This is a genomic window from Catalinimonas locisalis (assembly GCF_038039535.1).
In the GTDB taxonomy this organism is placed as follows: domain Bacteria; phylum Bacteroidota; class Bacteroidia; order Cytophagales; family Cyclobacteriaceae; genus Catalinimonas.
Window position 1 is genome coordinate 1 of the sequence record NZ_JBBPHP010000005.1, and the last position, 57,671, is coordinate 57,671.

49 protein-coding genes (1 of these 49 running past the window's edge) are annotated in these 57,671 nt (G+C 41.2%); 38 read left to right on the forward strand and 11 right to left on the reverse strand.

The window, feature by feature from the left end; translation table 11 throughout:
- The first annotated feature begins 76 nt into the window (after positions 1-76).
- Positions 77-787, forward strand: coding sequence for a 2-phosphosulfolactate phosphatase (locus WJR50_RS08635; RefSeq protein ID WP_341292855.1), 711 nt, complete (start codon positions 77-79; stop codon positions 785-787).
- Between the two features lie 2 nt (positions 788-789).
- On the opposite strand, the gene WJR50_RS08640 is transcribed toward WJR50_RS08635, so the two are convergent.
- Entirely contained in the window at positions 790-1,248 is a 459-nt protein-coding gene (locus WJR50_RS08640) for a regulatory protein RecX (protein ID WP_341292856.1), read from the reverse strand.
- A 73-nt stretch (positions 1,249-1,321) separates the two neighbouring features.
- On the opposite strand from WJR50_RS08640, the gene WJR50_RS08645 reads away from it, so the two are divergent.
- The 3 genes from WJR50_RS08645 to WJR50_RS08655 all read left to right on the forward strand — a co-directional run bounded on the left by WJR50_RS08645 (position 1,322) and on the right by WJR50_RS08655 (position 5,504).
- Positions 1,322-2,614: an MFS transporter gene (locus WJR50_RS08645; protein ID WP_341292857.1), complete on the forward strand. Its 1,293-nt coding sequence runs from the start codon at positions 1,322-1,324 to the stop codon at positions 2,612-2,614.
- A gap of 207 nt (positions 2,615-2,821) precedes the next feature.
- Positions 2,822-3,055 carry a hypothetical protein gene (locus WJR50_RS08650; RefSeq protein ID WP_341292858.1) on the forward strand — a complete coding sequence of 78 codons (234 nt, stop codon included), beginning with the start codon at positions 2,822-2,824 and terminating at the stop codon, positions 3,053-3,055.
- A gap of 190 nt (positions 3,056-3,245) precedes the next feature.
- A complete protein-coding gene (locus WJR50_RS08655) occupies positions 3,246-5,504 on the forward strand; it encodes a protein-disulfide reductase DsbD family protein (RefSeq protein ID WP_341292859.1) in 2,259 nt (752 codons plus the stop codon).
- A gap of 1 nt (position 5,505) precedes the next feature.
- Here the strand turns inward: WJR50_RS08655 and WJR50_RS08660 are convergent, their stop codons facing one another.
- Entirely contained in the window at positions 5,506-6,630 is a 1,125-nt protein-coding gene (locus WJR50_RS08660; RefSeq protein WP_341292860.1) for a tetratricopeptide repeat protein, read from the reverse strand.
- A 91-nt stretch (positions 6,631-6,721) separates the two neighbouring features.
- Between WJR50_RS08660 and WJR50_RS08665 the strand changes: the two genes are divergently transcribed.
- The 3 genes from WJR50_RS08665 to WJR50_RS08675 all read left to right on the forward strand — a co-directional run bounded on the left by WJR50_RS08665 (position 6,722) and on the right by WJR50_RS08675 (position 9,235).
- Positions 6,722-7,660, forward strand: a complete 939-nt coding sequence (locus WJR50_RS08665) for a GNAT family N-acetyltransferase (RefSeq protein WP_341292861.1) — start codon at positions 6,722-6,724, stop codon at positions 7,658-7,660.
- Complete coding sequence (locus WJR50_RS08670; protein WP_341292862.1) at positions 7,657-8,640, forward strand: glycosyltransferase family 2 protein; 984 nt, start codon at positions 7,657-7,659, stop codon at positions 8,638-8,640. The genes WJR50_RS08665 and WJR50_RS08670 overlap by 4 nt, the downstream gene beginning before the upstream one ends.
- A 109-nt stretch (positions 8,641-8,749) precedes the next feature.
- Positions 8,750-9,235, forward strand: coding sequence for an MgtC/SapB family protein (locus tag WJR50_RS08675; protein WP_341292863.1), 486 nt, complete (start codon positions 8,750-8,752; stop codon positions 9,233-9,235).
- Positions 9,236-9,278: 43 nt separating this feature from the next.
- Here WJR50_RS08675 and WJR50_RS08680 read toward each other — a convergent pair whose 3' ends face one another.
- From WJR50_RS08680 to WJR50_RS08690, 3 genes are all read right to left on the reverse strand, one after another.
- Positions 9,279-10,832 carry an Rne/Rng family ribonuclease gene (locus tag WJR50_RS08680; RefSeq protein WP_341292864.1) on the reverse strand — a complete coding sequence of 518 codons (1,554 nt, stop codon included), beginning with the start codon at positions 10,830-10,832 and terminating at the stop codon, positions 9,279-9,281.
- A 316-nt stretch (positions 10,833-11,148) separates the two neighbouring features.
- Entirely contained in the window at positions 11,149-11,970 is an 822-nt protein-coding gene (locus WJR50_RS08685) for a tetratricopeptide repeat protein (RefSeq protein ID WP_341292865.1), read from the reverse strand.
- Positions 11,971-12,027: 57 nt separating this feature from the next.
- A complete protein-coding gene (locus WJR50_RS08690) occupies positions 12,028-12,333 on the reverse strand; it encodes an HU family DNA-binding protein (RefSeq protein ID WP_277486932.1) in 306 nt (101 codons plus the stop codon).
- A gap of 160 nt (positions 12,334-12,493) precedes the next feature.
- On the opposite strand from WJR50_RS08690, the gene mutY reads away from it, so the two are divergent.
- The 4 genes from mutY (at position 12,494) to WJR50_RS08710 (ending at position 16,309) form a co-directional block, all read left to right on the forward strand.
- Positions 12,494-13,564: an A/G-specific adenine glycosylase gene (gene mutY / locus WJR50_RS08695; RefSeq protein WP_341292866.1), complete on the forward strand. Its 1,071-nt coding sequence runs from the start codon at positions 12,494-12,496 to the stop codon at positions 13,562-13,564.
- A 39-nt stretch (positions 13,565-13,603) separates the two neighbouring features.
- Positions 13,604-14,068 (forward strand): single-stranded DNA-binding protein, encoded by a 465-nt coding sequence (locus tag WJR50_RS08700; RefSeq protein WP_341292867.1) that lies wholly within the window; start codon positions 13,604-13,606, stop codon positions 14,066-14,068.
- 22 nt (positions 14,069-14,090) lie between these two features.
- Complete coding sequence (gene gldE / locus WJR50_RS08705; RefSeq protein WP_341292868.1) at positions 14,091-15,470, forward strand: gliding motility-associated protein GldE; 1,380 nt, start codon at positions 14,091-14,093, stop codon at positions 15,468-15,470.
- Positions 15,471-15,538: 68 nt separating this feature from the next.
- A complete protein-coding gene (locus tag WJR50_RS08710; protein ID WP_341292869.1) occupies positions 15,539-16,309 on the forward strand; it encodes an alpha/beta fold hydrolase in 771 nt (256 codons plus the stop codon).
- Here WJR50_RS08710 and WJR50_RS08715 read toward each other — a convergent pair.
- Positions 16,306-16,515: a DUF2905 domain-containing protein gene (locus WJR50_RS08715; RefSeq protein ID WP_341292870.1), complete on the reverse strand. Its 210-nt coding sequence runs from the start codon at positions 16,513-16,515 to the stop codon at positions 16,306-16,308. The genes WJR50_RS08710 and WJR50_RS08715 overlap by 4 nt on opposite strands.
- 25 nt (positions 16,516-16,540) lie before the next feature.
- Between WJR50_RS08715 and WJR50_RS08720 the strand changes: the two genes are divergently transcribed.
- Both WJR50_RS08720 and metK read left to right on the forward strand, forming a co-directional pair.
- Entirely contained in the window at positions 16,541-17,278 is a 738-nt protein-coding gene (locus tag WJR50_RS08720) for an SAM-dependent methyltransferase (protein WP_341292871.1), read from the forward strand.
- Between the two features lie 86 nt (positions 17,279-17,364).
- Positions 17,365-18,672, forward strand: a complete 1,308-nt coding sequence (gene metK, locus WJR50_RS08725; protein WP_341292872.1) for a methionine adenosyltransferase — start codon at positions 17,365-17,367, stop codon at positions 18,670-18,672.
- Positions 18,673-18,755: 83 nt separating this feature from the next.
- Here the strand turns inward: metK and hpf are convergent, their stop codons facing one another.
- From hpf to rpsU, 3 genes are all read right to left on the reverse strand, one after another.
- On the reverse strand, positions 18,756-19,055 hold the full coding sequence (gene hpf, locus WJR50_RS08730) for a ribosome hibernation-promoting factor, HPF/YfiA family (protein ID WP_341292873.1): 300 nt from the start codon (positions 19,053-19,055) through the stop codon (positions 18,756-18,758).
- 24 nt (positions 19,056-19,079) lie between these two features.
- Positions 19,080-19,967 (reverse strand): tyrosine-type recombinase/integrase, encoded by an 888-nt coding sequence (locus WJR50_RS08735; protein WP_341292874.1) that lies wholly within the window; start codon positions 19,965-19,967, stop codon positions 19,080-19,082.
- 72 nt (positions 19,968-20,039) lie between these two features.
- A complete protein-coding gene (gene rpsU / locus WJR50_RS08740; protein WP_277486954.1) occupies positions 20,040-20,234 on the reverse strand; it encodes a 30S ribosomal protein S21 in 195 nt (64 codons plus the stop codon).
- Between the two features lie 273 nt (positions 20,235-20,507).
- On the opposite strand from rpsU, the gene WJR50_RS08745 reads away from it, so the two are divergent.
- From WJR50_RS08745 to galE, 3 genes are read left to right on the forward strand one after another with little or no spacing between them, the layout of a single operon-like run.
- Positions 20,508-21,821, forward strand: a complete 1,314-nt coding sequence (locus WJR50_RS08745) for a UDP-glucose dehydrogenase family protein (protein WP_341292875.1) — start codon at positions 20,508-20,510, stop codon at positions 21,819-21,821.
- Complete coding sequence (locus WJR50_RS08750) at positions 21,814-22,758, forward strand: UDP-glucuronic acid decarboxylase family protein (protein WP_341292876.1); 945 nt, start codon at positions 21,814-21,816, stop codon at positions 22,756-22,758. The genes WJR50_RS08745 and WJR50_RS08750 overlap by 8 nt, the downstream gene beginning before the upstream one ends.
- On the forward strand, positions 22,758-23,792 hold the full coding sequence (galE, locus tag WJR50_RS08755) for a UDP-glucose 4-epimerase GalE (RefSeq protein ID WP_341292877.1): 1,035 nt from the start codon (positions 22,758-22,760) through the stop codon (positions 23,790-23,792). Before WJR50_RS08750 ends, galE begins: the two co-directional genes overlap by 1 nt.
- On the opposite strand, the gene WJR50_RS08760 is transcribed toward galE, so the two are convergent.
- Entirely contained in the window at positions 23,789-24,502 is a 714-nt protein-coding gene (locus WJR50_RS08760) for a pyridoxine 5'-phosphate synthase (RefSeq protein ID WP_341292878.1), read from the reverse strand. The two genes, galE and WJR50_RS08760, sit on opposite strands and share 4 nt — an antisense overlap.
- 63 nt (positions 24,503-24,565) lie before the next feature.
- Between WJR50_RS08760 and WJR50_RS08765 the strand changes: the two genes are divergently transcribed.
- The 17 genes from WJR50_RS08765 to WJR50_RS08845 all read left to right on the forward strand — a co-directional run bounded on the left by WJR50_RS08765 (position 24,566) and on the right by WJR50_RS08845 (position 48,441).
- Positions 24,566-25,015 carry a GatB/YqeY domain-containing protein gene (locus WJR50_RS08765; RefSeq protein WP_341292879.1) on the forward strand — a complete coding sequence of 150 codons (450 nt, stop codon included), beginning with the start codon at positions 24,566-24,568 and terminating at the stop codon, positions 25,013-25,015.
- Between the two features lie 7 nt (positions 25,016-25,022).
- Positions 25,023-25,550: a CvpA family protein gene (locus WJR50_RS08770; RefSeq protein ID WP_341292880.1), complete on the forward strand. Its 528-nt coding sequence runs from the start codon at positions 25,023-25,025 to the stop codon at positions 25,548-25,550.
- A gap of 141 nt (positions 25,551-25,691) precedes the next feature.
- The gene (locus tag WJR50_RS08775) at positions 25,692-26,456 is read left to right on the forward strand and encodes an alpha/beta fold hydrolase (RefSeq protein ID WP_341292881.1); all 765 of its coding nucleotides are present in this window, start codon (positions 25,692-25,694) and stop codon (positions 26,454-26,456) included.
- Complete coding sequence (locus WJR50_RS08780) at positions 26,453-27,118, forward strand: CBS domain-containing protein (RefSeq protein WP_341292882.1); 666 nt, start codon at positions 26,453-26,455, stop codon at positions 27,116-27,118. Before WJR50_RS08775 ends, WJR50_RS08780 begins: the two co-directional genes overlap by 4 nt.
- Positions 27,119-27,162: 44 nt before the next feature.
- A complete protein-coding gene (locus WJR50_RS08785) occupies positions 27,163-28,038 on the forward strand; it encodes an NAD kinase (RefSeq protein WP_341292883.1) in 876 nt (291 codons plus the stop codon).
- Between the two features lie 77 nt (positions 28,039-28,115).
- Complete coding sequence (locus WJR50_RS08790; RefSeq protein WP_341292884.1) at positions 28,116-29,210, forward strand: DUF6089 family protein; 1,095 nt, start codon at positions 28,116-28,118, stop codon at positions 29,208-29,210.
- Positions 29,211-29,402: 192 nt separating this feature from the next.
- On the forward strand, positions 29,403-30,062 hold the full coding sequence (gene porG / locus WJR50_RS08795) for a type IX secretion system protein PorG (protein ID WP_341292885.1): 660 nt from the start codon (positions 29,403-29,405) through the stop codon (positions 30,060-30,062).
- A 66-nt stretch (positions 30,063-30,128) separates the two neighbouring features.
- The gene (gene uppS, locus WJR50_RS08800) at positions 30,129-30,866 is read left to right on the forward strand and encodes an undecaprenyl pyrophosphate synthase (protein WP_341292886.1); all 738 of its coding nucleotides are present in this window, start codon (positions 30,129-30,131) and stop codon (positions 30,864-30,866) included.
- Positions 30,867-30,873: 7 nt separating this feature from the next.
- The gene (locus WJR50_RS08805; protein ID WP_341292887.1) at positions 30,874-33,558 is read left to right on the forward strand and encodes a BamA/OMP85 family outer membrane protein; all 2,685 of its coding nucleotides are present in this window, start codon (positions 30,874-30,876) and stop codon (positions 33,556-33,558) included.
- Between the two features lie 107 nt (positions 33,559-33,665).
- Positions 33,666-34,163 carry an OmpH/Skp family outer membrane protein gene (locus tag WJR50_RS08810; protein ID WP_341292888.1) on the forward strand — a complete coding sequence of 166 codons (498 nt, stop codon included), beginning with the start codon at positions 33,666-33,668 and terminating at the stop codon, positions 34,161-34,163.
- Between the two features lie 44 nt (positions 34,164-34,207).
- Positions 34,208-34,765: an OmpH/Skp family outer membrane protein gene (locus WJR50_RS08815; RefSeq protein WP_341292889.1), complete on the forward strand. Its 558-nt coding sequence runs from the start codon at positions 34,208-34,210 to the stop codon at positions 34,763-34,765.
- A 408-nt stretch (positions 34,766-35,173) separates the two neighbouring features.
- Positions 35,174-36,427 (forward strand): MFS transporter, encoded by a 1,254-nt coding sequence (locus tag WJR50_RS08820; RefSeq protein WP_341292890.1) that lies wholly within the window; start codon positions 35,174-35,176, stop codon positions 36,425-36,427.
- Between the two features lie 473 nt (positions 36,428-36,900).
- Positions 36,901-40,161, forward strand: a complete 3,261-nt coding sequence (locus WJR50_RS08825) for a SusC/RagA family TonB-linked outer membrane protein (RefSeq protein ID WP_341292891.1) — start codon at positions 36,901-36,903, stop codon at positions 40,159-40,161.
- Between the two features lie 26 nt (positions 40,162-40,187).
- The gene (locus WJR50_RS08830) at positions 40,188-41,957 is read left to right on the forward strand and encodes a RagB/SusD family nutrient uptake outer membrane protein (protein ID WP_341292892.1); all 1,770 of its coding nucleotides are present in this window, start codon (positions 40,188-40,190) and stop codon (positions 41,955-41,957) included.
- Positions 41,958-42,260: 303 nt separating this feature from the next.
- The gene (locus WJR50_RS08835) at positions 42,261-45,899 is read left to right on the forward strand and encodes a VCBS repeat-containing protein (protein WP_341292893.1); all 3,639 of its coding nucleotides are present in this window, start codon (positions 42,261-42,263) and stop codon (positions 45,897-45,899) included.
- Positions 45,899-47,458, forward strand: a complete 1,560-nt coding sequence (locus tag WJR50_RS08840) for an FG-GAP repeat domain-containing protein (RefSeq protein ID WP_341292894.1) — start codon at positions 45,899-45,901, stop codon at positions 47,456-47,458. Before WJR50_RS08835 ends, WJR50_RS08840 begins: the two co-directional genes overlap by 1 nt.
- A 161-nt stretch (positions 47,459-47,619) precedes the next feature.
- Positions 47,620-48,441 (forward strand): carcinine hydrolase/isopenicillin-N N-acyltransferase family protein, encoded by an 822-nt coding sequence (locus tag WJR50_RS08845; RefSeq protein ID WP_341292895.1) that lies wholly within the window; start codon positions 47,620-47,622, stop codon positions 48,439-48,441.
- 7 nt (positions 48,442-48,448) lie between these two features.
- Here the strand turns inward: WJR50_RS08845 and WJR50_RS08850 are convergent, their stop codons facing one another.
- The gene (locus tag WJR50_RS08850) at positions 48,449-49,264 is read right to left on the reverse strand and encodes a ThuA domain-containing protein (protein ID WP_341292896.1); all 816 of its coding nucleotides are present in this window, start codon (positions 49,262-49,264) and stop codon (positions 48,449-48,451) included.
- A 255-nt stretch (positions 49,265-49,519) separates the two neighbouring features.
- Here WJR50_RS08850 and WJR50_RS08855 point away from each other — a divergent pair, with 255 nt between their 5' ends.
- The 5 genes from WJR50_RS08855 to WJR50_RS08875 form a co-directional block, all read left to right on the forward strand.
- On the forward strand, positions 49,520-50,674 hold the full coding sequence (locus WJR50_RS08855) for an acyltransferase family protein (protein WP_341292897.1): 1,155 nt from the start codon (positions 49,520-49,522) through the stop codon (positions 50,672-50,674).
- A 159-nt stretch (positions 50,675-50,833) separates the two neighbouring features.
- Positions 50,834-54,037: a S41 family peptidase gene (locus WJR50_RS08860; protein WP_341292898.1), complete on the forward strand. Its 3,204-nt coding sequence runs from the start codon at positions 50,834-50,836 to the stop codon at positions 54,035-54,037.
- A 159-nt stretch (positions 54,038-54,196) separates the two neighbouring features.
- Positions 54,197-56,566, forward strand: coding sequence for a TonB-dependent receptor (locus WJR50_RS08865; protein WP_341292899.1), 2,370 nt, complete (start codon positions 54,197-54,199; stop codon positions 56,564-56,566).
- Positions 56,567-56,781: 215 nt separating this feature from the next.
- Positions 56,782-57,225, forward strand: coding sequence for a hypothetical protein (locus WJR50_RS08870; RefSeq protein WP_341292900.1), 444 nt, complete (start codon positions 56,782-56,784; stop codon positions 57,223-57,225).
- A 240-nt stretch (positions 57,226-57,465) separates the two neighbouring features.
- Positions 57,466-57,671, forward strand: the start of a protein-coding gene (locus WJR50_RS08875; RefSeq protein ID WP_341292901.1) for a PQQ-dependent sugar dehydrogenase. The gene runs 1,552 nt beyond the window's last position; 206 of the gene's 1,758 nt are visible here — the first part of the coding sequence; the start codon lies at positions 57,466-57,468; the stop codon falls past the right edge of the window.

The window sequence follows — 57,671 nt, forward strand, 5'->3', positions numbered from 1 at the left end:
CCTAACACCCTAACACCCTAACACCCTAACACCCTAACACCCTAACACCCTAACACCCTAACACCCTAACACCCTAATGAAAAGTATAGATGTTTGCCTCAGTCCTGATCTGATGCATTTATATGATGTACAAGACAAAGCAGTTGTAGTAGTAGATATTTTAAGGGCCACCTCCTGCATGACTACAGCCGTAGCACATGGAGTAAGTAGCATAAAACCAGTAGCTGAGGTAGACACCTGTGAAGCTTTGCGGGAAGAGGGATATCTGATTGCTGCTGAAAGAGGAGGTATCAAAATAGATGGTTTTGACTTTGGTAACTCTCCCTTTGAATATATAAGCAACGAGATCAAAGGCAAAAAAATTGGAGTAACTACCACTAACGGAACACGGGCCATTAGCCTTTCCAAAGGTGCAAAAACATTATTGGTAGGTTCTTTTCTCAACTTATCAAGTGTAGCAAAGTTTTTAAACCAGCAGGAGCATGACATACTGATTGTCTGTGCAGGCTGGAAAGGGCATGTAAATCTGGAAGATACGTTGTATGCTGGTGCATTGGCTGAGCAGCTCACCGCCAAGTTTAGTCGTGCCTGTGACAGCACACTGGCAGCGATTACCCTCTATCATGCAGCTAAAAACGATATGATGTCATTTCTGCAAAACTCATCACATGTACAGAGGCTGAAGAGCCTTAACATTGAAAAAGATATTGCTTTTTGTCTGCAATTAGACCAGTATGATGCGGTAGCAGTATTAGAGGGAGATGAGTTGGTAAAGCTGAAAAAGTAATTTTAACTTTTAAAATAACTCCAGATCAGGTCCGGCTCATAGCCTTTACCCATTAGGTAACGGACAGTCTTGTTTTTACGACTATAGTCATCTTCGCCTTCCAGGGAGCTCCATTTTTTATCTAGTAAGCCGTTAAGCTGCTGCCGGTAATCTTCTTCGGAAATCTCTTTCAGTCCTGTTTGTATGCAATAATTAGAAAGTCCCTTCTGGCGAAGCATCATCTCAATCTTGACGCGCCCCCACTTGTTTTGGCTAAATTTCCCTCTGCAGAAAGCCTGGGCATAACGCTCCTCATTGATGAAGCCATCAGTGATTAATTCAGTGAGCACTTCTTCCACAGCATCGCTATACAGGCCATACTGATAAAGCTTGTCTCTGACCTCCTGCTGAGTGCGCTCCTGATAGGCGCAATATTTGGCAGCTTTGACTTTTGCCTGTTGTCGCAGATTTGTAATTTCCATAGTTATCTTCCTCAGATATTTCCCGTACAATGTATAAACCCCAGCCTTTCCTCTCAGGTTCATACGGTAATTTATGACACAATCAGCACTTAAAAAACCAATCAATAACAAACGTGCACTGGCTGTTTTATTCACTGCCAATGGGGTTTCAGGTTTTGCACAAGGCATTACACTACTCTCTATTCCCTGGTACTTTGCCCAGCGTGATATCTCTACTCAGTTTAACCTCATCTATAGTCTGGTTACCTTTGCTACGGTTTTCTGGGGCCTGTGGGCAGGTACGCTGGTAGATCGCTTTGACAGGAAAAATGTATTTCTGCTCAATAATGCAGTAGAGGGGAGTATCGTTTTGCTGATTGCTTTTTACGGAATTTATCTGGGTACCCTGTCTATCCCGCTAATTGTCACGGTATTTGCAGTGACTATGTTTGGGTTTTATCTGCACTACCCCAATCTGTATGCTTTTGCCCAAGAGATTACTCCGATAGAAGATTATACCAAAGTGACCTCTTACATAGAAATTGTGGGTCAGTCTACCAATGTGCTGGCTGGGGCAATGGCCGCTCTTCTTCTGGAAGGTTTAGACTGGCAGGCCGAGTGGATGTTTTTTAACCATAATTTTGTAATACACCTTCAGATAGAAGCCTGGACGTTGCAGGAAATTTTTCTTCTGGACGGTCTGACTTATCTGATCGCTATCGGGCTGATAGCGCTGATCCGTTACGAACCCCTTGAACAAAGAATAGTAGAAACAGGCTTATTAATGAAGAGGCTGAAGACAGGTTTTGCCTATCTGAAAGAGCATCCGATGATTATGCTGTTTGGCATATGTTCACATAGCATTTTTGTAGTGATGCTGGTCAAGCTTCATGCACTTATGCCTATGTATATTACCAACTATTTGCATGAAGGAGGAGACATCTTCGGAGCTATGGAAGTTTTGTATGCCATAGGGGCTTTGGGTGCTGGTCTTTTTGTAGGTAATTTGTTTAGGGCTTACAGCAAAATTAAAGCAGTGGTCTTTTTGCTAGGATTGGCTACTCTGGCTTTGGCATTAAGCGTAGTGACCCATTCAGTACTTATTTTTCTTTTGATTGGATTTATGATCGGCTTTGCCAATGCCGGGGCAAGAGTACTGCGTTTAAGTTATTTGTTTAAGCATGTACCCAATACCGTAATAGGAAGGGTAAATAGTATTTTTAGTATCATTAATGTTATGATGCGGGTTTTCTTCCTGGCTATTTTTTCTTTGCAATTCTTCGGGCAGGAGGCGAACATTATATATGCTTATGCTATTATGTCTGTGTTTACTGCAGTCTCGGCATTAATATTGGTTATTAACTACAGGAGACTTGCATACGTATAATAATTAAGCATAAGATTTGCCAATAGATACTTTACAAATTCTGAAAATAATCTTACCTTATAAGACAAGGTCTGCCTGTAAGAGGCAAGTTTTCAGTTACTTATAAGCTAAAAAGCGTGAAAATTACATTTTTTCAAACTAATAAGCATTTTAGGCGTTTTTTTTATACATTTAATTTACAAACTTCACTGAGAAGAGGAGAGTAGTATGATTGACATGGTACTAATGGGAGCAGCTTACGTGATCATGGTTTATTTCATGGTTGTACTCATGAAGAAACGTAATTTCCGTTTCAGAGACGACGATGATGATGACGATGATGGAGGAGTTTCTATTACCCCTACCCCCGATCTTGACCTTCCCCCTGGTGTTACCTTACCCGATGATAGTGGTCCCCGCCACCGCAGAAAAGTAGAAGAACCGGAAGAAGTATTTGCCTGATAAAGAAGTGATAGATATCCATTCTTCTTTAAATCATATCTTTATTATTTTTGTCGCATAGATAAGCTAAAGTGCCTTCATAGCAACTTTATTAAGTACAAGTTCGTTTTTTGAAGGTCAGAGGTAGTATAAGCACGTTTTGCACGTTGCTATCTTATTACAGACTTGAATTATGAATCATATTTGACATATGCGACTATTTAAACTTTTCTTCTTCTCTTTTTTCACTCTGATATTTACAACTTCTGTCGTACAGGCGCAGGTATTAAAACCAGCTACCTGGTCGGTGAAGCTTGCTCCGCCACAAGTAGCAGTGGGTGAAGAAGTAGACGTTATTTTTTATGTAGATATTCAGGAAGATTGGTATCTCTACTCCAACGACTTTGACCCTGACCTCGGTCCTTTGGTAACTGAGATCAATTTTGAGTCTAACGAGGCTTACGAATTGGTGGGCGAAACTAAACCTATTGGCGCAAAAGAAAAGTACGATGAGATTTTTGAAGGAGACTATACCTTTTTTACTAAAAAAGCGGAGTTTCGTCAAACCATAAAAGTTACTAGCCCAGATTTATCTAAAATTAGCGGAAGCTACGCTTATCAGGTCTGTAGTGATGTTACGGGGCAATGTATCCCTTTTGATGACGAGTTTAGCGTAGCAATACAGGTCCAAAGTGAAGCACAAGTATCTACTGCTCCCTCAAAAAGCTCTGAGGGTAATAGTGCTAATGAAAATACTAATGTTTCTGAAAACGGGAAAGAAGTAGAAAAAACTGGTGAAAGTCAAAGCGCTGCGGCAGTTACCAAAAGCGAAGAAACAGATAGTACAAAAGCAGAAAACGTTACTCAGGTAAGCCCGAAAGAACAGTCGGATCGCTTAGAAGATGCTGAAGTTGACCAGGAAATTGCTCAACCAGTACCCACTACAGACTTAAATACACGAGAGTCAAACACCCCTTATACCTTGTTGACATTCTTCTTTGTAGCCTTTCTGGCGGGCTTAGCGGCTCTGCTAACCCCCTGTGTATTTCCGATGATTCCTATGACAGTTTCATTTTTCACCAGTGGAGGAAGTCATAAGGGACAGGCAATCAGCAAAGCAATCATTTATGGTTTATCTATCATTGTTATTTATACCCTCATAGGAACGCTGGTGTCAGTTATTTTCGGGCCTACTTTTGCCAACTGGCTAAGTACACACTGGCTACCCAATCTGTTCTTCTTTGCAGTATTTGTCATTTTTGCGTTATCCTTCTTTGGCCTGTTTGAAATTACCCTGCCCAGTTCCTTTGTGAATAATGTAGACCGTCAGGCGGATAAAGGAGGCTATTATGGTATCTTTTTCATGGCATTTACCCTGGTGCTGGTATCTTTCTCCTGCACAGGCCCTATCGTAGGCAGTATATTGGTAGAATCTGCCGGAGGTGAGTTTGTAAAGCCTGTTCTGGGAATGTTGGGCTTTTCGTTGGCATTTGCCATTCCGTTTGCGCTTTTCGCTGCCTTTCCTCAATGGCTCAGTAGCTTACCCAAATCAGGAGGCTGGCTGAATTCTGTCAAGGTAGTACTGGGCTTTCTGGAGTTGGCATTGGCACTTAAATTTCTGAGCATAGCCGATCAGGTGTATCATTGGAACATCCTGGACCGTGAGATCTATCTTGCGCTATGGATTGTGATCTTTACACTTATGGGATTCTATTTACTAGGTAAACTACGGCTTCCTAACGATAGTCCGCTGGAATCAATCAGTGTATCCAGACTCATGCTTTCTATCGCTACCTTTGCTTTTGTAGTATATCTGATTCCCGGAATGTTTGGTGCACCTTTGAAAGCTTTGGCGGGTTATCTGCCCCCTATGCATACCCATGACTTTAACATGCCTTATCTGACTGGTCAGCAAGTAAGTACTTCATCAGGAGTTGTGTTTGCAGAGAATACAAATGAGCAGTGCGAAACTCCTAAATATGCTGATATGCTACATTTCCCTCATGGCATCAAAGGTTATTTTGACTATGAGCAGGCACTGGCTTGTGCTGAGGCACAAAACAAGCCTCTGTTTATTGACTTTACCGGGCATGGCTGTGTGAACTGTCGGGAAATGGAGGCACGCGTATGGTCTGACCCTGAGGTACTAAGAAGGCTTAAAGAAGATTATGTGGTAGTAGCGCTTTATGTGGATGAAAAGACTGAGCTCCCTGAGTCAGAATGGTACACCTCTGAATATGATGGTAAAGTGAAGAAAACCATTGGCAAGCAAAACGCTGATTTTCAGATAACTCGCTTCAATAATAATGCACAACCTTACTATGTACTGCTGAACAATGAGGGAGAACTGCTGAAAGAACCCAAAGCCTATGACCTGAGCGTGCAAAACTTTATAGAGTTCTTAGACGAAGGTAAAGAGCGCTTTGCGGCAGGCAAAACGGTAGATGATCCGGCCCTCGCAAAAAACTAATTTATTGAAGATAGGCTTTAGCTTCTTTTTCCACAGGAACATACTGGGCGGAGGCTAAAGCCTTTTTATAAAAGGAGCGAGCAGCTTCGTATTTTTTTTCTTCGTGAGCAATACGTGCAAGGCCTGCGTAGACATAACTTTTGTAGTTCTCCGCTTCGTCACTTTCCAGACCTTGTGCATATTCAAGGCTTTGAATATAGCTTCTTTCGGCCATATCCCATTGCTGGTCACGTTTTTCCAGCAGCATGCCTTCAAACAGCTTTCCTGTCATTTTGTAGAAATCACGATCACTGGCCAGTAACTGCTTTACGTAAGAGTCAAGATTATTGTATTGCTTGGCAGTAATGGCTGCGTCTAAAAAATTAGTCACAAAAAACAGGTTTTGTGGATACTTCCTGACCAGAATGCGGGCATAATGCAGCGCCTGCTCAGGCTTTTCCTCATACCTCAGATAGATATGCGTCAGGTACTCAGCCGATTCAGGACTCATGAAAATAGACTCCCGGTAGGCTTTTTTTAGCTGTTCCAAACCCAGTTCTTTATCCCCGTCGCGAAAAAAAAGCATAAATGGTTTGTAAACCGGATGCATTTCAGGGTATTTGATCCGGTAGTAGTTGTAGAGTCCACTGGAAAAATAAAATTCCGGATATTTTTCTTTAAGCTCAAAGCCATTTTTGAGGTAAGTATAAGCATCCTGAGCCATGCCCACCGCTTTCAGATGATTGCCCTGATCATTCTCATACATGGCCAGCAAACCGATAGAAGCCATAGCAAAGAAGTTAGCCTCCGGCTGCATCTCGTTTTCGTCTAATATCTCTTCAGAGAGAGACAATACTTTTTCCAGATAGCCTTTCATTTCCTGAAATTCGGGGCTACCAAGGTTCATAGGTGCGTTTGCTGCCCGAATGGTCAAAGCTTTAAGCATAAAATAGGCAGGGTGGTTAGGCAGCTTACGCCCAATTTCTTCATTAAGCGCATTGGCCTCTGCTACCTCAGTATTGTATATATAATCCAGGCTTTTCTCTATTGAAGCCAGAATTTCTTTGTTCTCTGTAATACTGATCTGAGCCACAGCTTGATTTCCCAAAAGTGTCAGCATCACTAAAATTCTAAAAAGATTATTCATACCTCTGCAATCGTTACAAAACACTCACTATGTAACGAAATAACTTCTGGCAGGTTAAAGTTTACTCAGGTGTTTATATTTTTGGGAAGGCATGGAAAATTTACGATTTGTCACCGAAGAAAATCCCGAGCGCTATCCTCTACTTGCGGAGACCTATCTTTATAACAGCAAAGCATACCTTAAGCTAAAAGTAGACCGCTTGGGAAGGCCGCTTAGCTTTTACGCATTAAAAGGTGAATTAGCAGTAGCCAGAACCCATTTTTTTATCAGGATAAACGAAGCTGGAGAGAAAGAAGCTAATAGCTCACCCGAAAGCCCTTTTGGTTCTTTGGAGTACAGCAATGAATTGAGTGAGGAGATTTTGAGGGATTTTATTAGCTACATCAAAACAGCCTTGTTGTGTTTTGACGTAAAGCAAATTATTATGAAAGATTGCATAAGTAAATACCGTAAAAATAGCCCGACTATTTTGCATCCGATTTTTCTAGATATGGGTTTTCAAAAGCAATCTTCAATGATGAATCACCATATAGAGGTTGATGAAGGAAGTTTGGAGCAGCAAATGCACAAGATGGAGCGTAAGCGTCTGAGAAAAGCCCGTAGGTTAGGCCTGAATTTTAGGGAAGAACCGCTTTCTTCCATAGATCATTATTATCATTTTCTGCAAGAATGTAGGCAAGAAAAAGGGTGGAGTTTGACATTATCTTATGCCGAGACTTTGGCGAGCGTTCAGGCGATGCCTGAGCGTTACCGTATCTTTGTTGCTTATCATGAAGATAAATGTGTAGCGGCTTCATTATCGGTAGTGGTAAAAAAAGGTATTCTTTATGACTTTTATCACGATTCAAAAGCAGCCTATAAAACATGGAGTCCGGTAGTGTTTTTGGTGGATGGAATGTACCAGTACTGTCAGAAAAATAAATTTGACTTATTAGATTTAGGCACGTCCACCACTCAAAGCTTGCAACAGTTTAAGCAACATCTTGGCGGAGTAACTTCTCAAAAATATACCTATTTGCTCAGATTATGAGTCAGCCGCTCGTCTCTATCATATGTCTGTGCTATAATCATCAGGATTATGTGGCTGAAACATTGGCTTCGGTTTGGAAGCAGGATTATGGTAACATAGAAGTTTTCATTGTGGATGATAGAAGCTCAGATGGCAGTGTGGATACGATTCAGAATTTTCTTACCACCAACCCCTGCCCCTATTCCTGCAAAACGCTTTTTCTGGAGAAGAATATTGGTAATTGTGCTGCCTTCAATCGTGCCTGGCGCATGGCTAGAGGGAAGTATGTCATTGATCTCGCTACAGATGATGTCATTTTACCGAATCGTGTAAGTGCTCAGGTTGATTATTTTGAGCAACTTCCAGAAGAATATGGCGTGTTATTTACCGAATCTCAGTACATAGACGCTGATGGAAAGCCTTTAGAACATCATTTTGGACAACAATACAAACATATTCGGCCCATCCCTACCGGGGATGTTTATCAAGAAGTAGTAGCCCGATATTTCATTTCCTCTCCTACCATGATGTATAAAAACGAAGTGCTACATGATCTTAATGGCTATGATGAAGCACTCGCTTATGAGGATTTTGATTTTTGGGTAAGGTCCGCCAGAAAATACAAATATGCTTACCTGAAAGAATGTACTACTTTGGTGCGTAGGCTGGAAAATTCTATGTCTCGTAAATTATATGAACGGAATGATCGCCAGCTTTTTTCAACTTATTTAGTTTGCAAAAAAGTTTACGAGCTCAATGAAACAAAAGAAGAAAATAATGCACTTGTTCGAAGACTGAATTATGAGCTAAGGCATACTTTACTAACGAATAATTATTCCGAAGCAAATCAATTTTTAGCATTGCTCAAGGAAATTAAAGGAAATCTTTTGCGGTATAAGTTCATTGGTTTATTAATATATGTGAAACCAAATCTTTGTTTTCTTAGAAAGAGGATTTGGTTATACAGTGGAAAAATAGCAGTAATTAATATATTTAACTAATCAGAAAATTTAGAGTAGAACTCATTTGATTTTAAAACAGTCCGGAGCTTAAGGATTATTTATTAAGTCAAGTGGCGATGCTTTAGATGATTTTTTAATATATAATTTTATGGAATTTTTTCAGAATGTCACTCAACAGCTTTGGTTGCTTTTGGATGTATTTATTGCGTGTTTACTAGCAGGAGCAATTGGGTACGAACGAGAAGTACACGATAAACCAGCAGGTTTCAGAACGCATATGATTGTAGGAGGGGCATCTGCCCTGCTGGTAGGGCTTGCCGGAGTCTCTATTCAGCAATACCGGCCTGAATTCAATGATGTACTAGATGTAGATCCTATCCGGATTATTCAGGCCATTATTATTGGAATTAGTTTTATTGGAGCAGGTACGATTCTGAAAAGCCGCGATGAGAAAGATGTATCTTTTCTGACCACCTCAGCTACTATACTCTTTTCCTCAGGACTGGGAATATGTGTGGCTTTACATCAGTATATCTTGGCAGTGGGGGTAACTTTGCTTGTGGTTCTGATCAATAATGTTTTTCGTGTATTTAAGCCCAAGGATAATAAAGTAGACAAAAATACCCGACAGTAATCTGTCGGGTATTGTACATAAGGAATGCCAAAGTGTTTTGCTTTTAAGAGAGTTCTATCTGCTCTCCTACTTTGTTATGAAAACGATAGTCTACCAGTCCTAAAGAAGAGTCTTTCTCCAATTTGACCCATCGTTTGTATTTAAAAAACCATTTTACTCTGCGGGAGATAATCCCTTTGGTAAAATAAGCGTGAAGGAAAGGATGAAGGGCAATAGTCAGTTGTGGCTCGTTTTGTTTGAGTAATATGTAATCCAAATTCTTTTCAATTTGATCCGATACCAATAGTGTAGGTGCTACTTTTCCTGTCCCCCCACAAGTCGGACAAATTTCTTTGGTGATAATATTAAGCTCAGGTCTTACCCTCTGTCGGGTAATTTGCATCAATCCAAACTTTGTCAGTGGAAGGACGGTATTTTTGGCACGATCCACCTTCATTTCCTCTTTCATCTTATCAAAGACAGCCTTCTTGTTTTCCTGCTTACGCATGTCAATGAAGTCAATGACGATAATTCCGCCCATATCCCGTAGCCTCAACTGCCTGGCTATTTCTGAAACAGCTTGCAAATTGACGTTTAAGGCAGTGGTCTCCTGGTCTTTCTCAGAGTTGGATTTATTACCACTATTGACATCAATTACATGGAGGGCTTCGGTATGCTCTATGATCAGATAACCTCCTCCGGGTATACTTACTGACTGCCCAAACAATGACTTGAGCTGCTTCTCAATACCGAAGTTTTCAAAGAGCTTGGTTTTGCCATTGTAGTGTTTAACAATTTTTTCCTTAGCAGGAGCGATTGTCTTTATATATGCCTTTACTTCTTCATAAATCTCCTGATCATCAGTGACAATGCTGTCAAATGATTCATTCAGCATATCTCTGAGCAGAGAAGAAGCACGACTCATCTCTCCGATGATCTTGTCGCGAGGCTTGGCAGTTTTTAATTTTTTGACGCCTTCTGCCCAAACATTGACCAAATTACGCAGATCTCTGTCTAGTTCTGCTACTTCTTTACCCTCAGCTACGGTTCTTATAATGATACCGAAGCCTTCAGGTTTGATAGAAGATATCAGACGCATGAGCCTTTTTCTTTCATTTTTATTGGTGATCTTCTTTGAGATATTGACCACATTAGAAAAAGGTACGAGGATAAGATATCTTCCGGCGATAGACAACTCGCAGGATAGTCGAGGGCCCTTAGTTGAGATAGGTTCCTTTACAATCTGTACAAGCACTGCTTGATTTTTGTTAAGAACCTGGTTGATTTTGCCTAATTTATTAATGTCAGGCTCATTTTTAATTTTGCCTAACAGATGCGTATTATATTTATTGTTAAAGGTGTTCTTGGTGAATTTATTTAATGTCTTTATCTGAGGTCCTAAATCCAGGTAATGCAGGAATGCGTCCTTCTCGTAACCTACGTCTATGAAAGCTGCATTCAAACCGGGCACTACCTTTCTTACTGCCCCAAGGTATATGTCACCAACAGTAAACTTATTAGCATCAACCTCGTGGTGAAATTCCACCAGGCTTCTCTCTTTCAAAAGGGCTATACGACATCCATCTTGAGTTGAATTGATGATTAATTCATTACTCAACGGATTTTCGTTTAATGGTTATAAAATAAATGCAAAAAGCTACCATGCATAGGGTAGCAAATTTGAATTGTACAAGCTAATAATAAGTACAAATAGCCTATCCATGAAAAATAAATATTAGACGTGGATAGGCTAATTGATAACATTCTTATTATTTCTTTTTATGTCTGTTTTTTCTAAGGCGTTTCTTCCGCTTGTGAGTAGCGATTTTATGTCTTTTTCTTTTCTTACCGCAAGGCATAATAATAATATTTTAAATGAAACAAATATTTTAAAATTCACATGTGTGATCAAGCACATGCTTTATACAATTATGTTATAACTGGTTTAAATATTCATCAACACTTGCCTGCACAGAAGGATCATCATCCATTTCTTTTACACGCAAAAATTGAGCTTTCGCCTTATCCTCCTGACCCGCTTCAAAATAACTTACGCCCAGTAAAAACTGCGCCTGGAGGTTATCCGGATCAATCGTTGTGAGTTTTTCAAACCTGTCTATGGCTTTATCATACTGCTGAGACTGCATAGACAAAAGTCCCAGATTATAAATAGCTAAATCATTATTTTCATCCTCTTCCAACACTTCTCGGAGCATCTGTATTCCTTGCATGGGGCTGGAGGATGAAACATAAGTCATTGCCATTTTAGCCTTTGCATCCAGATCTGAAGGATCTTGCGCCCTTACCTTTTCATAAAAGTAACGCGCTTTTTCACCCATACGTGCTGTCTTTTCAGCATCCATAGCATAGGTAAATGCCTCATAATAAAGATCTGCTGCTTTGCGAAGATGAGGTAAAGTTGTTTCCACACTCGCCAGTTCTTCCGCATAGAAAGCAGCGCTATCATACTGATTAGCAGCTACAAAGCCATCTATCAATGAATTCGCGAAATTAGTAAAATTTTCTGAATTTTTACTATCCTTATAAGCTTCTCTTAGCTTGGTGAGTTCAGTTTGCACTTCTTCCGGTACTTCGTCAGCATGCTCGGTACCTTCATTCTGTACATTAGCCTCCGTTTGGGTAGAGGCATTACTCATATTCTCACTTTCATTATCAACCACCACCTTAGGTAGTAGAAATAAAAGTAATACTGCGGCTATTGCCACTATGCTCAGTATTACCTGTTTTTTCAACATGTCCTTAAATCAAATCGGAAAATTACGCTAGGAGAACGATAAGAGAAGAGCGAAAGTTTAGTTTGCTTCTATTTCTTTAAGTTTTTTGCTGTTTTTTACCTTTTCCTGAAAAACTTTGGAAGGCTTAAAACTAGGAACGTAGTGTTCATCAATGATTATTGCTGTATTTTTGGAGATGTTTCTGCCAACTTTACGGGCTCTTTTTTTATTGACAAAACTCCCGAATCCTCTGATATAGATATTTTCACCGCCAGACATGGAGTTCTTGACCACGCTAAAAAAAGCTTCAACGGTAGTGTAAACATCTGCCTTATCGATACCTGTTTTGTCAGCAATTTGCTGAACTACTTCTGCTTTTGTCACGTTCCTAAAAGATTTAAATGGATGAATGGAATTACAAACAAAATTTTTTCAAGCCGTAAAGTTAATGCTTCTACCTAAATTAGAAAATAAAAGAAATAAAATCTGATTACATGCCTGTAAATCTGTTACTTATGAATTATAAAAGCATAATTTATTAAGATTGGAAGCTAACAATTTCTCCAAACAAATTATCCATTGGTACAGACAGCATAAGCGTGATCTCCCCTGGCGAGATACACAAGACCCTTACCTGATATGGCTCTCTGAAATTATTTTGCAGCAAACCCGCGTTAAACAAGGCTTACCTTACTTTTACCGATTTGTAGAAGCCTTCCCCACCATACATGACTTGGCTGAGGCTCAGGAGCAGGAAGTGCTACGCCTTTGGCAAGGGCTAGGTTATTACTCCCGAGCTAGAAATTTGCATAGTTGCGCAAAGACTATAGTGAGAGACTATCAAGCTAAATTCCCGCAGACTTATAAAGAACTGATAAAATTGAAAGGTATAGGGGCATATACAGCTGCCGCTATTGCTTCCTTTGCTTTCAATGAAGAAGTAGCGGTAGTAGATGGTAATGTGTTTCGGGTATTATCCAGAGTATTTGGCGTAAAAGAGGATATTTTATCGTCTAAAGGGCAGAAAAAATTTCAACAACTGGCCAATACCCTGGTGCCTGATGGCTTGGCAGGTGAGTATAATCAGTCTATTATGGAATTTGGAGCGCTACAGTGCACGCCTAGGAGCCCGGCTTGTTTGCTTTGTCCGGTAACTTCTTTTTGCTACGCCTATCAAAACAATGCACAGCAAAGCCTGCCGGTGAAGATAAAAAAGGTAAAAGTAAAAAAACGCCACTTTTCTTACATAGTTTTACAGCGCGGCAATCATTTATTTATGAAAGAACGTAGTGCTAAGGATATCTGGCGAGGGTTGTATGACTTCTACCTGATAGAAAGTAAGCAGGATATTGATGATGTAAGCGCCATAGATGATCCACTGGTGACAGAAGTGATGGCTACTGCCAGCCCTACTGTAGAAATGTCTGGTTTGTATAAACACCAACTGACACATCAGCAGTTGCAGGTGCGATTTTTTACTTTCAGTGTAGAGGAACAGAGGTTGGCAGATTCTTTGTTGACCCAGAGAGGACTGAGTGCATATAACATCGAGGAGGTAAAGGGTTTGCCTAAACCTATTTTAATTGATAAGTATTTGAGTGAAGTAATATTTTAGTTAAATTGTAGTAAACATACTTTTTAAATAATCGACCGAATGGCTGGAGTAAATAAAGTGATTTTATTGGGAAATTTGGGGGCAGACCCTGAAGTGAGACATCTGGAAAGTGGTTCTGTAGTAGCAAATATTAGCATTGCTACTTCGGAAGTTTATACAAAGAATGGGCAACGGATGGAGCAAACCGAATGGCATAAAGTAGAGCTATGGGATAGACTGGCTGAACTTTGTGAAAAATATCTTTCAAAAGGAAATACTGTTTATATAGAAGGGAAGATAAGAACAAATACCTACCAGGATAAGGAAGGTGTGACTCGTTACGATAAGCGTATTAGAGCTACTAACATGACATTTGTAGGGGGCAAAAATGAAGATACTGATACTATGGACAATAGTAATTATTCACAAGGTGGAATGTCTTCGCAGTCTTCGGCTCCTACTCAGAAGAGAGAAGAGGCAGTACCTCAGCATAACGATCAAGATACCGACGATCTGCCTTTTTAGTGTTTAATCAAAAAATATCACTTTGGAAGTATCTTTAGACGATCCGTACCCGGAACTTTATTTATTTATTCTGACGGACGTATTTTCTTCTTTTGGTTTGTTCTATACCATAGTAGCCATCGTTATTGTCTTATTGTTGTTTTGTTCAGCAATGATATCCGGGTCTGAGGTGGCTTTTTTCTCCCTTACTGCAGATGAAGTGAGTGATTGCAGAAACAATAATAAGGGTGCTGACCAGCATATTGTAAGCTTACTAGACAAGCCAAAGCATCTCCTGGCCACCATTCTGATCCTAAATAATCTGGTTAACGTAGCCATTGTGACCCTCTCTACCTATGCTACCTGGCAGTATTTTGGCAAAACTACTGAGGGACTGGTAGTAGTAGCTTTAACAGCGATTATTACGGTAGCTATCCTGTTTTTTGGTGAAATTCTTCCGAAACAATATGCTATACATCACTCATTAGCTTTTGCCAAAAGAACAGGTGCAGTGCTAAACTTTGCGAGTAAACTTTTTAAGCCCTTTTCTAATTTGCTTATGTCATTGAGTAGCATAGTCGAGAAGCGACTTGAGAAAAAAGGCTATAATGTATCTGTAGATGAGTTGAACCAGGCCCTGGAAATTACTACCAGCAACGAAATGACTACGGCAGAGGAAAAAGGTATACTCAAGGGTATTGTCAATTTCGGTACCCTTTCCGTAAAACAGGTCATGCGCTCTCGCCTGGATATCACGGCGATAGATATTGAGATGGACTTCCATGATCTTATGGACAAGATCAACAAGTGTGGTTATTCCCGTATCCCTATTTACCGGGAAACTATAGACAACATTGAAGGTGTGCTGTATGTAAAAGACCTGCTACCCTACTTGGAGCATGAAGAAAGTTTTGAATGGCAAAAGTTGCTACACAAAGGTTTTTTTGTACCCGAAAGCAAAAAAATTGACATGCTGCTCAAAGAGTTTCAGGATAAGCGAGTACATATGGCAATTGTAGTAGATGAGTATGGAGGTACTTCCGGACTGATTACCCTGGAAGATATCATTGAAGAAATTGTTGGGGAAATCAACGATGAATTTGACGATAACGATGTACACTACAATAAGCTGGACGATAATACTTATGTATTTGAAGGGCGTACTTCTCTTAACGATTTCTGTAAAATAGTAGATGAAGATAGTGTGTTGTTTGATAGCGTAAAAGGTGAAAGTGAATCGCTGGGAGGCTTATTATTAGAAATTCATTCTAAATTACCCCGGGCAGGGGAAAAAATTTATTATGATAATTATGTATTTACAGTGGTAGCTGTGGATAATAAGCGGATAAAGAGAATCAGAGTATTTAAAAAACTAACCACCGCACAAAAAAATAGTGTGGATACTTCTGTAAACCGGCAGTGACTTACTAGGTTGATAAGTCCATTACTTATCTAAGGAAGCAGGTTGAATGCAGACTTTAATTTTTTTCTATGGAATTGTATTACCGGAGTATGGGCGAAGGACAGCCCGTGATCATTTTGCACGGAGTTTTTGGTACATCGGATAACCTCCAGACTTTTGGAAAGCAGCTTGCCGATCAATATCAAGTTTTTCTGGTAGATCAAAGAAATCATGGGGCTTCTCCTCACAGTGATGAGTTTAATTATGAAGTGATGGCAGAAGATCTGCACGAATTCATAAAAGAACATAAGCTAGAAAAACCGGTTATACTGGGACACTCTATGGGTGGTAAAGTGGCCATGTTTTTTGCCACTAAACATTCAGAATTGTTAGATAAGCTGGTTGTAGTTGATATCTCGCCCCGAGCTTACCCAGTGCATCATCAGCAAATACTTCAGGCTTTAAGTGCCGTTAAAATAGATGAGATAAGCAGTAGAAAGGAAGCTGAGGAACAAATGAAGCCTTATATCGCTGATTTTGGAGTTCGCCAGTTTTTGCTCAAAAATCTCAAAAGAAGCGATGATAACAAAAGCTTCGCCTGGAAACTTAATCTGTCAGTAATTAAGGAAAATATAGAGCGAATAGGAGAAGGCATAGAAGAAGGCAAGTTTAAAGTAGATAAACCTGCGTTATTTGTGAGGGGGGCAAAGAGTGATTATATCAAAAAGGAAGATGAGAAGCTAATCAAGAGTATTTTTCCCTTGGCTAAAATCATAACTATAGAAAATGCCGGCCACTGGATACATGCTGAGCAGCCGGAGGAGCTTTTAAAAGAAGTGAGCGAGTTTTTGGAGACCTAGCCAAATTTTTTAATCAGATAAAAAATCAGAGAAACAATTACACTGAGAAGTATACTGGTAGCCAAAGGAAAGTAAAAAGTAAAGTTTTCACGCTTGATGATAATGTCACCCGGAAGCTTTCCAATAGAAGGAAAACGATCAGAGAAATAGAGTATAGCCCCCAATACTACAATGATTAGTCCGAAGATTATCAGAAGTTTCCCCATTTGCCTGTAATTACCCTGCATAATAATGAATAAAAATAATTTGACGGCAGCAACGCATAAAGTTGGGAAAATTTATTTGCTCCCTACAGTCATTGCTGAGGATACCATAGAGCAGGTATTGCCAGCTTCAGTTAAAGCAACTGCCAATAAACTAAACTATTTTTTAGTAGAGAACGTGCGTACTGCTCGCAGGTTTTTGAGTGCTTTAGGTGTAGAGCAGCCAATCAGTAGTTTACATTTTGAGGTACTGAACAAGCGTACTCCCGAAGAAGTACTGAGTAAGCTTTTTGAACCTGTAATGCAGGGCCAAGACATAGGAATTTTATCGGAGTCAGGCTGCCCGGGCGTGGCTGATCCTGGTTCAATAGCAGTAAATTATGCTCATAAGCATAATATTCAGGTGATTCCTTTGGTTGGTCCATCATCTTTTTTACTGGCACTGATGGCATCAGGTTTTAATGGACAATCTTTCGTATTTCATGGATATTTGCCCATTGATAAACAGGAACGTACAAAAGCAATCAGGCAAATCGAGAAGCAGGCACAGGAACAGCAGCAGACACAGATGTTTATGGAAACCCCCTATCGGAATAATCAGTTGCTGGAAGCCTTATTGAGAACCTGTAGGAAATCTACCAAACTTTGCATCGCAAAGGGGGTTACAAGTGCTGATGAATATATCAAAACTATGAGCATACAGGAGTGGAAAAAGCACAAACCGGATTTGCACAAAATCCCTACAGTTTTTCTAGTGCACATTTAAAACCATAATAATGCTCTATAAGGTTTTAGATTAAAGGTAAATGAATAAATTTGCAAAAGTTGTATTAAAATAAATTTAAAATTTTTATGTCGTATCTATTTACTTCAGAATCAGTTTCTGAAGGCCATCCCGATAAAGTTGCCGACCAAATCTCTGATGCTATCCTGGATGCTATGTTATCTCAGGATCCTAACTCTCGGGTGGCCTGTGAAACCTTTGTGACCACAGGTTTAGTAGTAGTAGGGGGAGAAGTTACCACAAATGCTTATGTAGAGATTCCCGATGTGGTAAGGGAGACTATTCGCAAAATCGGATACAACAAAGATAACTATATGTTTGAGTCAAACTCCTGTGGAGTGATGGTGACTTTACACAGTCAATCACCCGACATCGCGATGGGAGTGGATGAAGGAGATGACAAAGAGCAAGGTGCTGGTGACCAAGGCATGATGTTTGGCTATGCTAGTAAAGAAACACCTGAATATATGCCAATGGCGTTGGCTTACTCCCACCGTTTGGTGCACGAGTTAGCCCGTATCAGAAAAGAAGAACCTGAACTCATTCCCTACCTGAGACCCGATGCCAAAGCGCAGGTAACCATTGAATATACAGATGATAAAACGCCTATCAGAGTACATACTGTAGTAGTCTCTACCCAGCACGATGAGTTTGTTCTCCCTGAAAATGATAGCAAACAGGCTAAAGCTGCTGCCCAGGAGAAAATGCTTTCCCGTATCCGCGAGGATGTTATCCAACACGTGGTGAAAAAGGTAATTCCTGCCAAAATGCTACAAGACACTATTTTTCACATCAACCCTACTGGTAATTTTGTAATAGGAGGTCCTCATGGTGATGCGGGCCTTACCGGAAGAAAAATCATCGTAGACACTTATGGAGGCCGCGGTGCACATGGTGGAGGAGCTTTTTCAGGAAAAGATTCCAGTAAAGTAGACCGCAGCGCAGCCTATGCCGCTCGCCATATCGCAAAGAACCTGGTAGCTGCCGGTGTAGCTGATGAAGTTTTGGTACAGGTTGCCTATGCGATTGGTGTAGCCGAACCAGTATCACTTACAGTAGATACTTACGGAAAGGCAAATGTAAATATGAGTGATGCAGAGATTGCTAAGACTACTCGCACATTATTTGATATGCGCCCTAAAGCTATTGTAGAACGCTTAGGGCTTAAAAACCCTATTTTCTCGAGCACTGCTGCCTACGGACATATGGGAAGAGAAGCTTATAAAGACTATGTAGATGTTGAATACATGGAAGTAAAAGAAAATGGCAATGTGAAAGAAACCTACATCAAGAAAGAAAAGAAGGAAGTAGATTTCTTTGGATGGGAAAAACTTGACTACGTCGATAAGGTCAAAAGTGCATTTGGTTTGTCCTGATAAGTTCTCCTATTCTATTATATTAAAGAAAAAAAAGATTCAGCATGCTGAATCTTTTTTTTCTTTAATATAATTATGATCTCTTAATGAGAAGAGAGTTTGTCTTTATGCTTCAACAGTTGCTTCTTTAACGCACCCACTGCTTTATCAGTCGCTGCTTCAAATGAACTTTCCTGCTCTTTTACAAAAAGCTGGTTACCAGGAATGTTTAATTTTATTTCTACAATTTTATTATCAGTAGCCTCTCCGTTTTCTAATTTTAGAAAGACTTCACCATCAATGATCCTATCAAAGTAAGTCTCAAGCTTGTTGGCTTTCTTCTGAATAAAATCAATGAGCTTCTGGTCTGCGTCAAAATGGACGGAATGGGTTTGTAATTTCATAGGTTAAAAATTTAAAAAAACTAACTATGCTTTTGGATGTGCTTGGTCAAATACTGACTTCAGCTTTTCCATAGAATTGTGTGTATAAACCTGGGTGGCTGCCAATGAGGCATGACCCAACAAATCTTTAATAGCGTTCAAATCTGCCCCATTATCAAGTAAATGAGTAGCAAATGTGTGTCGCATTACATGGGGACTTCGCTTATCAGCATGTGCGTATTGATCAAGATATTTCCTCACAGTACGATACACCATCATAGGGTAACAAGGGTCACCGCTATTGGTTACCAATAAATAATGATTAAAAGCTTCGCTCTCTTTAAAATATGCTTTTTTCGCTATTTGATAATCGGATATCAACTTTGATAAGCTTTTATGACAAGGTATAATCCTTTCTTTTTGGCGTTTACCTTCCACCTTAATAGTGCTTTTCTCTGCTGAAATATTAGAGGTTTGCAAATTAATCATTTCAGACAATCGGACGCCGGTTCCATAAAGTATTTCTAGCATTAAGCGATCTCTTATGCCTGGAAAATCATGGGCGAAATCATGGTCATCCAAAAGAGTAAAAATCTCTTTCACCTGAACAAAATGAGGCAAAGGGTTATTTGCTTTTAATGCTTTTACCTTATGTGTTGGGTTGAGTCTGATATGACGCCGATGCTGTAGAAATTTGTAGAAAGACCTAAGGGTACTTACCTTCCGATTAATAGAACGAGCCTTGTTTTTCTTATTAGATAAGTCTACAATCCACGCTCTTATATCAAGGTGATTTGCTTGTACTATTGAGGTTCCCGGAGAATGATGCTTCAAGAAATTATTAAATTGCAGCAGATCATTACTGTAGGAACTAATAGTATGAGAACTCATTCGTTTCTCATAGGTGAGAAACTTAATGAAGGATTCAATCATAAAAAGCAAGTATAGTGATTAATGAACTATCACTATAATAAAGAAAAGATTAAAAAATTAGGCAATAAAAGCCTATATATTTTCTTGAGATCTCATTTTTTGTCTGTAAGCAGCTTTGAGTCTTTCGTTTCTCTTTTGAACAGAAGGTTTCTCATAATGAGTCCTTGAACGTACTTCTTTCAAAGTTCCTGTTTTCTCAAATTTTTTCTTGAAGCGTTTTAGCGCTTTTTCTATAGACTCGTTTTCTTTAACGTTTACTGTAATCATAAACAAATATTTTTATTTTTTCCGAATAAAGACCGCAAAAATACGGATTGATTTCTTTCGATCAAACGAAAGTTATAAAATTTATGTACACCTCGTAAATGGCGACATTTTTGTAACGCCTCTAAGACTGTTGTAGTTCTATTTCATTTTCATTTTTCTAAACAGTATTTTGCCAAAATCAAAATAAAATAAAAGTAATATTAATTTTGTGGTATTATTTCTTATTAAAATTTATTTTTGCACGAAAATTAATCCACTTTAAATTCTCATAATATGAAGATAGCAGTAGTTGGTACTGGCTATGTCGGCTTAGTTACAGGAACATGTTTTGCTGAAACAGGAAACACTGTAAGCTGCGTAGATATTGATGAAAAGAAAGTAGCCAAACTAAAGAATGGCGAAGTTCCCATCTACGAGCCTGGTTTGGAAGTGCTCTTTGAGAGAAACGTCCATCAGGGTAGGTTGCATTTCACTACTGATTTGAAGGAAGGTATAGAAGGCGCTAAAATAATATTCTTAGCTTTGCCGACCCCTCCGGGTGAGGATGGTTCAGCTGACTTAAAGTATGTGCTTAAAGTAGCAGAAGACCTGGGGTCTATTTTACAAGAATATGCAGTGATTGTAGATAAGAGTACCGTACCGGTAGGAACAGCCGAAAAAGTACGGGCCAAGATAGCTGAAAATGCTAAAGTAGAATTTGATGTAGTTTCCAATCCTGAATTTTTGAGAGAAGGTGTTGCAGTTGATGATTTTATGAAGCCAGACCGTGTTGTGATTGGCACAAAATCTAAAAAGGCTCAGGAGATCATGGAAAAATTATATACTCCTTTGGTCAGACAAGGCAATCCCATTATTTTTATGGATGAGGCTTCAGCAGAGCTTACAAAGTATGCTGCAAATTCGTTTCTGGCTACCAAGATCACTTTTATGAATGAGATCGCAAACCTTTGCGAAAAGCTGGGCGCTGATGTAGATATGGTAAGAAAAGGTATTGGTACAGATACCAGGATAGGAAGACGCTTTCTGTTTGCAGGAATAGGCTATGGGGGAAGTTGCTTTCCTAAGGATGTACAGGCACTGGCCAAGTCATCCAATGAGGCAGCATATGATTTTAAGATTTTGAATGCTGTAATGGATATCAATCAGGGACAAAAAACCCGACTGATAGAAAAAGCCAACAAACACTTCAATGGTGACCTGAAGGGCAAGACGTTTGCTATGTGGGGACTCTCATTTAAGCCCTATACCGATGATATTAGAGAAGCTCCGGCATTATATAATATTGACGCGTTGCTGGCTGCAGGGGCTAAGGTGAAAGCATACGATCCTGAAGGTATGAAAAATGTGCGTTCAGTAGTGGGAGATAAAATCGAGTATTGTGTGGATGAATATCATGCAGCTGAAGATGTAGATGGAATTTTTATCATGACAGAATGGCCTATCTTCAGGACGCCAGATTTTGAAAAGTTAGCATCTATCACAAAGGGTAAAGTGATTTTTGATGGAAGAAACCTTTATGATCCCGAAGCGATGGCTGAACTTGGATATTCATATTATAGTATAGGAAGAAAAGATATAAATGGCTAAACAAAGAATACTCATTACAGGAGGAGCCGGTTTTCTAGGCTCCCATCTTTGCGATCGCTTTCTTAAGGAAGGTTATTACGTGATTGCAATGGACAACTTAATAACCGGTAACCTCAAGAATATTGAACATCTGATGCACCGGGAGGACTTTGAGTTTTTCCATTGTGATATATCTAATTATGTGCATGTTCCCGGGCATCTGGATTATATTTTGCACTTCGCGTCACCTGCCAGCCCCATAGATTACCTTAAAATGCCTATTCAGACCTTAAAAGTAGGCTCACTGGGTACACATAATTGTCTGGGATTAGCAAGGGCGAAGAAAGCCAGAATCCTGGTGGCCTCTACTTCAGAAGTCTACGGAGACCCCACTGTACATCCTCAGAAGGAAGAGTACTGGGGAAATGTAAACCCTATCGGCCCTCGCGGTGTGTATGATGAGGCTAAGCGTTTTCAAGAGGCGATTACTATGGCTTATCACACTTACCATAAGCTGGAAACCAGAATTATCAGGATTTTTAATACCTATGGGCCCAGAATGCGACTAAATGATGGGCGGGCACTTCCTGCATTCCTAGGTCAGGCACTGAGAGGTGAAGATCTGACAGTATTTGGTGATGGTTCTCAGACCCGTTCTTTTTGCTATGTAGATGATTTGGTAGAAGGTATTTATCGCTTATTGTTGAGTGATTACCCATATCCGGTAAATATTGGTAACCCTGACGAAATCTCCATCAAAGATTTTGCAGAGGAAATTATTAAACTTACTGGCACCAACCAGAAGATCATATACAAACCCCTTCCCCAGGATGATCCTATGCAGCGTCAGCCGGACATTACCAAGGCCAAAGAAATTTTGGGGTGGGAGCCTAAAGTATCTCGCTCCGAAGGCTTGAAGATTACCTATGATTTCTATGCAAATAAAACTGAAAGCTAATGCCTGAAATTACTAGGAAGGTAATAGTTACGGGCGGTGCTGGCTATATCGGCTCTCATACAGTGGTAGAGCTTTCACATGCTGGCTATGAACCAATTATTGTAGATAATTTTGTCAATGCAGAGAAGTCGGCACTTAATGGTATAGAGAGTATCCTGAGAACCAAAGTAAAATTCTACGAAGGAGACTGTGGAGATAAGGAGTTTATGAAAAATATCATAGCTCAGGAAAAAGGCGTTTCAGGAATTATACATTTTGCGGCCTACAAGGCAGTGGGAGAATCAGTAAACCAGCCTCTAAAGTATTATCGAAATAATCTGGATAGCTTACTTACTCTGATGGAATTAATGAATGAGTATCACATACCTCATATTGTTTTTTCCTCATCGTGTACAGTTTATGGCCAGCCAGACACACTGCCAGTAACAGAGGAAAGTCCTAAAAAGCCCGCCGAGTCTCCTTATGGAAATACTAAGCAGATTTGTGAAGAAATTTTGGAAGATACAGTAAATAGTGGAATGCCAATTAAAGTAGTTGCCCTGAGGTATTTCAATCCTATAGGGGCGCACCCTTCTGCGGAAATTGGTGAACTTCCCTTGGGTGTTCCTAATAACTTAGTGCCTTTTGTTACCCAAACTGCAGCCGGAATCAGGGAAAAGCTTACAGTTTTCGGGAACAACTACGATACACACGACGGAACTTGTCTTAGAGATTATATCCACGTAGTGGATCTGGCTAAAGCCCATGTGAGTGCTTTGCAATATTTAGGAGAAAAGGAAGCAGAAAATACCTATGATGTATTTAACATAGGGACTGGTGAGGGTAGTACAGTACTTGATGTAATTAACACCTTTGAAGAGGTAAACAATACCAAGCTTAATTATACCATTGGAGACAGAAGAGCAGGTGATGTGGAAAAAGTGTATGCAGACGTAACGCTCGCAAATACTGCCCTCAAATGGAAGGCTGAACTAACATTAGCTGACGCTCTTAAGGATGCCTGGAGATGGCAGCTAAGTTTGAAAAAAAACTAGAGCAATTGTCTTAGGTAAAGCTGTATTGTGTTTTCTAATCCATAATAGAGGGCGTCGCAAATCAGGGCGTGGCCGATTGATACCTCATCTAAATAGGGAATTCTTTCTTTTAGATATTTAAGGTTGTCTAGATCTAGGTCATGTCCTGCATTGATTTCCAAACCAAGTGATCGGGCTTTATCTGCTGTTGCAACGTAAGGAGCTACCGCTTCTTCCTTATCTTTGTGATAATTACGGGCGTAGCTCTCTGTATACAATTCTATCCGGTCACACCCAACGGCAGCGGCTCCTTCGGCCATAACAGGGTCAGGATCAACAAAAATTGAAGTACGTACCCCAAAGCTCTTAAGCTCACGGATTACTTCTATCAAAAAATCCTTTTGTTTGTAGGTATCCCAGCCGGCATTTGAAGTGAGCACTTCAGGGGGGTCAGGTACAAGTGTAGCTTGTGCAGGTCGTACTTCTGCAATAATATTCATATACCGCTCATCAGGATAGCCTTCAATATTAAATTCTGTACTTATTGCTTCTTTGAGCGCAAAAACATCACTCCTGCGAATGTGCCGTTCATCAGGTCGGGGATGTACAGTAATGCCCTGGGCACCGAAACGCTCTGCATCCAGCGCTACTTGAACAACATCCGGATTGTTACCTCCTCGGGAATTTCTAAGCGTGGCAATCTTGTTGATATTAACACTAAGCTTCGTCATTGCAGCTGATTTATGTAAATTGCCTCAATTTAAAAAAATATTGTCAATACAAATTATTTATACATGAGTTTGAAGTCAAGAATTGATCAGGACATAAAAGAGGCAATGCGTGCTAAAGATCAGGATGCATTGCGTACTCTTAGAAGTATCAAATCTATGATACTGCTGGCAGAGACTGAAAAAGGAGGTAGTAAAGAACTTACCGAAGCAGATGAAATGAAGTTGCTGACCAAAGCTGCAAAACAAAGAAAAGAGTCTTTGGATACATTTGCAGCTCAGGGTAGAGAAGATTTGGCGAATAAGGAAAAAACCGAGCTAGAGATCATTGAGCGGTATTTACCCCAGCAGATGTCAGAACAAGAATTAACACAGGCACTGCAAAAGATTATCGCAGAGGAAGGAGCAAGTGGAATGCAAGATATGGGGAAAGTGATGGGGAGAGCTACTCAGGAACTGGCAGGGCGTGCAGATGGTAAACAAATATCACAAACGGTAAAGCAACTACTAAATTAATATCCTATTGAGTATCTGGGATTTCGTAATACTAGTGATACTGCTGGCAGGTGCCTATCAGGGTTTTCAGAAAGGTCTCCTTAGAGAAGTAGTAGGTATATTTGCATTGGTGGCAGGCATTATTGGGGCTATTCAATGGTTGCCGCAGGGAATAAATTTTCTTTCGCGTATCCTGAACACCCAAACAGAGTTACTACCTGTTTTTGCTTTTTTTCTTATATTTATCGCTATTGTGCTCGCAATTTCGCTCGCCGGAAGATTAGTAAAACTTGTCATAGACCTTACCCCTATTGGCTTTGTTGATGGTGTGGGAGGAGCTTTACTAGGCATGTTGAAGTGGGCATTAGGCATTAGTATTATCCTGTGGGTCTTGGATAATGCACAGGTGGGGTTACCGGTAGATGATGAAAGTATGATTTATATGAATGTCAAGCAGGTAGCACCTTATATCTTCCAGCATCTCGGCGAATGGTCCCCCATGGTAGCGGACATGATCAATACAATACAACAAATATTCGCAGATATTGAATGGTAATCATCCCAATTCTAAGTAATTGTTAACACAAGTGATCTGCTAGCCGTTAACATTACATGAGTGAATATCTTTGTTACATTTAATGTTATAACTCAAAAATTCTGATTTACTTAACAAAGTAAATTAATAAACTGTCAATTCATGGCATTTACAATACATACCAATAACGGATTTAAATATCTGGATGAAGGAGAAGGAGAGATTATGTTATTACTGCATGGTCTGTTTGGTGCCCTTAGTAACTGGGACGATGTAATAAATAAATTTTCAAAAAACTATCGGGTAATGATACCACTATTACCTGTGTATGAAAAATCTTCCAGAAAAGAAGGTGTGATTGGCCTTACTCGTTTTCTGGAAAGGTTTATAGATGAGATGGGGCTTCAGCACATGACCATTATGGGTAACTCATTAGGAGGACACATTGCCCTAATCTATACCATCAACAATCAGGAAAAAGTTGATAGACTGGTGTTGACTGGTAGTTCAGGTTTATTTGAAAATTCTATGGGGGGATCATTTCCTAAAAGAGGAAGCTACGCGTATATTAAAGAAAGAGTGGAATACACATTTTACGACCCTGCCACGGTAACCAAAGAATACATTGATGAAGTTTTTGAAACTACTACCAGTATACCTAAGTGTATGGCTATCGTAGGTATTGCTAAGTCAGCTCAGCGACATAATCTCGCAAACGAATTACATAAGATTACAGTACCAACACTTTTGGTGTGGGGACTAAACGACACAATCACTCCTCCTTTGGTAGCACATGATTTTAATCGGTTGATAACAAATTCAAAATTAAGGTTTATCGACAAGTGCTGCCACGCACCGATGATGGAACAGCCTGAAAAGTTTAATATGATTTTGGAAGAGTTTTTAGAAGAAACAACACTAGTATGATTGCTAAAGACCTGATAAACCCCATAATACCGTCATTAAACGTTAGTGATGATATAGCACGTGCTTCATCATTAATGGATGATCTTCATGTCCCTATGCTTCCTGTATTAGAGGAAGGCCATTTCCGGGGTTTTATCCATGAAGATTCACTATACGATGATTTATTTGATAAGCCAACCTTAGGAGCCTATCCTTTGGTAACTAATAACTGTACAATTTATCAGGATCAACACTTCTATGAGGTTGTAAAAGTAGCCAGTGAATGTCAGAATGGATTAGTTGCTGTGCTGGAGACAGAAGATATCTTTTTGGGAATCATTACAGCAGAAGATATAGTTCAAGGCTTTGCCAAAACTATTGCTGTCCAATCACCTGGAAGCATTATCGAAATTTCTCTGAAACAGATAGATTATTCGCTTGCAGAAATAACAAGATTAATAGAGTCTGAAAATACCAAAGTCGTAGGCTGCTTTCTCGCTAATGATCCGGATGACAATAACGTGGTAAGCGTGACATTCAAACTGGATAAAAAGAACATTTCTCATATTATTGCAACCCTTAAGAGATTTAATTATCAGATTGTTAGAGTAATACAAGAAGAAAGTATTGTGTCTTATGAAAAAGAAAGGCTGGACGCATTAATGAAATACCTCAGCATCTAATCAGCTAATTGTTATCTTTGGTTCTACATGAATAAACCTAATCTATGAGAATTGCTATCCATGGAAGGAAAGTGAGCCAAGATAGCCTTCCTTACATCCAACGTCTGCTGAGCGCCCTGGGTAGCAAACAGGTAGAAATTCATATCTCAGATATTTTTAACAATCTTCTTAAGCAATGCGAGATTGATCTGTCTGACTGCAAAGTTTATGAAAGCCTACAGGGTGTACCCAAAGTTAACTATATCATTAGCATAGGGGGAGACGGTACTCTCCTGGAAACGGTTACGCATGTGGGTAGTAGCGAAGTACCTATCTTGGGGGTAAACACCGGTAGACTGGGCTTTTTAGCGACAGTAGCCCAGGATAATATTGAAGAAGCGATAGAACTTCTGTTTCGTCAGGAATATTATCATGACTACCGTACTTTAATTAGTGTAGATTCTAAGGCATCAATCGCTGATGGGCTCAATTTTGCTCTCAATGAGTTTACGGTGATCAAAAAAGATACATCGGCGATGATCATAGTGCACGCTTATGTAGACAATATGTTTCTGACTTCTTATTGGGCAGATGGCCTGATTGTTTCTACTCCTACAGGTTCCACCGGATATTCTCTGAGTTGTGGAGGGCCCGTAGTTTCTCCACATTCCAGTAACTTGATCATTACCCCGGTAAGCCCTCATAATTTGACTGTAAGGCCCCTGGTAGTATCGGATGATAGTATTATTAGATTAAAGGTAGAAAGTAGGAGTGAAAACTTTTTATTATCTTTAGATTCAAGGTCGTATACAATCAGTACCTCAACTGAGTTAGTACTTCAGAAAAGTGATTTTAAGGTAAAGTTGGTTAAATTCAGTGATAATAATTTTTTAAATACATTACGGCAAAAGCTCAATTGGGGACTTGATGTAAGGAATTGATTTTTATAGAATTTGCCTTCAGTTTTTTTTACTGTAAATAACAGTTTATTTTTGGATCAGGCCATAAAGCTATTCAAATGCATAAAATTTATAAACTAACCTGCATACTATTTATTTTGTTTTTTGCTTTGGCGCAGGAAGCAGACGCTCAGGACAGACGTAGAAAAAGACAATATCGGAACCAAAACAGTAGGGTATCGCAGTTCCGGGGAAGTAAACTGGCTTTTGCTAATGCAAAGCAGTATATCACCCTTGGGGCTTCTATCAACGCGCTTAATTATTTTGGTGATATTGCCCCTAAATCCAGCATCCTTAGTACTGATATCTCTTATACAAGGCCAGGAATTGGTATTTCTTCCAGTGTAAGACTTGGGTCTTCTATCTCACTGAGAGCTGCATTTATGTATGGTCGCTTAAGTAGCAATGATTACGAAGTTGCAGATCCTAATGATGACCAGGCTATTTATCGCTACGCAAGAAATCTACAGTTCAGAAATGATATCAAAGAACTTTCCATAGTAGGAGTGTATGATATTTTCGCCAACCCCTACTCAGTGATAATGCGTTTAAATTTCACTCCTTATGTATTTGCAGGAGTGGCTGCTTTCCATCACAACCCCAAAGGCTTAGTACCTAGCCAGGCTATATTGCATCCGGGAGATACTCTTTTAATGCCTCAGGCCGGAGAGTGGGTATCTTTGAAAGACTTACAGACAGAAGGAAAAAGCTATAGCAACTTTAGTTTCAGTATTCCGGTAGGTGCAGGCGTTAGGTTTAGAGTGAGTCAGGTACTGGACTTAGAAGCAGAAGTGGGCTATCGCTTCTTATTCACAGATTATCTGGATGACATAAGCACTGACTATGTAGATAAGGGGACCTTAGGTAGTGATCTTGCTAAGGTCATGTCAGATCGTTCTCTAGAGCCAGTAGATGCGGTTTCGGGAGAAAATAGGTTTGGTACTTTAGTAAACAGCGAATTTATTAATACTAACAATCTCCCTACTTATACCGGGGCAGACGGACAGGAATATATACATCTCAGAGGCTACGGACAGCCAGGAGCCAAACGGGGCGATCCTAACGATAGCGATATATTTATTACCACCACTATCCGGGCAGTCTTCATGATAGGCCCAAGTCCGTTTACCAGAAGAGGCTTCCGGCCGAGGTAAAAAAATCTGATAAGCAAAAAGGGTTACCGTTATTTAGCAGTAACCCTTTTTTATTACTTTTATGCAAGTGTGTATACCAAACCACTTGCTTCCCGAGTTATTAGGGTAAATTATCATTAAAAGATAGCAAAATTGTTTTACGCTGATCAGTTTATAGTTCAGAATACTAAGAAATACAGAGCAGGGCTGCTCATGTGTGTTTTGCTTTTATGTGCATACCACAGTTACGGGCAAAAGAATGAAGTAGGCTTTGGCTTAGGAGCCTTTAATTATACCGGTGATCTTGCCAAGAACATTAAAGCCCGTAATTTTCAGCCGGGCATGAGTCTTTTTTACAGGAGAAATATAGATGATGCTATCAGTATCAGGGCTGGCTTTACTGGAGGGTGGTTATACGGAGATGATAATGTTCCCTTTGATGCACTAGCCCAAGCCAGAGATACCAGCTTCAGCAAAGGTGTAGTAGAACTATCTTCAGTAATGGAATATCACTTTCTCAATTACAAAGAAAACCCTAAAATACTGCGTTGGACGCCATACTTCTTTCTGGGCGCAGGCGTAGCTTTCTTTGGTCAGGGGGATGAAGAACAAACAGAAGAGTACAGTAATGTCCAATTTGTGGTACCCTTTGGAGTGGGCTTCAAATATATCATTGACCCTAAGTGGCAGCTAGGCATTGAAGGAGGCGTTAGAAAAACGTTTTTTGACTATGTAGATAACATTTCCGGAACTGATCTGAATGTAAAAAATTACGAATATGGTAATCAGTACGACAAAGACTGGTACTATTTTCTGGGTGTAACCCTTAGTTATACCTTTTATACCATCCCTTGCCCCTATATGTTCAATTAGGTGGCTCATCCGTAGAAAAAAATAGCGTAATTTCGTAACTTGCGGCCTAATTTGCACAGAGATAGCATGAAAGATAAATTAGACCATAACAATTTGCCAGAACATATTGCCGTTATCATGGACGGAAATGGTCGTTGGGCAAAGAAGAAAGGAGCAGCCAGAGTGTTTGGCCACCAGAATGCTATAGAAGCTGTAAGAGAAGTGACTGAAGGCTGTGCTGAGTTAGGTGTACAGTACTTAACTCTATATGCATTTTCTACCGAAAACTGGGGGCGTCCTAAGCTAGAAGTTGAGGCTCTTATGCAATTATTAGTAGCTACCATCAATAGCGAAGTAGATACCTTAATGAAAAATAATGTACAACTAACAGCTATCGGTGACATAGAGAGCCTGCCTGCCGGATGCAAAGGTAAATTAAAAGAGGCGATCGAACTTACTAGCGGCAACACAGGTTTAACATTAATATTAGCGCTCAATTACAGTGGGCGTTGGGAAATAATGCAGGCCGCACGGCAAATCGCTCAAATGGTTGAAAATAATGAACTCAAGGCTTCAGAAGTGGATATTCCCCTCTGGGAAAGTTTACTCAGTACAAAAGATATTCCCGATCCTTCTTTGTTGATTCGTACCAGTGGAGAGATGCGGGTGAGTAATTTCCTGCTTTGGCAGATTGCCTATACTGAGCTATACGTGACGCCAGTTTTATGGCCCGATTTCAGAAGAGAACATTTATATGAAGCAATTTTTGCCTATCAGCAAAGAGAAAGAAGATTTGGAAAAATTAGTGAGCAAGTGAAATCTTAGCACTCAAATGAAAAAACTACCTTTATTATTACTCACTATAGTATATGTCGCTGTGAATACAGCAAGTGCTCAGATTGGTGTGGGAAGAACAGGAAAAAGGACACAGCCGCAAACTCAAACTTCGGACGTTAATTACGCTGAACCTCAGGAGTATGAAATTGCTGAAATCACAGTAGCTGGGGCCAAGGTATTGAACGAAAATGCACTGATCTCCCTGTCCGGTCTGGAAGTGGGCGACCGCATTATGGTACCGGGGCCGGCAATTAGTGATGCAATTAATAAACTGTGGAAGCAGAAAATCCTCGGAGATATCAAAATCTCCTATAGCAAGATTGAAGGTGATAAAATTCATCTGGTTATTGAACTGGCAGAGAAACCCCGCTTGAGCAAAATTAACCTGACAGGAGTAAATAGCAGCCAGGAAACAGAAATTACTGATGACCTGACATTGATCCGCGGACAGATTGTAGATGATGCCTTAATCAATCGTGCTAAAAATACAGTAGCTGACTTTTTTATTGAAAAAGGATATTTAAACGTTGAAGTAGATGTCAAACGTGATTTGGATACACTACTTACCAATAATGTAGTGCTTAATATTGATGTTGATAAGAAAGAAAAAGTCAAAATTAAGCGTATCAATATTGCAGGTGCTGATGTTTTCAGTGAAAAGAAACTGGAAGGAAAGATGAAGAACACCAACGAAAAGGTGCGCTTCACACTCGTGGAAGATCTGGCAAGCAGATTAATACATCTTACCCCCTCCAAAGCATTTAATTTTTTAACCAAACAGCAGGATCCGGTTAGCTTCCCGGAAGCCAAAGAGTATCTGGATGAACATGTAAAGCTGAACTTCTTTAATGGCTCAAAATTTATAGAGGAAGATTACGAAGCTGATAAGAAAGCCCTGGTTGACTTTTATAACTCAAAAGGATATCGTGATGCTGTTGTCATTTCAGATAGTATCTATAAGTCAGGAGAAAATACCATCAACGTAGACATTACTGTGGATGAAGGGCAGCGCTACTATTTCCGTGATATCATCTGGACAGGTAACTATATATATGATGATCAAACGTTGGCCAGGGTATTGGGCATTGATAGAGGCGATGTATACGACCTGGAGAATCTGAATAAAAGACTCAATTTCAACCCTACAGGGGCGGATGTAAGCTCTCTCTACATGGATAATGGATATCTTTTCTTCAATGTCCAGCCTGTGGAAGTGAGCATTGAAGATGACTCCATTGATGTGGAAATGCGTATTTTTGAAGGAGAGCAAGCCACAATCAGCAAAATTATCATCAGTGGTAATGATCGTACCAATGATCATGTGATTCGCCGTGAGATTCGTACAGTTCCCGGACAGAAGTTTAGCCGTAGTGATTTAATTCGTACCCAGCGTGAACTTTCACAGTTAGGATATTTTGATCCCGAACAGATTGGTATCAATCCTATTCCTAATCCTGCTGACGGTACGGTAGACATAGAATACAAATTAGTAGAAAGACCCAGTGATCAGATTGAACTCTCAGGTGGTTGGGGAGGATTCTATGGCTTTGTAGGTACGCTTGGCCTGGTATTTAATAATTTTTCAGTAAGAAATATTCCTCACTTTGACCGCTGGAGACCTTTGCCAGTGGGCGATGGGCAGAAGCTTTCGCTAAGAATACAGTCTAGTGGGCGCGTATTCCAGAGCTACTCGGCAACCTTCTCTGAGCCCTGGCTGGGAGGAAGAAAACCTCATAATCTCACCATTGGACTTTCCAGAACGATTTCCAACCCGGGAGCAGCACGTTTCACTGGTTTTGGTTCAGGGGTAGAACGTTCAATTAAAATCACAAATGCCAGTATAGGTATCGGCAGAAGGGTAAGGTGGCCGGATGATTTCTTCACGATAAGCAACACTTTGCAGTTCCGTCAGTATGATACCTTTAACTATAACTTAGGTATAGGCTTATCTAGTGGTACGTTTAATAATTTTTCCTTGTCCAATGTTATCGCTAGAAATAGTATAGATAGCCCGATGTTCCCCAGACGCGGATCATCTATCTCACTGGAAGCAAGCTTTACACCTCCTTACTCCTGGTTCAAGGATTTGGATTACAGTACAATGGAGCCTAATGAGCGGTACAAGTTCTTAGAATACCACCGCTGGATGTTTGATGCCAAATATTATATGCCTCTGGCAGAGAACCTGGTGCTAAACATGAATATGCACTTCGGTCTATTCGGCTCTTATGGAGCAGGCATCAATTCACCATTTGAAAGGTTCTCTATGGGTGGAGCCGGTATGGCAGGGCAACAATTTATAGTAGCTCAGGAGCTGATCGGCTTGAGAGGATATCCTGATAACGATATTGAACCTGTAGATCCTGAGACAGGTGTTGAAGGAGGTATTGCTTACAACAAGTATGCGCTGGAACTTCGTTACCTGATTTCTCCCAATCCTTCGGCTACTATATATGTGCTAGGTTTTGTAGAGGGAGGTAATAACTTCTCTGATTACAATAAGTACAACCCTTTTGACTTATATAAATCTGCCGGTGTAGGTGCGCGTATATTTATGCCTGCCTTTGGATTGTTGGGTATTGACTGGGGATATGGCTTTGACGAGTTGACTTTACCTAATGGTGAGGTTCGTCCTCCCGGGCCAGAGTTCCACTTCCGTATTGGGCAACAAATCAGATAATTTGCATAATAAATTAGATCAGGCACAGCTTTTGATGTAAGATTATGGTGATTAAATGCAAAAATATATTCAGCTTCCCATTACTTTTAGTAACTTTGTGCGCTGCTTTGCAGACTCATGAGGTATACGCTCAAAAGTTTGGGTATTACAACTCTGATTTTGTATTAGAGAAAATGCCCGAATATCAGGAAGCTCAGGGACAAATAGATCAACTGGCAGAGGAGTGGCAAAAGGAAATACAGGCCAAGCAGCAGGAGATAGATGAGATGTATAGCGAACTCAAGGCCGAAGAGGTTTTGTTGACGGAAGAGATGCGAAATGAACGTCTAGAGACTATCCATCAAATGGAAAATAAGCTCAAAGAATATACGCAAAAAGTATTTGGATTTGAAGGCTTATTGTATCTCAAAAAGCAGGAACTCATTAAGCCAGTTCTGGATGAAGTTTTTGAGGCAGTTGAAAAAGTAGCAAATCAACATAAACTTCAGATTGTATTTGATAAATCAGGAGATATGGTGATGACCTATACAGACCCTATTCATGATTATACAGATTATATTCTGGATGAACTTGGGCTGGGAGAAAAAGAAGATGTAATTCGCTAATGTATTACCGGTTTAGTAATTAATTGTAAAAAATATAAGTTAGAATGAAGCTTAAAACTCTATTTGTAAGTGCAATATTAACCCTGCTTGCAGTTGGTGCTCAGGCACAAGATAATGTGAAAATCGCGTATGTAGATACTGATTATATATTAACGCAAATGCCTGAAGCCAAGCAAATTCAGTCTGAATTACAGGCTTACCAGCGTCAGTTAATGAATAAAATTAATGCTACTATGCAGGGATTTCAACAGCAATATCAGGAATACCAGCAGGGAGCGGCTACAATGACTGAGCAGGCACGTCAGGCAAAAGAACAGGAATTGCAGGAATTACAACAACAAATTCAGCAAGACCAGCAGGAAGCTCAACTTTCATTGCAGCGCAAAGAAAATGAGTTGCTTGAGCCTGTATATGAAAAGATTCAGACGAATATTGATAAAGTAGCAGAGCAGAATGGCTATACGCATATCTTTAGTTCTGGAGTAGCAGGCAATCCTATATTATTATATGTGAAAAATCAGGAAGAAGCAGACATTTCTGATCAAGTGTTACAGGCAATGGGAATCACCCCTACTCCACCTAACAGTGAAGGGAGTAAATAATTAAGGTAATCTTAATAATGAAGCCGGGCAGATGTCCGGCTTTTTTTTTGCCATTAAATAATTCAAAAGCTCTTCCAAGTAGTGAATTATGTACCTTCCCTTTTTATTTTTTCTTATAAGCTTTATATTTATTTTCAATTTTTTTGAAAAACTTAAACATATTTACCCCTATAAATTCAAGTTTATCTATTCAAACAGATTGAACGGTTTCTTAAAATAATGAAAGGGAAAAAATTATACACGCTAATACTTTAAGTGAATGCTAGCAAGCAGATATGCGAATAAGGTTTTTTGAACACTATACTTTATTTCATCAAAAAGTCTAAATGCTAGATTCATTTTTTAAATTGTCCAATGAATTTTAATAAATTACTATTACACATTAAATAACCTAAAACCTAAAAACCAATGAACGAGAACCTTGACAAAAAGGCCTTATTTTATGGGAGCTGCTTTGCCCTCATCACTACAGGCTTTACCTTTTCAATAAGGGCAGGAATATTACCAGAACTTGGTCAGCAATTTGACCTTAGTGGCGAACAGTTAGGATTTATCAATTCTATGTGGTTTTTAGGATTTCCCATTTCAATGATACTTGGGGGGCTATTTTACCACACTTTTGGCCCTAAGAATATAATGACAGTTGCCTTTGTAGCACATACCTTAGGAATTTTACTAACCATTTATGCGGGGGGGTACGTAGGACTATTGGTTTCTACATTATTTATAGGTTTTGGTAATGGGTGTACTGAAGCAGCATGTAACCCCATGATTGCGGATATGTATTCTGGTGTGCATATGAACAAAATGCTGAACAGATTCCATATGTGGTTTCCCGGGGGTATAGTGGTGGGGTCTCTTATCTCTAAATTTATGACAGATTTTGGCTTGAGTTGGGAAGCTCAGATGTGGATCATCATGATCCCTACAATCATATATGCCTTTTTATTCTTTGGAAAAGCTTTCCCTAAACCTAAAGTGGAAGGTGCTACTTCTCTTACAGAAAACTTTAAGGCAATGTTGAGTCCGGTTTATCTTTTCCTGATTGTGTGCATGACACTTACTGCAATCTCCGAATTTGGCCCCCAACAATGGGTAAGCATTGTATTAAGTAGCAGTGGAGCTGAACCAATGTTGCTACTAGCACTTACCACTGGCTTAATGGCATTTGGAAGATTCTTCGCCGGACCGGTTGTAAGCAAGCTCGGTCAGACAGGTGTTTTACTGGGAGGGTCAGTTTTAGCAGCAATAGGTATTTATATGTTTAGTACTGTCACCGGACCTCTGGCCTATGTAGCTGCCGTTATTTACGCATTTGGAATTTGCTATTTCTGGCCGGTAATGGTAGGGGCTGTAGCACAACGCGTACCCTTGAGTAGTGCCCTGGGAATGTCTATCATTGGTGGAGTTGGCATGTTCTCTTCTGTAATCTGGCAGCCTATTATCGGTAGCTGGATTGATAACTCCAGAGCAGATTTTGTAGATCAGGGGCTAAGTGGAAATGCACTGGAATTAGCTACCGGACAGGATGTGATGCAAAATATGATAGCTTTTCCGGCTATATTAATAGTGCTATTTACTTTTTTCTTTTTCTGGCAAAGAAATAGTAAAAAGACTGCTAAGACTCCTACTGAAGTTACCTCTGCAGAGGCAGCTACATAATGAAACAACTATCTTTTTCTGTAGGTAATTTTCTAATAAAAATGAAATAATCAATTTTCAATTAGAGAGTTTTACAGGAAGTAAAACTTAATAACATACGTGCAGCGTTCAAGCAGCCTTTTCAGGCTGCTTTTTTTTTCTTGATGAATGTAAGCAAATCGATAAGTTTAATAATCTTTGTTAAGCTGTTATTTTTATTAAAATCTTTTAAATTATAAAAATGATGAAAATAGCTTTGATTTTATTGTCATAATATAATTCTTTCATTAATATTACTGTTAAGATTAAAATTGTATAGGGGATATTAATGCTTGTTGGGCTTAGTTATTTGTAATGGAAATGATGAAATGTTAAGTTTTTTTCACAAAAGTGAAATAAAAACAGACAAAACAATAAGTAAATATCTCTTTTATTGAATGTGGACTAATTGGTCAATTATATAGTTTAATATTCATCAACAACTAAAACGCACTATGATGAGAATTTCTACTGGTTTCAGGTTACTCCTGACCATGTTTTTGAGCGTTGCAGTAAGTACATTGCTGTATGCGCAAGAAAGGACAGTATCAGGAACAGTAACCGACGGAGAAACAGGTGAGGCCCTGCCTGGAGTAAACGTATTAGTGAAGGGTACTACACAAGGTACAGTAACTGACATTGAAGGGCAATACAGGCTTTCAGTACCAAGTGATGCATCTGCCTTGGTTTTTAGCTCAATAGGTTACGCAGCTGAAGAGGTAACGATAGGTAGTCAGAGTACTATTGATTTGACAATGCTGCCTGATGTACAGGCGCTAAGCGAAATTGTGGTAACAGGTTATTCAACGGAAGAGCGTAAGGATGTTACAGGGGCGGTAACTACTGTAGAAGCAGAACAGCTACAAGCTGTACCCTCCGGAAACGTAGAGCAGCAGTTGCAGGGACGCGTATCGGGTGTAACGGTAATTACCAATGGACAGCCAGGTACAACCAGTATCGTACGTGTTCGTGGATTCGGATCATTTGGAGGTAACGAGCCTCTCTACATAGTAGATGGGGTGCCTGTAGACAATACACAGTTTCTTCAACCTGATGATATTGAGTCCACTACAGTGCTTAAAGATGCGGCTTCAGCTTCTATTTATGGAGCAAGAGCTGCAAGTGGTGTAATTGTATACACTACTAAGAAGGGCAAAAAAGACGGTAGCTTCAGAGTTAGTTATGATGGTGTGACAGGAGTATCTCTTCCTGGAGATGGACAGGCGAAACTTACTCCACAAGAAGAAGCGGATTGGACGTGGCAGGCTTTTGAGAACACTGCATGGCAATTAGGAGAAACCCCAGTATATGATCATCCTCAGTTTGGTACTGGTCCCAACCCCATTTTGCCAGACTACATCAACGTGGGTGGTACCGCTGGTTATATTGGAAGTGTAGATCTGGAAGCTGAAAGAGCAAACTACAATATTGACCCTGCTGCAGGCCCTATTTACCAGGTGGTAAGAGCTAATCAGCAAGGAACAGACTGGTATGGAGCTATTACCCAGCCTGCTCTGCTTAACAGACATACTTTAGGATTCTCAGGAGGAACTGAAAGAAGTGCTTATTATGTGAGCTTAGGTTTTCAGGATCAGGAAGGAAACCTTCTGAACCAAAGATTCAGAAGATATTCATTACGTATCAATTCAGAGCACAACCTTACTGATAGAGTCCGCATTGGAGAAAACTTCCAGGCTACCTATTATTCTGTATTAGGGCTTACTGGTGGTGCAGGTGGACGTGGTGCGGCAGGAGAAGAAAATGATATCAACCTATCTTACCGTATGCCCATGATCATCCCTATCTATGATGAGTACGGAGGGTATGCAGGTACAGCTGCTACTGGTTTTAATAACCCAAGAAACCCGGTAGCCAACCGCCAGAGAGCATCAGATAACTCAGGTTATAGTATCCTTGGTTTTGGTAATATCTATGGAGAAGTAGATATTCTAGAGGACCTTACCTTTAGAAGTAGCCTGGGAGGAGGTTATAGCAACTCATACAGTAACTTTTATGGCCCTCCTCAATACGAAAACTCAGAGAACAACTCTACTTTCAACTATGGTGAAAATGCTAGTGCATTCCTGAACTGGACGTTTACTAATACGCTGCGTTATGAGAAGACTTTCAACCGCCATACGCTTAACTTATTAGGTGGGGTTGAAGCCTTAAATACTGGTACAGGTAGATTTATGAGTGGAACAGGACAAAACCCTTCATTTGCTGACCCCAACTATATTACGTTAACCAATACAAGTAATCGTATAGTAAATAGTGGATATGTAAAAGGAGTTAATTTTTTCTCTTACTTCGGAAGTGCGAAATACATATACGATGATAAATATATCATCAATGGTGTGATCAGAAGAGATGGTTCTTCACGCTTTGGAGCTGAAAGCCGTTTTGGGGTATTTCCTGCATTCTCTGGTGCATGGAGAATTTCAGAAGAAGGATTTATGGCAGGTGTCACTTTTGTTGATGACTTGAAAATCCGTGGTGGATGGGGAGAAATGGGTAACTCAAATAACGTTGATCCTAACAACCAGTTCAGTTTGTTTGCTGCAAACCTTGCAAGGTCATTTTATGATATCGGAGGTTCAAATGGTAGTGTAGCTGAAGGCTTCTTCCGTAGTCGTGTAGGAAACCCTGCTGCAAGATGGGAAACAGCTGTTACTTCAAACATCGGTTTTGATGCTTCACTTTTTGGCGGTAGCCTAGATGTAGTGTTAGATGTCTGGAGAAAAGATACTGAAGATTTATTATATCAATTGCCCCTACCTGCAGTGACCGGACCTCAGGCTGCTGCTCCAGCAGTGAATATCGCCGATATGAGAAATGAAGGTATTGATATCCAAGTAATCAGCCGCTCAACTATTGGCACTGATCTGAACCTGGAAATCACTGCAAATGCGGCATTTTTGAGAAACGAAATTGTAGATATTGCTCCTGGAGTACCTTTCTTTGAAGGTGGGGGAACTCGCTTCGGGAACGTAGTACGTAACCAACCAGGTCGTCCAATGTCTTCTTTCTTTGGATATCAGGTAGTAGGCCTGTATCAGGATCAGGAAGAAGTAGATAATTCGCCTGACCAATTGGGTAAGGGAGTAGGTCGTTTTAGGTATGCGGATATCAGTGGTCCGGAAGGTGTGCCTGATGGCGAAATTACGCCTGACGACAGAACTTATCTAGGAGATCCGGTGCCTGATTTTACAGGTGGTCTTAATTTGAAGTTGAACTACAAAAACTGGCAATTAGAAACTTTCTTACTGGTAATGACAGGCTTTGAGAACTATCATTTTGCCAAGTGGTTTACAGACTTTTACCCTTCATTTACCGGTGCTGCTAAAGGGGTAAATGTAAAAGATTCATTTGTACCTGAAGAATTAGGCGGAAACGGTGGAAATACTGTGCCCATTTATGAAAACATATCCAACTTCAGTACTAATACACAGTCAAACTCTTACTATGTGGAAAATGGAAATTATGCGAGGTTAACCAACCTGCAGATTGGATACAATTTCCCTTCTACTTCTCTGGAGCCTATTGGTATAGACAGATTGAGAGTATACGTACAGGCTACTAACCTCTTTACCATTACTAATTATTCCGGATTAGATCCTGGAGTAGGTGGGGCTGCTGATACCTCATTTGGTATAGATATAGGAAACCCTCCGGTAACACGTGGATTCAACGTTGGGGTTAACTTAGGATTTTAATCAATCAGCTGTAAAAAGAAACAATTATGAAAAATATATTAAGAAAGAAGATTACCTATCTTACAATCTTTGGTGTACTACTGAGTGCCATTGCTTGTAATGAAGATGAGTTTCTGGAAGTGCCGGTAACCGGACAGGTTTCCGGGCCTCAGTTGCTATCAGCGGATGGTCTGAATGGCCTGCTGATTGGGGTGTATGCTGCACTGAATGGTGACACTAACCTGGGTTGGTTTAGCGGACAAGCCAATTGGCTATGGGGAAGTATTCGTGGAGGAGATGCAAACAAAGGATCTGATGCGGGTGACTTTAATACCATTATACCTTATGCTCGTTTTGAGCAGACTCCTACTGACCCCCTTCATATTAATAAGTGGAATGGTAGTTATGAGGGTATTTCTCGTGCTAATATCTTTCTAAGTAACCTTGCATCTTTTGAAGGACTTCCAGAGGATGCCAAAGCAGCGTTGGAAGCTGAAGCAAGGTTTTTAAGAGGCCTTTATTACTTTGAGTTAAGAAGAACATTCTTGAATGTGCCCTGGATAGATGAAACCATGACGGATGCAGAAGCCGCTTTGGTACCTAATACTGCTGAGATCTGGCCCAATATTGAAGCAGAATTCCAGTTTGCCATGAACAATCTTCCTGAAACTCAGAATGAGGTAGGTAGAGCTAATAAGTGGGCTGCTGCTGCTTTTCTGGCAAGAACATATCTATACCAGGATAAATTTGCCGAAGCTAAAACCCTCTTTGACGATATTATCGCTAATGGGCAGACTTCCAATGGGCTGAAATATGGTTTAGTAGAAAACTTTGAAGATATTTTTAAAGGACCCAATGAAAATCATAAGGAAACTGTTTTTGCCTTCCAGGCAGCGGCCAATACAGGGGATATCAATAATACCAATCATGAGATTGCTATGAACTATCCTTACAATACTGGTCCTTCCGGTCCGGGTGAGTGCTGTGGGTTTTTCCAGCCTAGTTTTGAACTGGTAAACTCCTATCGTACCAATGCCAGTGGCCTGCCTTTATTGGATGGTTCTTATAATGCGCCAGCAAATGCAGTAAAAGATGATTATGGGTTGTTGTCATCTCAACCATTTACCGAAGATCAAGGTCCACTGGACCCTCGTCTGGATCATAGTATCGGACGTCGTGGTATCCAATTCTTAGATTGGCAGGAGCATCCCGGAGATGCATGGATTCGTGATCAAAGTTTTGCTGGACCTTATACACAGAAAAAATACTCCTATTACGAAGCAGATAAAGGTACCTACCAGGATGGAAGTTCATGGACTCCCGGTTATCACTCTATCAACTTTATGATCATGCGTTTTTCGGATGTGCTACTCATGGCTGCTGAAGCTGAAATTGAAGCGGGTAGTCTGGAAAAAGCACGTGAATATGTAAACATGGTTAGAGAAAGAGCTGCCAATAGCGTAGTAGTAAATCCTGAAACCGGTGAACCGGAAGCAAATTATGTGATCTCTACCTATGATGCGCCCTGGGGAAGTCAGGAAGATGCTCGCACCGCAGTTCGTTTTGAGAGAAAACTAGAATTAGCACTGGAAGGGGTTCGCTTCTATGACCTAGTACGCTGGGGAATCGCTGACCCTGTTTTGAATGCTTACTTGGATTACGAGGGTGGCAGGTTACAGACCAACTTGGGTGGAGCCACTTTTACTCCTAATCAGGATGAGTATCTACCAATACCTCAGACACAGATTGACTTGCAGCAGGCAGAGGGCTCGGATGGTAGTAGTAGTGTATTGATTCAGAATCCTGGATACAACTAGTCATAAAACAATTTGCACATACTAAAATAAGTCAGGCTATGTCCTGACTTATTTTTTTTATTAATATCAATAATCAAAATATAATCACACGTAATTGGGTAAACTTAAACTTTAGCACTATAGTAAGAGGTTTTTACAACCATTATTTTACTGCTGTAAGTACTTACGTATATTTGCCTTTCCTTTTCATCAAATGAGGCAATAAGCTCAGTGCAAAATAGGTTAATAAGTTAGGAAAAAGCTGTGCAGAAGTGAGTTATAATCTTACCCGTAAACAATAAGAAAATAAATATTTCTTGATCAATGAAATCAGTCAATAAGCTTTTATATATACTGGCAGGTATACTGTTGATTTCGGCATGTAAAGATGAAAAACCAACCTTGTTTAATCTACTACCGCCCGATGAGACTAATATTCATTTCTCAAATAAAATTGTGGAGAACGATACCTTGAACATTCTCAAAGAAGAATATATCTATAACGGTGGTGGCGTTGGAATAGGCGATTTCAATAACGATGGCCTGGAAGATATTTTCTTGTCTGGAAATATGGTTTCTAATGCTCTTTACCTGAATGAAGGAGAAATGAAATTTCGGGAGGTTAGCCAGGAGGCTGGTATTGAAGGAAAAAGCAGATGGTGCTCAGGAGTCTCAGTAGTGGATATTAATGAAGATGGCTGGCTGGATGTCTATGTTTCGGCTACCCTGAGAAAAGATACATTGAGCAGAAAAAATCTGCTCTTCATCAATAATGGATTGAATGAAAATGGAGTCCCGGTATTCAGCGAGTCAGCAGAAGCCTATGGGATAGCAGATACTGGTAATACCACCCAGGCAGCTTTTTTTGACTACGATCTTGATGGAGATCTGGATCTTTACCTGCTTACCAATGTGTTGGATGCACGCCTGCCCAGTAGCTTCCGAAACAAAATCGTGGATGGCTCAGCGATCAACAATGACCGCCTCTACCGTAATGAAGGAAAGGGGGCAGACGGAGACCCCCGGGGTGGACACCCGGTGTTTACGGATGTGAGCAAAGAAGCAGGAATAGTGATAGAAGGTTTTGGCTTGGGAATTACAGTATCCGATATCAATCTGGATGGCTGGCCTGATATCTATATTACCAATGATTATCTTAGTAATGATTTATTGTACATCAATAACGGAAAAGGACCAGACGGAAAAGTCACATTTACCAATCGCGTAGCTGACTATCTGAGACACCAAAGCTATTCAGCTATGGGTTCAGATGTGGTAGATTTCAATAATGACGGACTGGTAGATATTGTAGCACTGGATATGCTTCCTGAGACCAATGAAAGGAAGAAACAGATGGCAGGGCCAAATAACTACACCACCTATATCAATAACGAGAGGTTTGGCTTTGAGCATCAGTATGTGAGAAATACGATGCAACTCAATAGTGGCTTTGTTCCGGATGGCAATTCACAATCCGGTCATCCGGTATTCAGTGAAATTGGTCATCTGGCAGGAATCTACCAAACCGATTGGAGTTGGACACCCCTGGTGGCTGATTTTGATAACGATGGTTTTAAAGACCTGATCGTAACCAACGGTTTTCCTAAAGACGTAACAGATAGAGATTTCGCCTCCTACCGTAGTGGGCCTGCTGGTGCAGTAGCCGGAAATATGTACATGAATAATCTTATTCCGGTAGTTAAGATATCTAACTATGCCTATCAGAATAACGGCGCTAAAGATGGGCAGCAACTTACATTTTCTGATGTAACTAAAGACTGGGGATTAGACCAGCCTTCCTTCTCTAATGGGGCTGCCTATGCTGACCTGGACAATGACGGTGACCTCGATTTTGTGGTAAATAATATCAATGATAGTGCTTTTGTATATCAGAATACACTCTATGACGCAAAAGAAAACCTCTCAAATCATTATCTCAGGTTGAAGGTAGAAGGCTCACCTTCTAATTCAGGCGCAATAGGGGCAAAAGTAAGCATTCACTATGGCCAAGGTAAAAGACAATTTTTTGAAAATGCCCTGTATCGTGGCTATCTATCCACAATGGAAAATGCAGCCCACTTTGGTTTAGGAGAATATGAGACTGTTGACTCTGTTCAGGTATTCTGGCCGGATGGCAAATACCAGTTAATTGAGAATGTAAAAGCTGATCAGGTACTTACGTTAAGGCATGAGGAGGCAACAGAGATTGTTTCACCAGACATCAACCAGGAACTCCAACTCAGTACTGCCAATGCTACTTTTAGGAAAGCGAATGCAGAGTATGGAGTAAGTTATCATCATGATGAAGAAGACCGTATTGATTTTAACATGCAGCGTACCCTACCCCATAAGTTCACTCAGATGGGACCAGGAGTAGCAGTAGCAGATGTCAATGGCGACGGCTTGGATGATTTTTATATAGGCGGTTCAGCTGGAAAAGAAAGTAGCTTGTTTTTACAAACTGCTCAGGGAAAATTTGAGAAGCCGGAAAATATCAAAGGCGGAGAAATGATGGAAGAAGACATGGGAGCATTGTTCTTTGATGCTGATAATGATGGAGATCAGGACCTGTATGTAGTAAGCGGAAGTTATGAGCATGTCAGTAATACCGGAGCCAATCAGGATCGCTTGTATATTAATGAAGGAAATGGAAAAATGACCTTGGATACCGAGGCCTTGCCGAAATTAATAGTCAGCGGATCTTGTGTTAAGGCAGCAGACTATGATCAGGATGGTGATCTGGACTTATTTGTAGGAGGAAGAGTGGCTCCCGGTCAATATCCCAAGCCGGTCAATAGCTATATATTGAGAAATGAAGGTGGAAAATTCACCGATGTAACACAGGAAGTAAGTCCGGTACTAGTAGATTTTGGTATGGTAAGCGATGCCCTCTGGACTGACTTTGATGGTGATGGCAAAGTAGACTTGCTCATTGCAGCAGAATGGCAGCCTATCACTTTTTTAAAGAATAATGGAGATAGTTTTGAAAATGTCACTGCTCAAAGCGGCATCAGTAGCAAAATAGGTTGGTGGAATAGCCTTACCTCAGGAGACTTTGATAACGATGGAGATACGGATTATATAGCCGGAAATTTAGGGTTAAACACTCCCAATCGTGCATCAGAAGAGCAGCCATTGTCGGTATACGCCAAAGACTTTGATAATAACGGAGGCTATGATGCAGTACTGGTAAAATACATTAAAAATGCAGAAGGTGTAGCGAAACCTTATCCAGTACATAGCCGGGACGATATGATTTCACAAATGGTAGCCATGAAAAGGAAATTTCCCTTTTACAAAGATTATGGCCGGGCAACAATTGATAGTGTATTTACGCCTGAGCAGTTGGAAGGAGCGATAATCTACCATGCTACCCATATGGAAAGCAGCTATATTGAAAATCAGGGGGATGAAACCTTCAGTATTAAGCCATTGCCAATGGAAGCTCAAATTGCTCCGCTCTACGGTATGCTCAGCCATGATGTAGACGGAGATGGTTTTCTGGATGTACTGGCAGTTGGTAACGATTACGGAACGGAAGTAGCCATAGGAAGATATGATGCTTTGAAGGGATTGTACCTCAAAGGGGATGGTCAGGGTAACTTTCAGGCAGTGGAATTGATGCAAAGTGGCTGGTATGTACCCGGTGATGCCAAAGCTTTGGCAGAATTAAGAGGGAAAAACGGCGAAAGCATTTATCTGGCATCCCAGAACCAGGATAGTCTGATTCTGATGACTGAAAAACAAATAGACGCTGGCCACCTAGTAGCATTAGAGCCGATGGATGCCTGGGCAGAAGCTAAAATGGATAATGGGGGTAAGTGTAGAATGGAATTTTATTATGGTTCAGGCTACCTATCTCAATCTACCCGCAAGCTTAAGCTTAGCCCTCATGTTGTTTCGTTAACCATCCACAATTTTAAAGGGGAAAGCAGAACTGTGAATTTGGAGCCGGAGAGTTAATGAGAGCATCTCTACTGATTTTGGTTTTGACAGGATTGATGGCTTGCCAGGGCAGTGTAAAAGACATCACAGTAATTCGGCAAGCCAGTAATCCTCACTTCCCCCCTTTAGATAGTATTTCTGGTCTGGATGGAGAGCAGCTGTCCTATATTTACTGCCAGCAGTGCCATCAGTATCCGGAACCTCAATTCTTGAAGTCTGAGCAATGGGAAGATGGAGTCCTCCCTCGCATGGGACATCGGCTCGGAATCTGGAAATCCCGCTCAGAGGCAGTCCAGGGACTTGACATGATGGAAGAATATCTGGTCAATCAGGCAAACATTTATCCCAAGGAACCAATGATTAGTGAAGAAGCATGGAATAAACTCAAGAACTATTATCTAAGCCACGCTTCAAAAAATACTACACAACTCACCTTTCCTCAAAATAGCAGTAGGCAGTTTGAAGCACACCAGCGTAGGCTGAACAATGACATACCCTTGCTCACCATGCTGGATTATGATGAAAAATCAGGCCAGTTGCACATAGGGCTGAGAAACGATCAGTTGTGGATTGAAGATGAGGAAAGGACAATAAAAAAAATTACTACTACAGGCCCACCGATAAGCAGAATCAAACAAAACAACAAGTATGCTCATGTGCTGAGCATGGGGATTATGGATCCATCTAACCAGGCGAAAGGCATGCTCTATAGAGCTTTTGGCGATAGTTTGCAAGCTATTGCCGGCGAATTAAGAAGGCCAGTTCATTTACTCTCTCACGATATCAATGAAGATGGTGAAGATGATCTGCTGATCAGTGAGTTTGGCAATGATATCGGTCAACTCAGTGCGGTGCTACTCAAAAAAGGGAGACCGTACAAAAAGCAGGTGCTCATTCCCGAACCCGGTGCGCGTAAAACAATTGCTTACGACTGGAACCAGGATGGTAAAGAAGACCTGTTGGTATTGATGGCGCAGGGAGACGAAAGAATTGTCTTGCTGGAAAAAGAAGAAGCCGGACTGTATCGGGAAAAGACTTTGCTACGCTTCCCTCCTGTCTATGGCTCCAGCTACTTTGAACTGGCGGATTTTAATGGGGATGGCCTAAAGGATATTGTGTATGTAAATGGAGACAATGCTGACTATTCCTATGCCCTTAAGCCTTATCATGGAATCAGGATATTTCTTAATCGCGAAGAAGAAACTCCCAAAGAAGCCTACTTTTTCCCATTCTATGGTGCAACCGAAGCTGTAGCATGGGACTTTGACCAGGATGGCGATATGGACATTGCAGGCATCGCCTACTTTGGAAATTTTGAGGGCAATGCTGCATCGGGAGCTGTTTATTTAGAGAATACTACTAAAGAAAAAGGCTTGACCTTCCAGCCGATGCAAATCCCTGAAGCTTCCAGCGGGCGCTGGCTCACTATGGAGGTAGCGGACACTGACCATGATGGAGATGAAGATCTTCTGCTCGGTTCATGTGTACTCGTCCGCACTCCTGTGCCTGACACTCTCAAAACTTATTGGGAGCAAGAAGGCGCAAGTATTCTTCATTTGGAGAATAAACTGAAGTAGCCCCACCATTTCCTTGATATAATCCTTAAGGTTTGGCGACAATGTTGAGTGGTATTTATCATTCCAACCAAGTAGGTAAATAATAAGTCTATAAGTAAAACCTGCTAACTTACTGTATCTTTTTAAAACATTGGAAGCGCTGCAAACATAAAAACTGGCCTATGAAAAATAAAAGTATATGGTGGATGATATTAGGTGCATACCTCATGAGTATAAATATCAGCAATGCCTGTTCTGTACTCTATTATGTGGATCAGCATACGGGCAAAATTTATGTAGCCAATCATGAAGATTATTGGTATGATGTAAAAGCCTACATACAAATAATGCCGGAGACTAAAAATAAGTTGGCAAGACTATGGTACGGCTGGGATCAGTTTGCACAGGGAGGAATCAATGAAGCAGGTTTATTTTTTGATGGGGCAGTTACCCCCCGGCAAAATATTCCTGAGGGCTATGGCTCTCCTGAAAGTAACCTCGGTGATGAGATTCTTGCTTCATGTAGCACCGTTGAGGAGGCTTTGACTTTGCTGGAAAAGAGAAAAATAGCCTTAGCTGATGCTCACATAATGTTTGGAGATAGTACAGGCAATGCAGTGGTAGTAGAATGGTCGGCAGGAGAAAAGAAAATTGTTAGGATTACTGATCATCAACTTATGATGACTAACTTTCTGCTTTCAGATACCACCCAGGGTAACTACCCCTGTTACCGCTATGCAGCTATGGATAAACGAGTGCAGGAATTGCAGCATCGGGATACAGCTGTAAGTCTGCTTCAGGTAGGAAATGTATTAGGCGGGGCAGCTCAACCTCCAGTTGAAGATGAGAGTGGCAAAGTAGGTGGAACTGTATATTCAACCTTTATCAATATTACTGATATGGAGTTTGTACTGGTCTATAAGCTGGACAATGCAAAAGTCACAAAACTCAACCTGAGACAGGAGTTTGCCACAGGCAAAAAGAAAAAGATCAGACTAAAGTAGCTCACCTTCAATTCTCCCATATAATGGCATTCAAAATCATCTGAGCGATCTTGGGGTTTTCATAATCGGCAGGAGTTTCTCCAGGCATGATGTACACTATTTCTCCCTCTCCATAAGCTTTGTACCACACCGCCCTGTCCTGCATGAATAGCTCACCATTGCGAGGATCATAGTATTTAAAACCACACAAAACAGTTTTCTCCCGTCCGTCGGTAAATTTGTGATTCATATACACTTCTGTCTTGGGAAGAGAAATGCTGGGATACATACCTTCTACCGCCGGTCCATCAGAAGATTGATAGCTGACCTCTGGCCCCCACTCAATGTTATGATTGGTGATGAAATGATTAGGATTAAGATTAACCAAAATCAATGTAATGCCATTTTCTCCATCATGGTACCAGCCGTAGCCTTCACCGGGTTTAACCGGGTGAGAAGAAAACTCAGGATGATCTAGCTGCATCCCCAGGAAATCAAAATAGAATTCATTACGGGCTTTACCACTGCTGATAGAGTGGTGAAGGCAAATATACCGGCCTCCAGCTTCGGTATAACTGATGATAGCTTTTTCAGTGGCCATATCCAGCCCACCATGAATAAAACCGATCACAGCCTGATAGCCAGACATATCGGTGGGTAAGTGATCCTGATCTACAATCTCTACCTCTAGCTTTCCGCTGCTACGCAAAAAAGGAGCAAGTACTTCCAATTGAGGCATTTCGTCCTGTACAATCAATACTTTTTGGGCCTGTACAAGCTGAGGGGTAAAAGACAAGAAAATGATGAAAAGTAAAGTGTAAAAAAAGTGAGTCAGATTTCTCATAGTTTGTAGATTATCAGATACGACGAAAAAGATACTTTCCTTTCTTTAAAAGAAAAAAATAGTTTTGAGAACAAGTTTAACAAAAAACCTATAGCTATGCCTTATAGAATAAGGAAGAAGTTTGGCAGTAGGTTGAATAAGCGATTAAATTTTGAGTTAACAGTAGTGAAAGCAAGTTTATTTTGATTTAAATGCTTTCTTCTCCTAAATTGATAGCTTGTCTTATTATCAGCCGAAACTTTATTGTTCAAAAAGATGCCGGAAACTATTACCCCTAGCCCCGAGCTGGACCAAAGCCTGCTTAAAAATTCTGAGACTTCTTCAAAACGTTTGCTTTCACTGGACGTAATGCGAGGAATCACTATTATTGGCATGATCATCGTCAATACGCCAGGATCATGGCAACATGTATATCCGCCTCTTCAACATGCGGAGTGGCATGGGCTTACACCTACCGATCTGGTCTTCCCGTTTTTCCTATTTATGGTGGGTGTTTCTATTACTTTGGCTTTTGCCAAACGTATGGCCAAAGGCGTGAGCAAGACTCCGTTGGTAACAAAAACTGCTAAGAGAACACTCATTATTTTTGCCTTAGCCATGTTTCTGGCCCTCTTCCCGGAATTTGATTTTGCCAACCTCAGGGTAGCAGGTGTATTGACAAGGATTGCACTGGTCTATTTTATCTGTAGCCTGATCTTTCTGCAAGTCAGAACCTGGAAAGGAATAGCCGCGCTCAGTGCTGTCCTTTTAGTGGCTTACTGGCTGATGATGGTACTGATTCCTGTACCGGGCGTAGGCCCTGCCAATCTCGAACCGGGTACTAACCTGGCTGCCTGGCTGGACAGCGTAGCCATGCCCGGGCGTCTGTACCGTGGAACGTGGGACCCAGAAGGCCTACTGAGCACTATTCCTGCCGTAGCCACCGGCCTTACCGGAATATTAGCGGGCTTCTTGATTCAGAGTAAAAAGAGTGGTGAGCATAAAATCATCTGGATGATGGTAGTAGGCACCGGTCTTTGTGCCCTGGCCTATCTTTGGGATCAGGTATTTCCCATCAACAAAAACTTGTGGAGCAGCTCTTATGTACTGGCTTCTTCAGGCATGGCAGCTTTATTATTAGGATGTTTATATTGGCTCATCGATGTACTGAAGTATCAGCGCTGGACACCCTTTTTCGTGGCTTTTGGCATGAATGCCATTACCGCTTATGTATTACATGGTATGCTCATCAGTGCTTTCCTTGATTATGATGGAGATGGTAAAACGTTGAGGGCAGAGAGCTATGAGGCTTTGGTAAGCATAGGGTTAGGAGCAGAACTGGCTTCTTTTGTTTGGGCAATACTCTACATGCTATTATGCTTCATTCCCATTTGGATCATGTATAGAAGGAAAATTATCGTAAAAATATAGTCCCTTGTTCCAACGCTAAAGCATAGAAAAAGGGAGATAATTTCTATTTCTACAGAAAAAGGAGGGCTAACACTCACTAAAATTTTGGTGAAGTAGCACTCCTTTTTTCTATCTTTATAAGTCGCCTTACCTACACACAACCCAAGTTTTGAGAAAGCCATGAAGAACCTAATCAATTCACTGTGCCTGATTTTGCTCTTGCTGCCAGTCTACAGCTATGCGCAGCAAGGAGATGTCTACTTTGCCGCGCATCCTACCATCTCACCGGACGGGCAAAGTATTGTGTTCAGTTATGAGGGCGATCTGTGGCGCCTGGACGAGGGGCAAAAACTGGCGATGCGTCTGACCGGTATGGAAGGTGAAGAAACGCATCCTTATATCTCTCCCGATGGTCAGTGGATTGCTTTTACTGGCTCCCAGTATGGTAGTGAGGATATCTTCCTGATTCCTATTGATGGAGGGGAAATACAACAGCTTACATTCCATGAAGCATCGGATGAAGTGGACTCCTGGTCCTGGGATTCGCAGTATATCTATTTTACTTCTGACCGGGAGAATAGCTTTTCGGCTTTCAAGGTGAATGTGCAGGGAGGAACACCACAGCGCTTGTTTGGCAATTATTTTAATACCGTGCATGATGTAGTGGAGCATCCCACTTCAGGAGAGTTGTTCTTTAACGAAACCTGGGAAAGCGCCCGTTTTGCCAGTCGTAAAGGCTATAAAGGCGCCTACAGTCCGGACATTAAATCCTATAATACCAGCACAGGAGAGTTTAAAAAATATACTGACTATGAAGGCAAAGAGATGTGGACCACCATTTCCCAGGATGGTAAAGTTTTCTTTGTCTCTACCGAAGCCAATGGAGAGTACAATCTCTATCAGTTGCAGGAAGACGGCAGCCAGCAGCCACTTACCGATTATACTTCTTCGGTCATGCATCCCCAGGTATCAGCCAAGGGCGAGAAGATCGTTTTTGTCAAAGATTATCAGCTGCATGTGTACCATGTAAATAATGGCTCTACCGAAAAGCTGAGCTTTAGCGTACCCCGCAACCTGACGCTCAACAAAGCCCAGGATTTCAATGTGGAAGATAAAATTTCCTATTTTGATGTCTCTTCCGACAACAAGAAACTGGCTTTCGTCTCCCGTGGCGAACTCTTCGTATCGGATGTGAAGGGTAAATACGTGAAGCAACTGGAAACCAATCCCATGGGCAGAGTGAGCGAAGTCAGCTGGCTCAAAGATGACAAGACCCTGATCTTCAGTCAGACGGTCAACGGTTATCAAAACTGGTTTACCATCGCTGCCGATGGCAGTGGCACGGAAAAACAACTGACCAGCGAAAGCCAGAACAACCGGCAGATGTCGCTCAACAGCGATAAAACCAAAGCGGTATATCTGAGTGGCAGAAATGAAGTCAAACTCATGGACCTGGAGAATTTCAGCAGTCAGACGCTGGCCGAAGATGAGATTTGGGGCTTTTACAGTTCTACGCCTTACTTCTCACCCGATGATCAGTATGTGGTTTATACCGCTTACCGGGATTTTGAGCAGGACATCTTTGTGCATGATCTGAATTCAAGCAAAAGCACCAACATCACCAGTACGGGAGTATCGGAGGTCCAACCTTTCTGGTCGCCGGATGGTAAATCGCTTTTCCTCTCTACCGACCGTACCAATCCCGGCTATCCTTTTGGTACCAAAGACGCTCATATCTATCGTATGCATTTTGACCGCTACGAGAGACCTTACCGCTCCGATAAGTTTGATGAACTTTTTGAAGAAGAAGAGAAGGAGGAAGATGAGGAGGAAGGCAAGGACAAAAAGAAAAACAAAAAAGAGAAGGATGAAGCTGATGAAGATGATGAAAAAGAGAAGGTGAATGTAGAAATCAATTTTGAGGATTTGATGAAACGACTGGATCAGGTGAGCACCAGTGTGGGAGAGCAGTCAGATCCTTACGTCATTCAGAAAGATGAAAAGTTGATCGTCTTTTATATTTCTAATCATGATAAAGGCAAGAATAGCCTCTGGAAAACGACAATAGAGCCTTTTGAAGATGATAAAACCGAAAAAATAGAAGGGCTGGAAAATGTGTATGGTTTTGGTATTGCCAAAGCAGAGGACAATTACTACCTCTGGGCGGATGATAAAATCCATACGCTTGACCCGGAGGCAGGCAAGGTAGAGGCTATTGATATTTCCTACCAGTTTAGCCGCAACCTTGAGGATGAGTTTGAGCAAATGTATTATGAGCTTTGGGCCAATCTGGAAGAAAATTTCTACAATGAAGATTTTCATGGCATCGACTGGCAGGCCATGCGGGATAAGTATGCTGCTTTTCTTCCCTACATCAATTCCCGCTCCGACCTGCGCCACCTGACAGATAATCTGCTGGGAGAATTGAACTCCTCTCACCTGGGTTTTTACTCCAGTGGTGAGGAAGAAAAGGCGTACTATGATTTCAATACTTTGGCGACAGGCATACAGTTTTCTGAAGATAATCCTTATGAGGTAAAGCATATCGTCAAAAACAGCCCTGCCGATGTCAAAGGAAAAGACGTACAGCCGGGCGATAGGCTGACCCATGTGAATGGAGAAGCCATTGATACCACCAAAAATCGGGAATATTATTTTACCAAGCCCAGCGGTAAGGATGAAGTACTGCTGACTTTTGAGAGGGCAGGTAAAGCCCGTGAAGTCAAGTTGCATCCTACTTCCTACTATGCCATCCGTACCCACCTCTATGACGAGTGGATAGAAGAAAATCAGCAGTACGTCAATGAAAAGGCTGATGAGCGTATTGCTTACGTGCATATGAAAAATATGGGTATGGGTTCTTACGAAGCTTTTGCCGAAGAGATGGTCGCTGAAGCCGATGACAGGGAAGCTCTGATTCTGGACCTCCGCTACAATACCGGAGGTAATGTACATGATATGGTGCTCAACTTTCTGAGCCGTAAGCCTTATCTGCAGTGGAAGTACCGCGGTGGAACGGCTACTTCTCAGCCTAACTTTGCTCCCGCTGCCAAGCCTATCGTTTTGCTGATCAACGAACAGAGTCTGAGTGATGCGGAAATGACCGCTGCCGGTTTCAAAGCCTTAGGTTTGGGAACCATCATAGGTACGGAAACTTACCGCTGGATCATTTTTACTTCCGGTAAAGGTCTGGTGGATGGCTCCTTTTACCGCCTGCCTTCCTGGGGTTGTTATACCTTGGATGGCAAAAACCTGGAAAAAGAAGGAGTAAAGCCGGATATCCATGTGGCCCAGACTTTCAAAGATCGCCTGGATGACAATCAGCCGCAACTGGATCGGGCCATTGAAGAAATTATGAGCCAGTTGAATGTGCAGGGTAAATGATGTACAGCCACTTGCTTCTGGCGAGTGACCCATATCCAAAGTGACCACCGGCCACCCCTGCTACTTTTTTCCAGATTTACCTGACAAAAATCATTGAGTGGCTAAGCTAAAATATTGTATTTTCGTGACTCGTACCGATCCGAAGATTCTGAAATAACCATGAAGCAGCCGACTCTTTTTATAAGCATTTTTATCCTTTTTACCTTTTTTCAAGCTGTTTATGCGCAGTCGCTAACGCAAACCATACGGGGACAGGTGGTGGATGCAGAAACCAGACAGCCGCTCCCTGGCGCAGCCGTTTATCTGCTGGATACCGATCCGCTCCTAGGCACTACTACCGACGAGGAAGGTAAGTTCATCCTGGAAGAGGTGCCTGCCGACAGGTATGTGCTACAGGTGAGCTTTGTAGGCTACCAATCTTATATCAACCCTGAACTGCTGGTGACTGCCGGTAAAGAAACTGTACTGGAAATTGCCCTGCGGGAATCGCCGCGTAATCTGGAGGAGGTAGTGATCAGCGGAGAAAGCGTAGCCTCCTCTCCCACCCTTGATCCGGTGAGCAGTCGGGAGTTTACCGTGGAAGAAACCCGGCGCTATGCTGCCACCTTCTTTGATCCTGCCCGGCTGGCTACTTCTTTTCCAGGAGTATTGGGAACTAACGATCAGGCCAATAACATCTCGGTACGGGGCAACTCGCCCAACAGCGTACTTTGGCGATTGGAGGGTATAGACATTGTCAACCCTAATCACCTTTCCAACGCGGGGACTTTTAACGATCGCCGGGTGCAGGGCGGAGGTAGCCAGTCGGTGCTCAGCGCACAGATGCTGGACAATTCTGCTTTTCTTACCGGTGCTTTCCCGGCACCTTTTGGCAACAGCATAGGCGGGGTATTTGACATGAAATTGCGGAAGGGTAACAATCAGCAGCGGGAGTACACCGCACAGCTAGGATTGATTGGTCTGGAGTTTGCTGCCGAAGGGCCGTTTAAAGAAGGAGGGGAAGCCTCTTATCTGGCCAACTACCGCTACTCTACCGTAGGCTTGCTGACCAACGTCATAGGCTTGGACTTTGGTGGTGAAGCCATCACTTTTCAGGACCTGGCTTTTCACCTGTCTTTACCTACCGAAAACAGTGGCGAGTTCAGCATCTTCGGGATGGGAGGCTTGGGCAAAAATGTGTTTGAAGCCCCCCGTGACTCTGCCGACTGGGAAAGTCAGGAAGATCGTTATGATGTGACTTTCACCAACGATATGGGCGTGATAGGGATGACCCATGCCTTACCCATCAATGAGCAGACCTTCTGGAGAACCAGTCTGGCTGTATCTGCACTGAGCAGCGATCGCTATGGCGACCGTCTGGATCAGGATTATAATGCGGTACGACTGGAAGAAGACAATTACCGTGAAAACCGAATCTCTCTGAACACCAGCCTCACCCGCAAACTGGCTCACAGTCAGTCGCTGAGAACTGGACTTATTTTTAATAACCTTCATTATGATCTGCTGAGCCGGGAAAGTCCGGTTGGTGGAACATTGCAAACGCTGGAATCCGGCGAAGGTGGCGGGCAGTTATATCAACCATATCTGCAATGGACCAAAGATTTTACTTTTCCGCTGAGCTTCAGAGCAGGGCTACATGCTATGTACTTTAGCCTGAGTGATGCCTTCTCGTTGGAGCCCCGAGCTGAGGCAACATGGAGTCTGGCGGATCAACAATCGCTAAGTTTAGCCTATGGCCTGCACAGTCAACTGCAACTGCCAGGGATTTACTTTTCTAGAGTGGAGGGTATGGCTGGAAATCCCAATCAGGACCTGGATTTTACCAAAGCCCATCATTATGTACTGAGCTATCACTTGCAATGGAATCCTTCTCTGAGTCTGCGCACCGAAGCCTATTATCAGGATTTATTCAACGTTCCCATTTCTCAGGACCCAAGCAGTACTTTCTCGGCTTTGAATGTGTTTGAGGGATTTGTTACCGAAGAACTGGTAAACGAAGGTACAGGCAAAAACTATGGTCTGGAGGTGACACTGGAAAAAAGCCTGGCCGAAAGTTATTATTTACTGTTGAGCAGCTCGCTCTATGAATCTAAATATACGGCGGCAGATGGCATAGAAAGAGATACTCGCTTTAACGGAAATTATGCCTTCAGTTTTACCGGAGGCAAGGAATATAGCTGGAACAGTAATGACAAACAGCGGGTGCTGGGCATCAACTTGCGTTCCGTTTACTACGGTGGTTTGCGTGAAACACCCATTGATGCCGAGGCATCTCGTGAGCAGCAGCAAACCGTTTTCATAGATGCACAGGCTTTTACTAATCAGTTGGATGATTACTTCAAAGTAGATTTTCGTCTCAGCCTGCGCACCAATAAAGCAGGCTATACTTCGGTATGGTCTTTAGACCTGCAAAATGCCCTCAACACTCAGAATGTTGCTTTTCAATATTATGACACTGTGGAGGGAGAAGTCATCACCAAATACCAGCTTGGCTTGATCCCTATATTGACGTACAGAGTCGAGTTTTAACAGTTGATCTCTACCTACATAAAGATGATTTTATCTGCAAGGCAGTCTGATTTTTTGGAAACCTGATAGCTCTAGTAACTCAGTGTCCGCTGTAAGAGAGTGCGAGGGTAGAATATGGTAGTATAGATTAAAATTGATATATTTATCATAAGCTATTTTAATGAGTTTACCTTCTGCAAACCCCTTAAATTACCTCACTACCTAATACGCCACAAATGTTAGAAACAGCAAAAGATAGCAAAGTTCTCTTAGCGAAAATCCACGACAAGCGAAAAGAGCTTGGCGTTTATCTTGCCAAGACTGAGCCTAGAAACACCAGACTTATCAATTCTTCTATTATTGCCGGTGCATTAGCGGCTGCTTTGACGGCAGGCCCTGGCGTTGGTGGAGAGGGATTTATTGGGGCTGCTAAAGATGTGGTGTCATTTGGCATTCCGGTATGGCAAATGTTGTGTCTCGTTGCTACCGTTCTTTCCGTTTCAGCTGTCATCGCCAATGGCATGTTGAAATCTCATGGCTTTACCTCCAAAGTTGCCAAAACACGTGCCTGTGATGCTAAACTAGAAGGTCTTGAGACGATGCTTGAGTTAGAGCAAGTAGACATTAAACAGGCTGCCCAAGTCTACACTCAATGCCTGACAGAGATTTCTCATATCTGAGTATCTAAAGTATAAACTAACTTTTTATCAATTCTTGAAGGAAGCTTAGAGGTTCTTACAATCTCATTTGAAAAGAGATAGGAGAGCAATAAGCTATCTCAACCTACTGTTTCAACTCAGCGCATTTCTGTTATATTTGTAAAAAGCAAACGATTGCATAATTGTAAATATATATTGTTTGCCTCGTCCTAGAAGAAATAGGAGTTTATGCAAATGACAGTCTAAAAATAAAAATTCAAGATGAAGAAGCGCTTCATGACTTATGCTGTAATAGTTTTTTTATCATCCTTATGCCTCTTTTCCTGTAACAGTAGCTCCTCTGAAGAGAGTGCTTACCTGCAGGATGCTGAGGCCATTCAACAGGGAAAAGAGTTGTTTACTCAATACTGTGCTTCCTGCCATAATTTTGATCAGGCACTGATTGGTCCTAATCTGAGCGGTGTAAC

What these genes read in the sequence shown, in the direction of transcription:
- WJR50_RS08840 (WP_341292894.1), top strand. Translation starts at nt 45,899, where the DNA reads ATGAGAGCATCTCTACTGATTTTGGTTTTGACAGGATTGATGGCTTGC.
- WJR50_RS08640 (WP_341292856.1), bottom strand. Translation starts at nt 1,248, where the DNA reads ATGGAAATTACAAATCTGCGACAACAGGCAAAAGTCAAAGCTGCCAAA.
- galE (WP_341292877.1), top strand. Translation starts at nt 22,758, where the DNA reads ATGCCTGAAATTACTAGGAAGGTAATAGTTACGGGCGGTGCTGGCTAT.
- WJR50_RS08820 (WP_341292890.1), top strand. Translation starts at nt 35,174, where the DNA reads ATGAACGAGAACCTTGACAAAAAGGCCTTATTTTATGGGAGCTGCTTT.
- WJR50_RS08815 (WP_341292889.1), top strand. Translation starts at nt 34,208, where the DNA reads ATGAAGCTTAAAACTCTATTTGTAAGTGCAATATTAACCCTGCTTGCA.
- WJR50_RS08850 (WP_341292896.1), bottom strand. Translation starts at nt 49,264, where the DNA reads ATGAGAAATCTGACTCACTTTTTTTACACTTTACTTTTCATCATTTTC.
- porG (WP_341292885.1), top strand. Translation starts at nt 29,403, where the DNA reads ATGTGTGTTTTGCTTTTATGTGCATACCACAGTTACGGGCAAAAGAAT.
- WJR50_RS08665 (WP_341292861.1), top strand. Translation starts at nt 6,722, where the DNA reads ATGGAAAATTTACGATTTGTCACCGAAGAAAATCCCGAGCGCTATCCT.
- WJR50_RS08845 (WP_341292895.1), top strand. Translation starts at nt 47,620, where the DNA reads ATGAAAAATAAAAGTATATGGTGGATGATATTAGGTGCATACCTCATG.
- WJR50_RS08745 (WP_341292875.1), top strand. Translation starts at nt 20,508, where the DNA reads ATGAAGATAGCAGTAGTTGGTACTGGCTATGTCGGCTTAGTTACAGGA.
- WJR50_RS08650 (WP_341292858.1), top strand. Translation starts at nt 2,822, where the DNA reads ATGATTGACATGGTACTAATGGGAGCAGCTTACGTGATCATGGTTTAT.
- WJR50_RS08825 (WP_341292891.1), top strand. Translation starts at nt 36,901, where the DNA reads ATGATGAGAATTTCTACTGGTTTCAGGTTACTCCTGACCATGTTTTTG.
- WJR50_RS08870 (WP_341292900.1), top strand. Translation starts at nt 56,782, where the DNA reads ATGTTAGAAACAGCAAAAGATAGCAAAGTTCTCTTAGCGAAAATCCAC.
- uppS (WP_341292886.1), top strand. Translation starts at nt 30,129, where the DNA reads ATGAAAGATAAATTAGACCATAACAATTTGCCAGAACATATTGCCGTT.
- rpsU (WP_277486954.1), bottom strand. Translation starts at nt 20,234, where the DNA reads ATGATTACAGTAAACGTTAAAGAAAACGAGTCTATAGAAAAAGCGCTA.
- WJR50_RS08855 (WP_341292897.1), top strand. Translation starts at nt 49,520, where the DNA reads ATGCCGGAAACTATTACCCCTAGCCCCGAGCTGGACCAAAGCCTGCTT.
- WJR50_RS08700 (WP_341292867.1), top strand. Translation starts at nt 13,604, where the DNA reads ATGGCTGGAGTAAATAAAGTGATTTTATTGGGAAATTTGGGGGCAGAC.
- WJR50_RS08750 (WP_341292876.1), top strand. Translation starts at nt 21,814, where the DNA reads ATGGCTAAACAAAGAATACTCATTACAGGAGGAGCCGGTTTTCTAGGC.
- WJR50_RS08635 (WP_341292855.1), top strand. Translation starts at nt 77, where the DNA reads ATGAAAAGTATAGATGTTTGCCTCAGTCCTGATCTGATGCATTTATAT.
- WJR50_RS08645 (WP_341292857.1), top strand. Translation starts at nt 1,322, where the DNA reads ATGACACAATCAGCACTTAAAAAACCAATCAATAACAAACGTGCACTG.
- WJR50_RS08835 (WP_341292893.1), top strand. Translation starts at nt 42,261, where the DNA reads ATGAAATCAGTCAATAAGCTTTTATATATACTGGCAGGTATACTGTTG.
- WJR50_RS08865 (WP_341292899.1), top strand. Translation starts at nt 54,197, where the DNA reads ATGAAGCAGCCGACTCTTTTTATAAGCATTTTTATCCTTTTTACCTTT.
- WJR50_RS08775 (WP_341292881.1), top strand. Translation starts at nt 25,692, where the DNA reads ATGGCATTTACAATACATACCAATAACGGATTTAAATATCTGGATGAA.
- WJR50_RS08655 (WP_341292859.1), top strand. Translation starts at nt 3,246, where the DNA reads ATGCGACTATTTAAACTTTTCTTCTTCTCTTTTTTCACTCTGATATTT.
- WJR50_RS08675 (WP_341292863.1), top strand. Translation starts at nt 8,750, where the DNA reads ATGGAATTTTTTCAGAATGTCACTCAACAGCTTTGGTTGCTTTTGGAT.
- WJR50_RS08860 (WP_341292898.1), top strand. Translation starts at nt 50,834, where the DNA reads ATGAAGAACCTAATCAATTCACTGTGCCTGATTTTGCTCTTGCTGCCA.
- WJR50_RS08685 (WP_341292865.1), bottom strand. Translation starts at nt 11,970, where the DNA reads ATGTTGAAAAAACAGGTAATACTGAGCATAGTGGCAATAGCCGCAGTA.
- WJR50_RS08790 (WP_341292884.1), top strand. Translation starts at nt 28,116, where the DNA reads ATGCATAAAATTTATAAACTAACCTGCATACTATTTATTTTGTTTTTT.
- WJR50_RS08715 (WP_341292870.1), bottom strand. Translation starts at nt 16,515, where the DNA reads ATGGGGAAACTTCTGATAATCTTCGGACTAATCATTGTAGTATTGGGG.
- WJR50_RS08735 (WP_341292874.1), bottom strand. Translation starts at nt 19,967, where the DNA reads ATGATTGAATCCTTCATTAAGTTTCTCACCTATGAGAAACGAATGAGT.
- WJR50_RS08765 (WP_341292879.1), top strand. Translation starts at nt 24,566, where the DNA reads ATGAGTTTGAAGTCAAGAATTGATCAGGACATAAAAGAGGCAATGCGT.
- WJR50_RS08710 (WP_341292869.1), top strand. Translation starts at nt 15,539, where the DNA reads ATGGAATTGTATTACCGGAGTATGGGCGAAGGACAGCCCGTGATCATT.
- WJR50_RS08785 (WP_341292883.1), top strand. Translation starts at nt 27,163, where the DNA reads ATGAGAATTGCTATCCATGGAAGGAAAGTGAGCCAAGATAGCCTTCCT.
- hpf (WP_341292873.1), bottom strand. Translation starts at nt 19,055, where the DNA reads ATGAAATTACAAACCCATTCCGTCCATTTTGACGCAGACCAGAAGCTC.
- WJR50_RS08670 (WP_341292862.1), top strand. Translation starts at nt 7,657, where the DNA reads ATGAGTCAGCCGCTCGTCTCTATCATATGTCTGTGCTATAATCATCAG.
- WJR50_RS08660 (WP_341292860.1), bottom strand. Translation starts at nt 6,630, where the DNA reads ATGAATAATCTTTTTAGAATTTTAGTGATGCTGACACTTTTGGGAAAT.
- WJR50_RS08830 (WP_341292892.1), top strand. Translation starts at nt 40,188, where the DNA reads ATGAAAAATATATTAAGAAAGAAGATTACCTATCTTACAATCTTTGGT.
- metK (WP_341292872.1), top strand. Translation starts at nt 17,365, where the DNA reads ATGTCGTATCTATTTACTTCAGAATCAGTTTCTGAAGGCCATCCCGAT.
- WJR50_RS08760 (WP_341292878.1), bottom strand. Translation starts at nt 24,502, where the DNA reads ATGACGAAGCTTAGTGTTAATATCAACAAGATTGCCACGCTTAGAAAT.
- WJR50_RS08720 (WP_341292871.1), top strand. Translation starts at nt 16,541, where the DNA reads ATGAATAAAAATAATTTGACGGCAGCAACGCATAAAGTTGGGAAAATT.
- WJR50_RS08780 (WP_341292882.1), top strand. Translation starts at nt 26,453, where the DNA reads ATGATTGCTAAAGACCTGATAAACCCCATAATACCGTCATTAAACGTT.
- WJR50_RS08805 (WP_341292887.1), top strand. Translation starts at nt 30,874, where the DNA reads ATGAAAAAACTACCTTTATTATTACTCACTATAGTATATGTCGCTGTG.